We start from the raw sequence: 55,252 nt of genomic DNA, 5'->3' as shown, positions 1-55,252 counted from the left end.
AGGACGTCGACGTCGCCGGGACGGTGATCCGGGCGGGTGAGGGCGTGGTCTTCTCGACCTCGGTCATCAACAGGGACGCCGCCGCGTACAGCGACCCGGACACCCTCGACTGGGCCCGGTCCGCCCGCCATCACGTGGCGTTCGGTTTCGGCATCCACCAGTGCCTCGGGCAGAACCTCGCACGTGCGGAGCTGGAGATCGCGCTCGGGACGCTCCTGCGCCGACTGCCGGGCCTCCGGCTGGCCGTCCCGGCCGAGGAGATCCCGTTCAAGCCGGGCGACACGATCCAGGGGATGCTCGAACTCCCCGTCACGTGGTGAGAGGAGCGGTGCGGAACATGACGAAGGAAGCGGTGCCCATGCGCGTATCGATCGACGCGAACGTCTGCATCGGCGCGGGGCAGTGCGCCCTGACGTCCCCGGACGTCTTCACCCAGGACGACGACGGCTTCGGGACGGTCGTCCCGGGCCGGGAGGACGGCACGGGAACACTGGTCCGCGAGGCGGCCCGCGCCTGCCCCGTGCAGGCGATCACCCTCCACGACCTCGCCGACGAGCCACATGGGTGACGCCGATCGGCGAAGAGCACAGAACCGATGAGGAGTCGGCACCGTCACGCCCCGACGGTGCCGACTCCCTCGGGCCCGCGAGCTGCGGGTCGGCACCGAAGGCCGGGGCCGGCACCTCCCGGCCCATAGGGTGGCGGGCATGTCACTGAGTCACATGGTTCTCTCGTCAGGTCGTCGGATCCGTCTCACCGAGTTCCGGATGTCTTCGACCTACGAGGGGATGCTGGAGGGTTATCCGTGCAAGCGCGTCAACGACCGGAAGGTCGACTGGCTCCAGCGGCTGACCGAGCGCGCGTTCCCCTCCCTGCCGGTCCACTTCGTTCCGCCCTCGCGCGAGTATCCGGACGAGCCCGCCCGCGCCTTCGGTCCCGTCGAGGTGCTGCCTTCCGTGTTTTGCGTCGGTGTCTTCGACTCCTCGGCGCTCGACCCGGCCATGGACGGTTCCACCCTCGTCGTCGCCTGGTTCCAGGCCCTCCCGGAGATACCGGCGGGCGAGAAGGCCGCCCTTGCGCTTCGCGGCATCCGTTGGGAGGAACTGGCCCAGGACTACGAGCTGTAGCGACGTGTGCCCTTCACCACCGGCGACTCCGGTCGCGTCACATCGCCCGGCGCTCCTCGGCTCGGCGAACGTCGACCGGTCTCCGGCGTCGGCCTCGGCGTCGGCGTCCTGACCGTACGTGCGGGGCGGACGTCGACCGGCGGGACACCGGGCGGCCTGGGAGCGGGTCCTGAGGCGGGCAGGCGTCGGCGGTCGTAGGGTCGGAACCGTTCCCCCAGGAGGGCTTCCCATGCGCAGCGTGACCTATTCGATGAACGTCTCCCTCGACGGCTACATCGTCGGGCCGGACGGTGACTTCGACTGGACGGGGCCCGATGCGGAGGTCTTCCGCTTCTGGATCGACGAGATCCGGGAGGTCGGCGTCCACCTGCTGGGGCGGCGGCTGTACGAGACGATGCTGTACTGGGAGACCGCCGACCAGGATCGATCGCTCGACGACGCGGAGCGCGAGTGGGCCGCACTCTGGAATCCGCTTCCCAAGGTGGTCTTCTCCACCACGCTGTCGACGGTGCAGGGCAACGCCCGCCTGGCCTCCGGCAGCCTGGTGGAGGAGATCGAGCGGTTGCGGACCGGGCCGGGACAGGGCGACATCGCGATCGGCGGCGCGAGGCTCGCCGCCGAGGCAGCCGCGTCGGACCTGATCGACGAGTACCGGGCCGTGGTCCACCCGGTGCTGGTCGGCGGCGGCATCCCGTTCTTCCCCCGGCGCGAACGCCGAGTGGACCTCGAACTCGTCGAGACCCGCACCTTCGGCTCACAAGTCGTCTACCTCCGCCACCGCGTGGCGCGTCGGGCCTCGTCCTGACGAGTGGGCCCGGCATGCTCGTATTCCCGGCGGATCCATTGGCATCCCTATCGGAGTCATTGGTTTCTTCATTGGATACCTATGGCTCTCCGCTCTACTGTCGAAGACGTCGCCGCACCGGCGATCTCGCCGGAGAACACCACTCGGGCCGGAGCGTCGGCGTGCGCACCCCTGTCTCCGGGCCCCGGTCGGGCCCGCCATCCCCTGGAGCTCCCTCATGTCGAAGATCCTTTTCGTGTTGACCGGTGTCGACCACTGGACGCTGGCCGACGGCACCAAGCACCCGACCGGGTTCTGGGCCGAGGAGGTCGTCGCGCCGTACGAGGCGTTCACGGCCGCCGGTCACGAGGTCGTCGTCGCCACGCCCGGCGGTGTCGTCCCGACCGTCGACGCGGGCAGCCTCGCCCCCGAGGTCAACGGCGGCCGGGAAGGCGCGGACAAGGTCGCCGCGGCGCTCGCCTCCATCGGCGAGATCCAGCACCCGATCAGGCTGGAGGACGTTCGTCCGGCCGATTACGACGCCGTCTTCTACCCCGGCGGCCACGGCCCCATGGAGGACCTCGCCGTGAACGCCACCTCCGGCAAGGTGCTGGCCGACACCCTGCGCTCGGGCAAGCCCCTGGGCGTCGTGTGCCACGGGCCCGCCGCGCTTCTCGCCGCCACCGACGCCGACGGGTCCAACGTCTTCGCCGGCCGCAAGGTCGCCGCCTTCACCAATGCCGAGGAGACCCAGGCCGGTCTCGCCGAGAAGGCGAAGTGGCTGCTGGAGACCCGACTCGTCGAGGCCGGCGTGGACGTCCAGGTCGGCGAGCCGTGGGTGCCGCACGTGGTCGTCGACGGCAACCTGGTCACCGGCCAGAACCCGTCCTCCTCCGCCCCGCTCGCCGCCGAGCTGCTCAAGAAGCTGGGCTGACCCTCCACAGACACGGGTTCGGCCCGCAGGACAAGGCCCCGGCCCGCCGGACACGGCCCCGGCCCGCCGCGCGTCCGCACGACCGGGCGCGCGGGGGCCTGGACAGGGACGCCTCACCTCACTAGCCTCCTCCTCACTTAATCAATTAGTTGACTAGTCGAGGAGATGTCCATGAAGCCCTTCCGTCAGGCCGTCGAGGCCGACGACCACGCGGCGATCGAGGCGCTCCTCGCCGAGGACGTCGTCTTCACCAGCCCCGTGGCCTTCAAGCCCTACGCGGGGAAGGCGATCACCGCGGCCATCCTGCGCGGGGTGTCCCGTGTCCTCACCGACTTCCGTTACGTCCGGGAGATCACCGGCGAGGACGGCCGCGACCACGCTCTCGTCTTCGAGGCCCGCGTCGGCGACCGCGCGATCACCGGCTGCGACTTCCTCCGCCTGAACGAGCAGGGCCTCATCGACGACTTCATGGTCATGGTCCGGCCGCTGTCCGCCGCACAGGCGCTGGCCGAGGCGATGGGGGCGCAGTTCGACCGCATCGCCGCCGAGGCCGTCGGCACCACCGCCGTCACCGCGCCGGAAACGCCGGCCTGACCACGGCCGCCGCCCTCCAGCAGGCCGGCGTGCGGCCCGGTTCAGTCCAGGTACGCGGCCACCAGCGTGGCGAAGTCCTCCGGGGTGAGGACCTCGACGCCCAGTTCCGCGGCCTTGACCGCCTTCGAGCTCGGCTTGCCGTTCGCCGACGGTGCCGCGACCAGGTACGTGGTCCGGGAGTTCACGCCGCTGCCCGCGCGGCCGCCGGCCCTCTCGATGAGGGCGACCGTCTCGGAGCGTCCCCAGCCGTCCAGCGGGCCGGTCATCTTCCCCGTCACGACGACGGTCTTCCCGCTCAGCGGCCCGTCGAGCACGTCCTCGGCCTTCTCCGGCCCCGGCTCGGTCATGCCGACGCCCGCCGCGATCAGCTTGTCGATCACCGGGGCGAGCGCGGCGACCCGCTCCACGATGGCCGGCGCCTTCTCCGGGCCTATGCCCTCGACCTCCTGCAGGGCGGCGGCGTCCGCCGCCCGGATGGCCTCCATCGTGCCGAAGTGCGCGGCGATGCGCCGGGACATGCTGCGGCCGGTGCCCGGCACGCCGAGCGCGCAGAAGACGCGACTGAGGGGGCGTGACCTGGCGAGCCGGATCTGCTCGGCCAGCTTCGCGCCCCGCTTGGCGCTGCCGGAGGCGTCGGTGAGCTGCTCCTCGGTGAGGGTGAACAGGTCGGCGACGTCACCGACGGCTCCGGCGGCGATCAGCGCGTCGACGTACTTCCTGCCGAGACCGTCGATGTCGAGGATGTCGCGCCCGGCGACGTACTCGATCAGCGGCGCGAGCGCACAGGCCGTGCCCTTCGCGCAGCGCCACCGCTCCTGGCCCTTGTCGATCTCCCCGCCGCAGTTCGGACACGCCTCGGGCAGCGGCACCGGGACGGCGCCCTCGGGGCGGAGCTCGACGACGGCGGCCTGGACGCGCGGGATGACGTCGCCGGCCTTGTGGACGGTCACGGTGTCACCGATGTGGAGGTCCCGACGCAGGATGTCGGCCGGGTTGTGCAGGGTGGCGCGGGTGACGGTGGACCCGTCGAGTTCCACGGCGGCGAGCACGGCCGTCGGAGCGAGCACACCCGTACGGCCCACTTCCCAGAACACGTCCTGGAGGACGGTCTGGCGCTCGACGGCCGGAAGCTTGTAGGCGATCGCCCAGTACGGGAAACGGCTGCCGAAGCCCGCCGTCGCCTGCTCGGCGGCGCTGTCTGCCTTGATGACGACGCCGTCGATGCCGAACGGCAGGCTCGCGCGCATCGCGGCGATCGCGTCGACCCTCCGCTGGGCCTCGGCGAGGGTGGCGACCGCGTGCAGTCCGGCCGGAGTCGCCGCCGTCGTCCGCACCCCGGCTTCCGCCACCGCGGCCAGGGTCTCGGCGTGGCCGGCCCCGGCGGGCAGGAACGCCCGGCCGTCGAGGTCGACGGCGCCGTACGCCCAGAACGTCATGGCCAGGCGGTAGGGCCGGTCCTTCGCCCGCAGCGTGCCGACGGCTCCGTTGCGCGGATTGGCGAAGACGTCTGCGCCGTGCGCGATCCGCGTCTCGTTCGCGGCCTCGAACTGCTCCTGCGTGAAGAGGACTTCGCCGCGCGCCTCGAAGGTGGCGGGGACGGGCAGCCGCTCGGGGAGCCCCACGATCGTCCCGATGACGTGGCTGACGTCCTCGCCCCGCGTGCCGTCGCCCCGGATGACGATCTGCACCAAGCGTCCGTCACGGTACCGGGCGGCGACGGCCGCGCCGTCCAGCTTCGGCTCGACGGTGAACCCTCCCGTCGGCTCGTGCCCGAGCCGCCGCCGGAGCGAGGCGCCCCAGGCGAGGAGTCCCTCGGGCGCGAAGACGTTGTCGAGGCTGAGCAGCCGTGTGGTGTGCGCGACGTCGCCGGCCGGGGCGGCGCCGTCGGCGACCTGGTCGGCGGGCGAGTCCGGAGCGACGTCCTCGGGGTGCTCCGCCTCCCAGGCCTTCACGTCGAGCCGCAGCCGGTCGTACTCCGCGTCGTCCATGACGCTGTAGCCCGCGCCGAAGTACGTGCGGGAAGCGTCGCGCAGACGCTCGAGGGCGGCCTCGTACGCGGCACTGCTGGACAGGCTGAAGCGCGCCTCCACGGCGGGTGTTGTCGTCATGCCCACCATCCTGTCGGAGGGGTCTGACAACGCCGCCCGGTCGCGAGGACCACGCCTACTGAGCGCTCATCCGGTGGGGGTGCGCCGGGTCGGCCGGGCAGACGAAGGCCCGGTACTCGTCGCGTCCCGCCGCGACGCCGGTCGGGCAGCCGGGGCCGGGGAAGGGGCCCCAACTGGCCTGGGACTCGCACGAGTCCATGGTCAGCAGAAGACGCATCCCGGCTCCGCAGGCATCGCAGTGGACCCGCATCAGGTCGGTCCTGTGCCAGGACTCCCAGCCCCCGATCTTCCAGCCGGGCGCGAGGGAGAGGTCGTACTGGTAGGTGGGTGCCGCTCGGCCCGCCCGCGCCTCGAAGGCGTCCTCCCACGCGTCGATCCGTTCCACGAGGGCCGGCGGCAGGTAGTCGGCCCACGGGTACTCGGTGATCTGCTCCGGGTGCAGCGCGCACGGCACCGGCAGGTACCGCGCGTGCTCGACGATCGGCGGCTCGGGCTGTGCGGACAGCGGGTTCGTCACGTCGGCCGCGCGGCGCCAGAAGAGGCGTGTCGACGGCCCGAAGTGGCTGTACGAACCGTCCTCGTGCCCGCCGAACGGGCACCACAGCACCTGGAGCAGGTCCGCTCCCGGCGGGGCGAACGCCGCCAGGTCGGGCACGTCACGGGCGTAGAACTGCGCGAGGGCGAGGAGCGGCAGGGGGCTCCCGTCGTGCCGGTCCGGTCGGCCTCCGGCCTCCGTCATCACCTGCATCTCGGCCCGTTCGGCGTCCGTGTACGCCCATCCGGCGCCGTCGGCCGGGCGGGGCCGCGCCCGAGCCGCCCTGAGGATCTCCTCCTGACGGCGCACCCGCCACGGCCGTACCCCCCGGGCCCCATCGTGCTCCCGGCACACCGGCCACGCCTCCCCTTCCGGCCACAGCAACGGCCCACCCACGGAACTGTCACCGACCGCGGGCGCCCCGGGCCGCGGGTGCAGACGCGTCGCGGTGCGGGCGTGGTCCTTCAGCTCGGGAAAGGGGACGGTGATGTCGAGGGGGCGGTACGGGGTGGTGGGCCGGGAGTCGGGGTCGTGCTTCACTCCACCACCGTATCCAGTCGGCGAGTGGCCTCCTCCGCGCGGCGGTCCGGGCGGGTACGGGAGGTTTCCCGGCGTCCGGGGCGACCGGCGGGCATGCTCGGTGGAGAACGGAAGGGAGGACGTGCGTGTCCGATGAGGTGACGCGGTGGCTGACCCGGGCCACCCTGCCGTTGACCGGCCTCGCCGCCGGCGCGCCCACCACCGATCTCCAGCCGTTGAAGGACGTCCTCGACGGCGTGCGGGTCGTCGGACTGGGAGAGGCGACGCACGGGACGCGGGAGTTCTTCCGGCTCAAACACCGTCTCCTGGAGTTCCTGGTGACCGAGCTGGGGTTCTCGGTCCTGGCCATGAAGGCGAGCGCGTCGGCCGGGCCGGCCGTCGACTTCGACGGACTGGTCCACATCGCGGAGTCGTCCGCCTCCCGGCCCTTCTCCCTCTGAGGCGGGCGGAGGTCCGAGAACGCGTCACACGCCGGCCCCCGTGCGGTCGGGGCCGGCGTGTGAGCGTGCCCGTCCCCGTCGCGTGCGGCGGGGACGGGCGCGGTGCGGCTCGTCGTCAGCTCGTGGCGAGGAGCTGCAGGGTGTCGATCACGCGGTTCGAGAAGCCCCACTCGTTGTCGTACCAGGCGACGACCTTGACGTGGCGTCCCTCGACGCGGGTGAGGGCCGAGTCGAAGATCGACGAGTGCGGGTTGCCCACGATGTCGGCGGAGACCAGCGGGTCGTCCGAGTACTCGAGGACACCGGCCAGCGGGCCCTCCGCCGCGGCGCGGTAGGCCGCCAGGACGTCGTCGAGGGTCACGTCGCGGGCGACGGTCGTGTTGAGCTCGACGATGGAGCCCACCGGGACCGGCACGCGGATCGAGTCGCCGGACAGCTTGCCGTCCAGCTTCGGCAGGACGAGGCCGATGGCCTTCGCGGCACCCGTGGAGGTCGGCACGATGTTGACGCCGGCGGCGCGGGCACGGCGCGGGTCGCGGTGCGGGCCGTCCTGCAGGTTCTGCTCCTGCGTGTAGGCGTGAACCGTCGTCATGAAGCCGTGCTCGATGCCGGCGAGGTCGTCGAGGACCTTCGCGAGGGGCGCGAGCGCGTTGGTCGTGCAGGAGGCGTTCGAGACGATCGTGTGCAGATCGGCGTCGTACGCGTCGGTGTTCACACCGTAGGCGAGGGTGACGTCGGCGCCGTCCGCGGGCGCGCTGACGAGCACCTTCTTGGCGCCGGCGTCGAGGTGCGCGCGGGCGGCCTTGGCCGAGGTGAAGCGGCCGGTGGACTCCAGGACGATGTCGACGCCGAGTTCGGCCCACGGCAGCTGCGCCGGCTCGCGCTCGGCGAGCACCTTGATGCGGCGGCCGTCGACGACGAGGGTGTCCCCGTCGACGGTGACCGGGCGGCCCAGACGGCCCGCGGTCGAGTCGAAGGCGAGGAGCCGCGCAAGGGCCGTGGGCTCCGTGAGGTCGTTGATGGCCACGACCTCGAGGTCGCTGCCGCGCTCCAGGAGCGCGCGCAGCACGTTGCGTCCGATGCGGCCGAAACCATTGATGGCGATGCGAGTCATGAGCGGTGTCCCTTCCGATTCGCCACCCAGATTCGCGCGGAATGATCGCTCCGACCAGCGGCGTGATCGCCACGGTCCGCAAGTATCGCGCCAAGGGGGTCGGCGGGCGGGCTACTCCCCCTGCGCGAAGGTGCGCCGGTACTCGGTCGGCGTGGTGCCCAGGATGCGCTGGAAGTGCAGGCGGAGGTTGGCGCCGGTGCCCAGGCCGACGTCGGCGGCGATCTGCTCGACGCCCCGCTCGGATCGTTCGAGCAGTTCACGGGCCATGTCGATGCGGGCGCGCATGACCCACTGCATCGGCGTGTAGCCGGTGTCCTCGACGAACCGCCGCGAGAACGTGCGCGGCGACACCGCCGCGTTCCGGGCGAGTATCTCCAGGGTGAGGGGCTCGCCGAGCCGGTGCAGCGCCCATTCGCGGGTGGCGGCGAACCGCTCGCCGAGCGGCTCCGGCACGCTGCGGGGCACGTACTGCGCCTGGCCGCCGCTGCGGTACGGGGCGGCCACGAGCCGCCGGGCGGCGTGGTTCGAGGCGCCCACGCCGAGGTCCCCGCGCAGGATGTGGAGGCACAGGTCGATGCCGGAGGCGGCGCCGGCGGAGGTGAGCATGCTGCCCTCGTCGACGAAGAGGACGTTCTCGTCGACGTGGATCAGCGGCCGCTTGGTCGCGAGTGCCCGCGCGTAGTGCCAGTGCGTCGTGGCCCGTTTGCCGTCGAGGAGACCGGTGGCGGCGAGGGCGAAGGCGCCCGTCGAGATGGCGGCGAGCCGCGCCCCGCGCGCGTGCGCGGCGATCAGCGCGTCGACGACGGCTCGCGGGGGGTCCTCGCGGTCCGGATGGCGGTAGCCGGGGACGAAGACGATGTCGGCCCACTCGAGCGCTTCCAGCCCGTGGGCGACCTGGTAGGACAGACCGTCGCCGCCGGCCACGATACCGGGCTCCGCGCCGCAGACCCGTACCTCGTACGGCATGCTCGCCCGGGTCGTGAACACCTGCGCGGGGATTCCGACGTCGAGGGGTTTCGCACCTTCGAGCACGAGGACGGCGACGCGGTGGAGACGTGAAGCAGACACGTCCACGAGGGTACGCGTCCGCGTGTCCTCGCTGGTCAGCGGTGGCGGGCGCCCCTGACCGCCGGAGCCGGTCCCCGGCTCTCGCGCCCTTGGCGGACCGCGGCCGGGACGGACGGCAGCCGGGGCCGGACGGAACCGTTTCGTCCGGAACTCGTCGTCCGTCTCAGGAACCGCCGACGCGCAACGCCACTCATGGTCGTTGGGCACGGGGGCCGCACGCGACAGCGGCGCGGCCCCCGCCCCTGCGGCCCACCCCCGCCCAGTGCCGCTCCGAACGTTCGGAAGAAGTCGAGGAATCACCGTGCCCCTTGCGTCGTACCGCCCGTCGCACCGCCGTCTGGCCGTGAGCACCACCCTGATCGCCGCCCTCGCGGCGGGCGTCGTCCCCGCCGCGGACGCGTTCGCCGCTCCCCTCTCCCCCGCCGCGGCGGCCGCGCCCTCGGTCCCCGCCCCGGACATGGAGGGCGTGACCGCCGCGCTCGACTCGGCCATGGCCGAGGGCGCGCCGGGGGCGATGGCCCGCTTCACCGGCCCGAGCGGGGTGGAGAGCCGGACCGTCGGTGTCCGGGACCGGACGTCGGGGGCGCCGATGGACATCCACGCGCGCTTCCGGATCGGAAGCGTCAGCAAGACGTTCTCCACGGTCGTGCTCCTGCAGTTGGTGGAGGAGGGCCGGCTGGAACTCGACGCGCCCGTCAACCGGTACCTGCCCGGGCTGCTCCCCGACGACCGCATCACGGTCCGGCACCTCCTCACCCACCGCAGCGGGCTCGCCGACTACACCGACGCGATGTTCGCCGACACCGTGCCCGGTTTCGAGGCCGTGCGGAACCGGGTGTTCAGCTACCAGGAGCTCGTGGACCTCTCCCTGAGCGAGCCCCGCACCACCGAGCCCGGCGTGGCGTACAAGTACTCCAACGCGAACTTCGTGGTCGTCGGCATGCTCATCGAGAAGCTCACGGGCCGCCCGGTGTCCGACGCGTACGAGCGCCGCATCTTCAAGCCGCTGAAGCTGCGCGGGACCTCGTACGTCCACCCCGACACGCGCATCAAGGGCCTGCACGTGCGGGGTTACCTGCACCCGGACGCGGCCGGCGATCCGCTCGTGGACTCCACGGAGCAGACCGTGTCCTGGGCGCAGTCGGCAGGGGCGGTCATCTCCAGCCCCGCCGATCTGAACACCTTCACCGGCGCGCTCATGCGCGGCCGGCTGCTGTCCCCGGCGATGCTGGAGGAGATGACGACGGTCACGCCGACGGACGCCACCAACACCCGGTTCTACGGTCTCGGCCTGCGCCGTTACGACCTGTCCTGCGGCACCCGGGTGTTCGGCCACACGGGTACCGTGCAGGGCTTCTACACGTACGCCTTCTCGACCCGCGACGGGCGGCGCAGCCTGTCGGCCGTGGCGAACACCTCGAACCACGGTGCCGCCAACACGGCGCTCGGCGGGACGCTGGAGGCGGCCTTCTGCGGCAAGAAGCCGACGGTGGCGCCGTCCTCGCGGGCCGCCTCCTCGCCGGCGGCCCGCGACTTCTCGTCGCTGCCGGCGGAGCGGGACCTGCCGGAGCGCCACTGACGCCCCGCCGCGAGGCCCCGGCCCCGGCCCCGGATCAGCGGTAGTACCCCTCGACCACGGCCCGTACCTCGTCGAACAGGGCGGGGCCGTCCTGCGGTACGGGCGGGCGGCCGCCGGCCGGGCGGATGTCGAGGAGCTGTTCGTTCGAGAGGGCGTACACGACGCGGCGGAGGCCCGCCTGCCGGATGACCGCTTCGCACATGCCGCACGGCTGGCAGCTGGTGTACAGGGTGGTCTTGGCCGCCGTCGCCGGGTCCAGTTCCCTGGCCGCCCACCGGGCGAGCTTCAGTTCGGGGTGCGCGGTGATGTCCCGGTCCGTGAGGGTGGTGTTGCGTTCCTCGGCCAGGACGGTCCCGTCCGGGGCCGCGAGGAGCGACCCGAACGGGGGATCGCCGCCCTCCCTCGCCTCGGCGGCGAGGGCGATGGCACGGCGGAGGAGGGGGTGGTCGTCGGCTGTCGTCATGACGGCTCCGTTCTGACGCGGTGTCGGAGGAGGTGGGCTGCCGGGCCGCTTCGGAGTGCGCTCCCCGGCCCGGACGTCAGTGGGACGGGCCTGCGGTGGCCGCGGCCGCCGTGAGGTCCGTCGGGTCGGTGTTGGCGCCGCAGAGGACGACGCAGACCTTCTCGCCCGGCGCCGGGCGGTAGCCGGCGCGGGCCCCGGCCGGGGCGGTGAGGGCGGCCAGGGCCGTGGCGGCGGCGTGTTCGACGGCGAGGCGGCGGTCGTCCCAGAGGGCCCGGCGGGCGCGGACGATGTCGGTGTCCGCGACGAGGACGGAGTGGACGCCTTCCTGCCGGGCGGCGCTCACCGCGAGGGAGGTGGCGCGGCGGGCGCCGAGGGCGTCGGCGGCGACGGAGTCGACGGTCACGTCGACGGGACGTCCGGCCCGGACGGCGGCGTCGAGGGCGCGGCAGTTCTCGGGTTCGACGGCGACGGTGCGGATACCGTGGTGCCGGGCGGCGGCGGCGACCCCGGCGAAGAGTCCGCCGCCGCCGACCGCGACGACGACGGTGTCGAGGTCCGGGATCCGCCGGTGGATCTCGTCGAGGAGGGTGCCGGCTCCCGCGGCGATCAGGGGGTGGTCGTAGGCGTGGGAGGCGAGGGCGCCGGTGTCGGCGGCGAACGCCTCGCAGGCGGCGAGCGCCTCGGCGTACTCCGTGCCCACGAGCCGTACGTCGGCGTCGTAGCCGCGCAGCTTGTCGATCTTCACCTGGGGAGCGGTGGTGGGGAGGAAGACGGTGGCGCGGACACCCTGCCGGCGGGCCGCCCAGGCGCAGGCCAGGCCGGCGTTGCCGCCGGAGGCGATGGTGACGCCGGCGGCCGGGAGGGTGCCCTCCTCCCGGTGCGCGAGGAGGAAGTTCTGCGCGCCGCGGGCCTTGAAGGAGCCGGTGTGCTGCAGGAGTTCCAGCGCGAAGTGGAGCTCGTACGGCCGGTCGCCGGGCTCGTCCGCGGGTTCGGCCGGGGTGACCGTGACGGGTCGGACGTGGCCGCGGATCCGGTCGGCGGCGGTCTTGACGTCGGCGTACGCGAGGGTGTGCACCAGATGCTCCTGAAGGGGCCGGACGGTCGTGCCGACGATCTTCTCAACGTCCGGTGCGTACGGGAAGGCCGAGCGGTCGGGCGTCGGCGGTGGCGGAGGGCTCGCGCGGGGCCGCCCGGCGGCGCTTCAGAAGGCCCCGCGCGGGCCGGGGTCACGGCGAGAGGACCGCCAGGAGGTGGGAGACCTCGCGGGCCACGGCCGCGCGGGCCGGGGTCAGGTAGGTGCGGGGGTCGACCGTCGTGGGGTGTTCGGCGAGGTGGGCGCGGACGGCCTCGGTGAAGGCCTTGTTCAGGTGGGTGGAGACGTTCACCTTGGTCATGCCCGCCGCGATCGCCGCGGTGAGGTGCGGGTCCGAGACGCCGGAGGAGCCGTGCAGGACGAGCGGGACGTCGACGGCCGCACGCAGTCGGGCGATCAGGTCGAAGTCGAGGACGGCGTCCCGGGTCACCATCTGGTGGGCGCTGCCGACCGCGACCGCGAGGGCGTCGACGCCGGTGGCGTCGACGAAGGCACGCGCCTCGTCGGGGTCCGTGCGGACGCCCGGGGTGTGGGCGCCGCCCTTGCCGCCGACCTCGCCGAGTTCGGCCTCGACCCAGACGCCGTGGCTGTGGCAGTGCTCCACCACCTCGCGGGTCGCGGCGACGTTCTCCGCGTACGGGAGCTTGGAGGCGTCGAACATGACCGAGCCCAGGCCGAGGGCGACCGCCTCGCGGACGAGGTCGGGGTTCTCGGCGTGGTCGAGGTGGACGGCGACGGGGGTCTTGGCGGCGCGGGCGACGGCCAGGGAGGCGAGCGCCACCGGTTCCAGGGCGCCGTGATAGCGGACGGTGTTCTCGCTGATCTGGAGGACGACCGGACGGTCGGCGTTCTCGGCGCCGGCCACGATGGCCTGGGCGTGTTCGAGCTGGAGGACGTTGAACGCCCCCACCCCGGTGCCCGCGGCGCGGGCGCGGCGGACGATCTCGTCGGTGGGCGTCAGCGGCATGGTGTCTCTCCCGGGCGGTGGGCGGGGGCGGGGCGGCGGTCAGGCATGGACGTCGGTGAGGACGACGGAGCGGGTCAGGTTCCGGGGGGTGTCCGGGTTGAGCCCCTGGGCCTCGGCGACGGCGACGGCGAGCCGCTGGGCGCGGACGAGCTCGGCGAGCGGGTCGAGGTCGCTCTCGGCGAGGGTGCCGCCGACCTTGCGCACCTCGTCCGCGAGTCCCGCGGGGAGGGCGCCGAATCCCCAGGTCACCCGGCCGGGGCCGGTGATGCTGATCGGGCCGTGGCGGTACTCCATGGCCGGGTACGCCTCCGTCCAGGCACCGGCCGCCTCGCGCATCTTCAGGCCCGCCTCCAGGGCGAGTCCGTACGTCCAGCCGGTGCCGAGGAAGGTGAACTGCTCCGCCGTGCGCACGCTCTCGTCGAGCGGGGAGGCGAGGGCCCGCTCGGCGTCGCGGGCGGCGTCCTCGACGGTGGCGAGCCCCTCCGGCAGGGCGTCCTCGGCCTCCAGGTGCGCGCGGAACAGGGCGAGCACGGTGGTCGCGAAGCGGGTCTGGACGACGGACCCCTCGTCGGCGAAGTCGAGGACGGCGACCTCGTCGGCGAGGTCCATCACCGGGGTCGTGGGGTCCGCCGTGATCGCGCCGGTGGGGACCGTGCCGCGCAGCCGGGACAGGACGGCGAGGACCTCGCTGGTGGTGCCGGAGCGGGTGATGGCCACGACCCGGTCGTAGCGGCGGCCGTGGGGGAACTCGGAGGCGGCGAAGGCGTCGGTCTCGCCGTGGCCGCCCGATTCGCGCAGTTCCGCGTAGGCGAGGGCCATGAACCAGGAGGTGCCGCAGCCGATCACCGCGACTCGTTCGCCGCGGCGGGGCAGGGCCGCGACGTGCTGGGACAGGGTGCGGGCCGCCTGGCGCCAGGTCGCCGGCTGGGAGGCGATCTCCACGGCGGTGCGGGTGGTGGTCATGCCGATCTCCTTGCAAGAAGAGTGCGCGGTGATGATGGAAGATGCTTGAAGATAGGCCTATTCAAGCAGAAACATGCATCCTCTTTCCAGGTCCCGCGCCTGTCGGCGGCTAGAATCGGACGCGCGCACGAGCGGGGTGGTCATGCGGTCGTGGCCCCGACGGAGGGAGGGACCCATGTCCAAGCACGAGCGGTGGAACACGCTCCTCGAACTGCTGGCGGCCTCGGGGAAGCTGGAGGTGGAGGAGGCGGCGTCCGCGCTCGACGTCTCCGCCGCCACGATCCGCCGGGACCTCGACGAGCTGGCCGAGCAGCAGTTGCTGGTGCGGACGCGGGGCGGGGCGGTCGTGCACGGCGTCTCGTACGAGCTGCCGCTGCGGTACAAGTCGACGCGGCACGCGCCGGAGAAGCGGCGGATCGCGGAGGCGGTGGCGGATCTGGTCGCGCCCGGCGAGGTCGTCGGGCTCAACGGGGGCACGACGACGACGGAGGTCGCGCGGGCGCTCGCGCTGCGGTTCGCGAGCGGGCGCCCCGAGACCCCTGGAGCGGCCGTGCCCACGGGGCCCGCCCTGACCGTGGTGACCAATGCGCTCAACATCGCGGGCGAGCTGGCGGTGCGCCCCCAGATCAAGATCGTCACCACCGGGGGTGTCGCCCGCCCCCAGACCTACGAGCTGGTGGGTCCGCTGACGGTCGGGGTACTCAACGAGGTCGTGCTCGACGTGGTGGTGCTCGGTGTCGACGGGGTCGACGCCGAGCTGGGAGTGATGGCGCACCAGGAGGACGAGGCGAGCATCAGCCGGCTCTTCGCGGAGCGGGCGAGCCGGGTCGTCGTGGTGACCGACTCCTCGAAGATGGGCCGCAGGGCGTTCGCGCGGATCTGCGGCCTGGACCGGATCGACACGCTCGTGACCGACACCGGCATCACCCCGGAGACCATGGCGCAGCTCGTCGAGGCCGGGGTGAAGGTCCTCACCGTCTGACGCGCCGTCCGAGCCCGACACCTCGCCCGTCACCTGGCCATGGGCCCGGCGCCCGACCCGCCGCTCCGACATCCGGCTCACCGGCCTGACGCCCGGCTCATCGGCCTGACACCGGACCCACTGTCCGACACCGGGCTCACTGGTCCGACACTCGACCCATTGGTCTGATGTCGAACCAATTACCAGCTTGGTGCCTCCGGTCCCGCGGGTATTCATCGATTAATTACCGCACGGCTGTATACCTTTAAGCTCCCCTCCCCCATCATGTCTCCGACGTGCCGCTGGGGCACGCCGTGACAGGAGGGGCGAGGCATGATTCCCATCAGCCGCAGGGGGTTCGTCGGGATCGGCGCGGGGCTCATGGCGGGAGCCGCGCTTCCGCCGGTCCGGGCGTCCGCCGCCGCGAGCGCCGCGACCGGCACCCTCGCCGACGTCAAGCACGTGGTGGTCCTCATGCAGGAGAACCGCAGTTTCGACCACTACTTCGGCACCCTGAAGGGCGTACGGGGCTTCGGCGACCGCGCCGCCGGCAACCTGCCCGGCGGCTGGGGCACGTTCAACCAGCCCAACTGGGGCGGCCGCCAGTACCCCTGGAAGCTCAGCGACACCCCGCCGGCCGGCGGGGTCGACGGCGAGACCCTCGCGCAGTGCAACGGCGACCTGCCGCACAGCTGGACCTCGCAGCACGCCGCCTGGAACAAGGGGCGCCTCGACAACTGGGTCACGGGCGTGGGCAACACCCGGACGCTCGGTCACCTCGACCGCGGGGACATCCCGTTCCACTACGCGCTCGCCGACCACTACACGATCTGCGACGCGTACTTCTGCTCGACCCTGAGCGCCACGGGCCCCAACCGCACGTTCCTGTGGAGCGGCAAGATCGACGCCTCCAGCAAGGACGGCGGCGACGAGTCGGGCCTCACCTGGGAGACCTACGCCGAGGCGCTCCAGCGCGCCGGGGTGAGCTGGAAGGTCTACCAGAACGCCCAGGACAACTACGGCGACAACGGCCTCGCGTACTTCAAGAAGTTCACCGACGCGCGGCCCGGGGACCCGCTGTACGACCGGGGCATGGGCTCGGTCCCGAAGGTGACCGGTTCGACGCCGGACGACATCGCCGCGGCGATCCGCGCCGACGTCGTCGCGGGGACCCTGCCGCAGGTCTCCTGGGTGGTGGCGAGCGAGGCCTTCTCCGAGCACCCGTACGCCCCTCCGGGGGACGGCGCCCACTTCGTCGACCTCGTCTACCGCGCGCTCGCCGCGAATCCCGAGGTGTTCGACTCGACCGTCCTCTTCCTCAACTACGACGAGAACGACGGCTTCTTCGACCACGTGCCGCCGCCGGTCGCACCGCCCGGCACGCCCGGCGAGTACCTCGACGGCGTGCCGATCGGCCTGGGCTTCCGCGTCCCGATGATTGTCATGTCCCCGTGGACCCGGGGTGGTTGGGTGAGCTCCGAGGTCTTCGACCACACCTCGGTGCTGCGCTTCATGGAGAGCTGGACGGCGGCGCTCGGCACCCCCGCCGCCTGCCCCCACATCAGCGCCTGGCGGCGGAAGGTCACCGGCGACCTGACCGGGGTCTTCGACTTCGCCCACCCGGTGTACGGAGTGCCCTCCGGCCTTCCGTCCACGGCGAAGGTGATCGGACAGGCCACCTGCGGCCCGCTGCCGAACCCGGCACCGCAGAACAACGCGCTGCCCGCCCAGGAGTCCGGCACCCGGTCGGCGCGCGCCCTGCCGTACCAGGTGAACGGCAACCTCGACCGCTTCGAGTTCGGCGCCGCGGGCAAGATCCTCGCCTGGTTCTCCATGACCAACCAGGGCGCGGAGGCCAAGCGGTCGGCGCACTTCTCGATCCACCCGCACCAGTACCGGGACACCGCCGCCTGGCAGTACACCGTCGACCCCGGCGGCACGGCCACCGACTACTTCAACATCGGCCTCGGCTCCGGTTCGGGGAAGTACGACATCTCGATGATGGGCCCGAACCGCTTCCTGCGCCGCTTCATCGGGGACGCCTCCAAAGCCGGCAAGGACGTCGAGGTGGCGGCCCGGTTCGCGCCCGAGGCGGGGACGGGCAGGACGGCCCTGTGGTTCAGGATGACGAACGCCTCGGCCGGGCCCGTCACCTTCACGATCCGCTCGAACGCCTACCGCTCGGACGGGCCGTGGACGTACACGGTGCCGGCGAACTCCAGCCGCGAGGACTTCTTCAACGCGGTGGCGTACAACGGCGGCTGGTACGACTTCACGATCCTCGCCGACATCGACGGGAGCTGGTCGCGCCGGTACACCGGCCACATCGAGACCGGAGCCCCGAGCGTCAGCGGCTGACCCCCTCCCGCATGCCGGGCGGCGCGGCCTCCGGTCCGCCGCCGTCCGGCACCGGGCGGCGCGGCGTCAGCGGCCGGCGTGCGCGGCGCGGCGGACCGTGGCGTCGAGGAGCGCCACCGCGTCGGCTCCGGTGCGGCCGGGGGCCCGGTTCCACGGCCCGATCAGCCCCTGCCACCCGCGCGACCGCAGTTCGGTCATGATCCAGGCGGCCGCCTCGTTCATGGTGTCGGCGCTGCCGTAGCCGAGCCGGTGGGCGGCGAGGAGGGCCCCGCAGACGCACCGGGCGCCGCGCGCGTCACGCAGCTTGTACGGGGCGTTCTGCCAGCCCCACTCCGTCAGCACCAGGCGTGCGTAGCCGAGGTGGACCGAGGGGCGGAGCTCGGTCTGGCCGATGCGGCGCCAGGTGTGCAGCCGGTCCGGCAGCACGGCTCCGAGCCGTCCCGGGATGCGGCGCTCGGCGGGGAGCTCCGGGGGCAGGGCGGCCAGGGCGTCGGCCACGAGCCGCTCCACCGGCACGCTGAGCAGCGCCCGCCAGCCCTCCTCCGGCGGCGACTCCCGGGGGGTGGTCCAGTCCGTGACGATCCGCTGCCAGGTGGCGCTCTCGAAGAGGGCTGCCGCCTCGCGGTCGAGGGCATCGGGGCTGAGCAGGGCGGAGGAAGGCGGCATGGGGGACTCCTGAGTCGACTCCCCTCATCTTTCAGGATGGAATGTCTGTTTTGTGGCTTTCACCCTCACACGGAGAGTCGCCCGCCCCCACCCCCTCGACGAACACCCCACCATATGAATTACCACCTCATTTACCCATGAAGGGAATTACGCACCAAATAGGACATTGCGCTTCGAGTGACACGACTCACTCGCACGACTCGACGGCCTGGCGCCCCTCTCCCCCACCCCGTACCGCGCAAGGAAGTTCACCCCCCTCCCGGACGGCATCGATCTTGAATTGACCGAATTCCGTGATCCATTTCCGGATATCAGAGACCCCCTCCCCTTGTTATCCGTCGCATTACTGGCCTACGGTCACCTCCATTCGAGCGGAACGCCCAATCCTGCCGCCGCTCGGTAAACCTCCCTTTTCACCCGACGGCAGGAGCGGGGGACCCACGAATACGCCGGTCCGGAATCCGGAACGGCTCGGGGTGAAGCCGCGTGCGCGCGGCCGGACATCTCCCGTCCGAACCCGACAGCTCACCCCGCAGGCGCCGGAGAGGAAACCGTCATGCCTGCTCACGGTAAGCACCGCCGCCCCCGCCGCAGCCCCGTCTCCCGGGGCCTCGCCCTGGTCGGCACGGGTGGCGCCGCTCTCACCCTGCCGCTCGTCGCCCCGGCCGTCGCCGGCGCCGCGCCCGTGGCCGGCGCCCCGGAGATCGCCGCCCAGTCCCTCGCCGCCCCCGCCGCGCACACCACCGCCAAGGCCCCCGCCGCCCCGGCCGCCGCGCACACGTACACCGTCGTGAGGGGCGACTCGCTTTCCCTGATCGCCCACAAGAAGGGAATTCAGGGGGGCTGGAAGAGCCTTTACCGTGCCAACAAGAGCGTCGTGGGTGACAACCCGTCACTCATTCGCCCCGGCCTCGAACTGACGATTCGTCGGGATTCCGCCAAGGCCGCCCCCGCGCAGGCGAAGGCGAAGAAGTCCGCCACGACCGAACGGGCGAGCCGCTCCGAGCGCCGGCCGGCCGCTCCCGCCGTCGCCACCGGTACGGGCGCCTCCGCCGCGCAGGCCGTCCCGGCCGTCGCCGCCGCGCCCGCCGCCGGCAAGGCGGCCCCCGCCGCCGCCACGAACTACGCCGACAACCTCGACGGCTGGATCCGGGAGTCCCTGGCCATCATGGGCCAGCACGGCATCCCCGGCTCCTACGACGGGATCTACCGCAACGTCATGCGCGAGTCGTCCGGAAACCCCCAGGCCATCAACCTCTGGGACTCCAACGCGGTCGCCGGCACCCCCTCCAAGGGCCTGCTCCAGGTCATCGAGCCGACCTTCCTCGCCTACCACGTGCCCGGCACCTCCATGGACCTGTTCGACCCGGTCGCCAACATCACCGCCGCCTGCAACTACGCGGCCGACCGCTACGGCTCCATCGACAACGTCAACTCGGCGTACTGACCCTCTGCCGCCGGAAGTGTTCGGCGAACCAGGAGGTGGCGAGGTCCGCCACCTCCTCCAGGGCGCCCGGCTCCTCGAAGAGGTGGCCGGCGCCCCCCACCACGGCGAGCCGGTTCTCGCAGCGCAGCAGGGCCAGGGCCCGCCGGTTGAGGTCCAGGACCATCGCGTCCGCGCCACCCACCACCAGGAGCGTCGGGGCGCGCACCCCGGCCAGGCGGTCGGCCGCGAGGTCCGGCCGGCCGCCGCGCGAGACGACGGCGCTCACGGCTGACGCGGGGTCGGCGGCCGCCCACAACGCGGCGGCCGCGCCCGTGCTCGCGCCGAAGTATCCGAGCGGGAGTCCCGCGCCCTCGCTTCTCCCGCCCAGCCACTCCGTGGCCCCGGCCAGCCGCTCGGCGAGGAGCGGGGTGTCGAAGACACGCTCCCGGTCTCCCGCCTCCTCCTCGGTCAGCAGGTCGAAGAGGAGGGTCCCCAGGCCCGCCCGGTTGAGCACCCCGGCGACCGCCCGGTTCCGGGGGCTGTGGCGGCTGCTGCCGCTGCCGTGGGCGAACAGGACGATGCCGCCGGCGTCCTCGGGCACCGCGAGCCGTCCGCCGAGGGTGACCCCGGAGACCGGGATCCGTACGTCCGTGCCCTGCGCGCCGGGGTTCCGCGCGGCTCTGCTCCGGTCCAGGCAGGCGATGACCTCGGCGTCCGGTGTCTGCGAGAAGTCCTGGTAGAACTGCCCGATCGCGAAGAAGAGGTCCGGCGTGTGCACGCTGACGGCCTCGTCGGCATCGCCGCCCACGCGGGTCGTCCATCCCCGCGGTGCCACCGGGACGGCGAGGACGATCCGGGCGGCGCCCCGGGCCCGGACCACCCGGCAGGCCGCCAGCGCCGTGGCCCCCGTCGCCAGCCCGTCGTCGACCACGACGACCGTCCGCCCGTCCAGGGGCACGGAGGGCCGGCTGCCCCGGTAACGGCGGGCGCGCTGGTCGAGCTCCGCGTGCTCGCGCTCCTCCACCGCGGCGAGGTCGTGGTCGCTCACACGGGTCTCGCGGAGCACCCGCTCGTTGAGCACCCGCACGCCTCCCTCGCCGAGCGCCCCCATCGCGAGCTCCGGCTGGTGCGGCACGCCGAGCTTCCGTACGAGACAGATGTCGAGCGGTGCGTCGAGGGCCTCGGCGACCTCCGCCGCCACCGGCACACCGCCCCGCGGAAGCCCGAGGACCACGACGTCATGGCCCTTGAGGTGGTCGAGCCGGGCGGCGAGCTGCCGCCCGGCGTCGGTGCGATCGCTGAAGAACATGGTCCGCCGCCCTTCCGCTGGTGCGCGGCTCGGGCGCGGGGCGGAACGGAGTGCCCCGTCCCCTGCCCGTCCTTCCAGGGTAGACGCGTCGCCCTCGTCGCCGGGGCGCCCCGGACGGCGGGCGGTGTCCGACGAGGTCCCGGCGCGGTCAGCGGGACTGCAGGGCGTCGAGGGCCACGGTCTGGGCTATGGCGAGCCGCCGGTCGAGCTCCGGGTCGGCTATGTCGAGCACGTACCGGTCCCGGATGCCGAAGAGCTTGTCGGCGGACATGACGGTCCGCCCGCCCTCGGCGAAGTCGAAGTGGTACGGCACGACGAACGGGACGAGGTCCACGAAGGGCAGGAAATCCCAGGCCCGCCGCAGCAGCGCCACCACCTGGTTCCGCTCCTGCCCCGTGGCCTCTCCCTCCTCGCCGTCCCGGCTCAGGTGCCAGGTGCTCCGCAGGAAGGACGCGCCGAAGTCCTTCCGGAAGCCGCCCAGTCGGGTGCCGGAGGCTCCGAACACGTCGTACGTCGCGCCGAGGTCGATGACCTGACGGGCCTTGAAGGTGAAGAGGACCTGGCGCCGGGACTCGTCGGTGTAGAAGGTGACGTGCTCCTTGAGCGCCATCCTCTTCTGGTGGGCGAAGGCGACGAGTTCGTCCTCCTTGCCGTCCGGTCCGACGGTGTGCACCAGGTAGCGGTTGGCCATGGGCGTCACCTTCTGCCGTACGAGGAAGCGGCGCTGCGACTGTGCGAGGCCCATCGGTCGTGCTCCTGCCGGTCGTGGACGGTCCCTGGAAGACCGCCCCCTTGAGGTTCGTGAGCACGATGTTCTGCCGCCGAGGGGCCCCGCCGCTGTCCTCGAAAGTCGTCGACTCCGTCGACCTTCGGATGAGACCGAAGGCTGAGACCGAAGGCCGGGCCCGAAGGCCGAGACCGGAAACCGGACCCGAAGGCCGAGACCGGAAACCGGGTCCGAAGGCCGGGGCCCGAAGCCGACGCGGAGGACCTCAGGCGCCGAGGAAGGCCTCGATGGCCTCGGCGAGGGCCTGTGGGGTCTCCTCAGGGGCGTAGTGACCGGCGTCCTTGAGGACTTCGAGCCGGGCGTTGGGGTACCAGCGCAGCCAGGTGGCCTCCATCGCCTCGGACCCGAGCGCGGGGTCGTGGGCGCCGACGACGAGCAGGACGGGCGTGGGGTTGTCGCGGACCCGCTCGTGGAAGTCGACGCGGGACCAGGAGTCCAGATAGGCGCGGAAGGCCGTCGCGGAGGAGCGGGTGAGGGAACGGTCGACGAGTGCGCCCAGCCACGCGTCGTCGTAGCGCCCGCCGGTGGTGTTGTCGATGATCGCGCGCCGGTTGGCCGGCTCGTCGGCGGCTCCGGCGAAGAGCTCCCAGGTCTCCCCGTCGAGCGGGAAGCCGGCGGCGGAGACCGGAGAGACGCCGATGATCGAGCTGATCCGGTCGGGGGCGTCGAGCAGCATCAGCTGGGCCGCCTTGCCGCCCATCGAGTGGCCGATGACGGAGAACGAGTCCCAGCCGAGGTCGTCGGCGACCGCGAGGGCGTCGGCCGCGACCTCCTCCATGGTGTAGGCGCCCGCGTGGTCGAGGGCGTCGCCGTAGCCCCGGCAGTCGACGAAGGCGTACGTGCCGAGGCCGCCGTCCAGATGGGCGCGCAGCGGGGCGAAGCTGGTGCGGTCGCCGAACCAGTTGTGCAGCACGACGGCCCTTTCGGGACCCTCGCCATGTACGTCGTACGGAAGAACCTGCCCCGTCATCGTGCCCCCTGCTCGCGAGGTCGTGCGCCGCGCGCCGACGGCGGCGGTCGACGACCGAGTGTGACGGCGCGGGCGCGTGGGGTCAACACCATCGGGCGGGGCGCGCGGGAGCGCGTCGCGTCCGGGGCGGGGAGCCGTTCCGACGGTCCGGTCCCGGGCGCCGGCGTGTCTCACGACCGGGGTCCGACTGCTTTCGCGTCCGTCCGGGAACGGGGGGATCCTGGCTGTGTGACCTCGCACGGCACGTCCGGCCCCGGCCCGGCGGGCGGCACCGGGAGTCCGTCCGGGAACGGAGCCGACAACGGGCCGGCCTCCCGTGCGCTCACCTGGGTCCTCGCGGAGGCGGCCCTCGCGGCGGTGGAGGGGGTCGGCGGCTACGCGGGCGGGGTGTACCTGCGCTCGGGGACCCCGGGGCTGTTGCGCCTCGCGGTCCTGGTGGGGCTGCCGGGTCCGCTGTTCCGGCCGTGGTGGCGGATGCACGCGAACCGGCCGTTCCCCGTGGCGGAGGTGCACCGCTCGGGCCAGTCCGTCCACCTCGCCGACGTCGAGGAGGCCATGCGGCGCTTCCCCCAGCTGGTGGCGAGCCTGCCGTTCCCGTTCGCCTCGCTGTACGCGCCGGTGGTCGCGGGCCGCGAGCGCTTCGGTGTGCTCGTGGCGCTGCGGGCGCCGAGCCCGGGGGTGCCGGTGGACGCGCGGGACCGGAGCCGGATGACCGGCGGCGCGCTCCGCCTCGGTGAGGCCCTGGCCGATCTGGCCCGGCAGGGGACGGAGGTCGAGTGGCTCGGGGACCCGGTGTGCGTGCAGCTGCCCACCGGTTCGGGGCCGCCGGTCCGGTTCGGCTCCTTCGCCTGGGACCTGGACACGGGCACGGTCACGCTGGACGAAGGGCTCCTCGCCGTCCTCGGGGCGGGCGTCCCCTCGCCCTGTTCGATCGAGGTGCTGACGTCCTTCCTCGATCCCGAGGACGGATACGCCCTGTGGGCGGCGGCCCGACAGGCGACGGGCGCGGACGGACGGCCGTCGGTCCGCAGGATCCGGCTGAGGGGGCCGGACGGCGGCCTCCACCTGCTCGAGGTGTCCGCGCGTGCGCGGCGGACCGCGGCAGGGGCGGGAGCCACCGGCGGAGGCGGCCGGCTGGAGGGGACGCTCGTGGACCTCGGTACGGGGCTGATCGGGTCGGACGCCACGGACCGGCTGCCACGGGCCATCCTGGCCGTCGACCGGCTCGGCCGCGTCACCTACCTCAACGAGCAGACGGAGCACCTGCTGGGGCGGCCGCGCGGGGCGCTGGCGGGGCGGCCGCTGTGGGAGGCGCTGCCCTGGTTCGGCCACCCCTTCCACGAGGAGCAGTTGCGCGCCGCCCTGCTCTCCGGTGAGCCGGTGCGCTTCCTGGCCCGTCCGGAGCGGGGCCGCTGGCTGTCGGTGTCGCTCCATCCGGGACGGGACGGGGTGACGATGGTGCTGGTCCCGGAAGAGGATCCGACGCCCCCGGCCCCGGCGGCGGGCGAGCGGGCGACGGGTGACGTCCTGTCGGCGGCGGGCGACCGGGCGGCGGCGCTGTACCGGCCGGTGGCCCTGGCGATCGCGCTCTCCGAGGCGGTGACGGCGCGCCAGGTGTCGGCGGTGGTGACGGAGGAGCTGCTGCCGGCCTTCGGCGGACGGCAGTTGGCGATCTACCTGCTGAGCGACCGGCGGCTCTATCTGGCCTGGGAGACCGGCTTCCCGCCCGGTTTCCTCGAACCCTTCGACGGCGTGGCCCTGGACGCGCAGGTGCCGGGCGTGGAGACCCTGACGACCGGCAGGCCGCTCTTCTTCGAGTCCATGGAGCAGTTGGGTCTGGCGTATCCGGACCTCCCGATGGACACGCACTCGGGCGCGCGGGCCTTCCTTCCCCTGATCGCCTCGGGACGGCCGGTGGGCTCCTGCATCCTCGGCTTCGACGCGCCGCGCGGCTTCAGCCCGGAGGAGCGGACCGTCCTCACGGCGCTCGCGGGGCTGATCGCACAGGCCCTGGAGCGGGCGCAGCGGTACGACACGGAGTCGGCGGTCGCGCGGGGGCTGCAGGACGCGCTGCTCCCGCACCGGCTGCCGGTGCGGGAGGGGGTGGAGACGGTGGGCCGTTATCTGCCGGGTACGCAGGGCATGGACGTGGGCGGCGACTGGTACGACGTGATCGAGACCGGGCAGGGGTGGCTCGCCCTGGTGATCGGCGACGTGCAGGGGCACGGTGTGGCGGCCGCGGCCACCATGGGGCAGCTGCGCAGTGCCGTCCGGGCGTTCGCGCTGGGGGGACATCGGCCGCAGGACGTGATGCGCGGCACCAACCGGCTCCTGATCGATCTGGATCCGGGGCAGTTCGCGAGCTGCTGCTACGTACTGCTGGATCCGGAGACGGGTGACGCGCGGGCGGTGCGGGCGGGACATCCGCAGCCGCTGCTGCGGATGCCGGACGGTACGGCGCAGCCGGTGGAGCTGGCGGGCGGGATGGTCCTGGGGGTCGATGTCCGGGCGTCGTACCCGGTGACGCGGTTGCGGCTGGCTCCGGGAGCGGTCCTCGCGCTGTTCACGGACGGTCTGGTGGAGCGGCCGGGCCAGGACATCGACGAGGGGATCGAGCGGCTGGGCCGCGCCTTCGCCGCGACGGGCGCGCTGCCGCTCGCGGAGACGGCCGACCGGCTGATCCGGGAGGCCAGGGCCGCCGCGTCCCGGCCGGACGACATCGCGTTGCTGCTCGCGGCACGGTGGGCGGACAGCGGCTGAGCCGATCGCGCGGGTGTCACCCGGTCGGGCCCGTGGCACTGGTCGGGGACCGTGGGGCCGGGGAGGCTGGGGGTGCCGTGCCGATCAGGCCGGACGAGTCAGGGCAGTGGCCCGAGGAGGACACGTGCAGCAGGACAAGCAGCCCGATTACCGCCCCGTGGTGTTCCGTGACCGCTCGGCGGGGTACGCGTTTCTGACCCGGTCCACCGCGACCAGTGACCGGACCATCGAGTGGGACGACGGCGAGACGTATCCCGTGATCGACGTCGAGATCTCGTCCGAGAGCCATCCGTTCTACACGGGCAAGGCGCGGACCGTGGACTCCGAGGGCCGGATCGCCAAGTTCGAGCGCCGCTACGGCGAGGAGAAGTGAGGCAGGAGGAGTGAGGCCGGGGAAGTGAGGTCGGAGGGGTGAGGTCGGAGGGGTGAGGCTGTCGGGAATCCGTTCCTGAAACAGGCCAGGAGATGGCCAGTTCGCCTTCCAGGATGAGGTCACGAAGACGGCGGGGCGCTCGCGCTCCGCCACGGACTCCCTGGAGGGGACAGCTGTGATCGTGGTGACCGGAGCGACCGGAAACGTCGGGCGACCGCTGGTGGAGCTGCTGGCCGCGGCCGGCGAGGAGGTCACGGCGGTGAGCCGCCGTCCGGCCGTGGGGCTGCCCGCCGGTGTGATGCACCGGCAGGGCGACCTGGCCGATGTCGACGGCCTCAAGGGGCTGTTCGAGGGTGCGGAGGCCGTGTATCTGCTCGTCGCGGGGCTCGGGGACGAGCTGCGGCCGCGCGAGATCGTGGCGGCCGCGGTGGCCTGCGGGGTGCGGCGGATCGTGTTCCAGTCCTCGCAGCTGGTGGGGACGCGGACCGATTCGGTGTCGCACGAGATCCTGCGCGCGTTCGAGGAGGCGGTACGGGAGTCGGGCGTCGAGTGGACGGTGCTGCGGCCCGGCGGCTTCGCTTCCAACGCCTTCCTCTGGGCCGAGCAGGTGCGTTCGGCACGTAGCGTCGCGGCTCCGTTCGCGGACGTGGCGCTGCCCGTGGTGGATCCGGCGGACGTCGCCGGGGTCGCGGCCGCCGCGTTGCGCGACCCGGCGCACGCCGGGCGGACGTACGTCCTGACGGGGCCGGTCGCGGTCTCGCCGCGCGAGCAGGTGCGGGCACTGGCCGAGGCCCTGGACGCGCCGGTGGAGTTCGTGGCGCAGAGCGCGGACGAGGCCCGGTCACGGCTGGTGCGGTTCCTGCCGGAGGAGGCCGTCGACGGGATGCTGTCGGTGATGGGCGAGCCCCGCGCGGACGAGCAGCGGGTGAGCCCCGATGTGGAGCGGGTGCTCGGGCGGGCGCCCCGGCCCTTCTCGGCGTGGGCGGCGCGGAACGCGCCGGCTTTCGCCTGAGGCACCAGGCATCGGGCACCGGGCGTCGGGCGGCACGGCGGGGCGGGGACGCGTGTCCGATGGACCGCGTTCCCCGCCCCGGCCGGGAGGACGAGCGAGGACGCCGAGCCCTCAGCTCGGCCGGAAGGGCGATGCGACCTCGGAGGGCGATGCGGCCCCGAAGAGACGATTCGGCTCGGGGAGTCGAGTCGGCTCGGGGGCGATTCAGCCCTGCGAGACCCTTCGGCCCGGAGAGGCGATGAGGCCTACTTCACGATGCCGGACTCGGCGATCTCGATCTTGGCCTTGGTGGCGCCGGAGGCGGAGCCGAGGGACTCGATCTTCTTGACCAGGTCCTGGCCCTCGACGACCTCGCCGAAGACGACGTGCTTGCCGTCGAGCCAGTCGGTGACGATCGTGGTGATGAAGAACTGCGAACCGTTGGTGTTCTTGCCCGCGTTCGCCATCGACAGCAGGAACGGGCGGTCGTGCTTCAGCGTGAAGTTCTCGTCGGCGAACTTCTCGCCGTAGATGCTCTTGCCGCCGGTGCCGTTCTGGTTGGTGAAGTCACCGCCCTGCAGCATGAAGTTCGGGATGACGCGGTGGAACGGGGAACCGGCGTAGCCGAAGCCGTGCTCGCCGGTCGCGAGCTCGCGGAAGTTCCGCGCCGTCTTGGGGACGACGTCGTCGAACAGCTTGAAGGTGATGCGGCCCGCGGACTCGCCGTTGATGTTGATCTCGAAGTAAACGTTCTCGTTGCTCATGAGGACATCCTGTCATTAGTCACGCACGGCGCGCGCACGGGCCGCCTTCTCCCGGGTCACGGCGTGCCGGTGCCCCGCGTCCGTCGGGAACGCGGGGCACCGGCCGCCACCTGGGACGCGGCGTCAGAGCAGCCCGCCGCCCTGCTGGTCCTGGAGGGCCCCCTCGGCGCCCTGGACGGTCTCGTGCAGGACGGTGGTGGTCTGGTCGTCCTGGAGGAGGCCCGTCGTGCCGGCGAGGGGGTTGTCGGCGGCGCTGGCCTGCGGCGGCGGGCTGACGATGGCGGTGACGACGCCTGCGGCGAGGGAGGCGATGGCGAGCATGCTGCGCTTCTTCATGGCCTGGTCAACTACTGAGAGGCCGTCGGGTTACGGCCGGCCGGGCTCGGATCCGTACGCGGGCGTCACCGGCCGCCGTCGGCGGCGGGCCCACGCGAGCAGCAGCAGGGAGGCGGCCGCCGCGAGGGCGCACCAGGTGGAGACGAACGCGGTGCGCCACAGGAGGGCGCAGACGGCCGCCCCGAGACCGGTGAGGAGTCCGAGGATCCGCAGGAGCCGGTCGCGGGCGAGCAGCAGCGCGCCGACGGTGGCGAGCAGGTATCCGGCGAGGACCAGCGGCGCGTGCGGCAGGCCGACGGCGTAGCCGAGGGTGTGGCCCCGGATCTCGGCCGGGACGGGGCGGACGGCGAGGCGGTACGCGAGGACGGAGGCGGTCACGAGGCCGGCGGCGAGCGGCACGAGCAGGCGCGGCCGGTCGGCGGGCCGGGCCGCGGCGAGGACGCCGAGGGGCACCCAGAGGGGCAGCAGGGGGAGGGCGATCACGGTCCAGGCGAGGGTGGCGGGCCCGGTTCCGCCGCCGGCGTGCCAGACGGCGGCCTCCACGACCTGGTGGGCGCCGAGGAGGAGGGGCAGGGCGGCGAGCGGCGCGTCCCCGGGGCGGCGCACGGAGGCCAGGGAGGCGACGCCGACGGCGCCGATCCCGAGGCCCGCCCAGAGGTCGGCGGTCGCACTCCAGCACATGGGGAATTTTTACCCTATATACGGCAAAACGGGTGGAACCGTATCGTTGTGGTGGTTGTCTCTGCCAGTGACACCCACTGTCCCCGGAACAGCAGAAATTGGGGGACGTCATGCATCACCGCCACACCCTCGCGGCCGTCGCCGCGGGAATCCTGCTGACCGCCGGGATCGGCGCCACGATCCCGGCGGGCGCGGCCGGCACCTCGGCCCCGAGCGCCTCGACCCCGGCCACGGCCCTGGTCGTCAACGCCCGCTGGGGCGGCCACGCCACCTTCGACCGGCTCGTGATCGACGTGCGGGGCGCCATGCCCCCGGTCACCGTCCATCAGACCCGCTCGCTCCACTACGACGGATCGGGAGAAAGGGTCCCGCTGGCGGGGAAGTACTTCCTGGAGATCAAGCTCTCCCCCGCGGCCGCCCACGACGACGCCGGCCGGTCCGTCTACCAGGGCCCCCGGCTGCTGAAGATCCATCTGCCCACGCTCAAGGGGGTCGCGCTGACCGGCGACTTCGAGGGCGTGGTGGGCATCGGAGCCGCCTTCGACACCAAGCCCGAGTACAAGACCTTCCGGTTGCACTCGCCGGAGCGCTTCGTCGTCGACATCGCCCACCCGATGGCGGGCTGCCGGGCCTGAGCGCACGGGGTCGGGGCCCGTCCCGGTGGACGGGCCCCACCCTCACGTCCCGGCCGGTCCGCTCTCCACGTACACGGTCGACCCGCTCCTGCGCGCCCGGTCGACGGCGGCGAGGCGGGCGAACTCGCGCGGGTTCATCTCCCGCTCCCACTCGTCGAGGGTCCGCAGGCGGTACTCGCTGTGCTCCTCGGGGTCGAGGACGACGGCGGCGATCTGTTCGTCCGTCAGCTCTCCCCCGTCGAAGACGAAGCCGATGTGGTTGGCCGGCCAGTCCGCGCCCCGGTCCGTGACGAAGTGGGCGGCGAGGAGGCGCGGTTCGCCGGTGAAGACGATCCCGGTCTCCTCGCGGCACTCGCGCACCGCGGTCTCCCAGGGGGTCTCCCCCGGGTCCATGTTGCCGCCGGGCCACTGCCACGGCTTGCTCTGGTAGACGGCCCGGAGCTGGAAGGGGCGGCCGGCTGTGTCGGTGAAGTAGAGGCAGGCGTACGCCGTCGCTCTCGGCAGCGTGTCGACGTACTCGGCGGGCGGCAGCCAGGTGTTCGCCATGGGCGGCTCTCTCTCGACGGACCGGATGGGTCGCCTCCATCCAAGCGGTCCGGGGCGGGCCGGCCGGCGCCTCGCGAGTGGATCACCGGATCGTGTGAGCACCGCCGGTCCGTCAGGCGGCGGAGACCAGACCCGCCTCGTACGCGATGATCACCAGCTGGACGCGGTCGCGGGCGGCCAGCTTGGCGAGCAGCCGGGTGACGTAGGTCTTCGCGGTGGCGATGCTGATGTGGAGCGTCTCGGCGATCTCGGTGTTGGAGAGGCCGCGCCCGACGAGGGTGAGGACCTCGCGCTCGCGGTCGGTGATCCCCTCGGCGCGGCGGCGCGGGGCGGGCGCGGTCCGGGGGCGTTCGGTGAACTCCTTGATGAGGCGCCGGGTGACACTGGGCGCGATGAGGGCGTCGCCGGAGGCGACGACGCGGACGGCGGCGAGGATGTCGTCCAGGGCCATGTCCTTGACGAGGAATCCGGACGCGCCCGCGTGGAGCGCCGCGTACACGTGGTCGTCGTCGTCGAAGGTGGTGAGGACGACGACTCGGGTGCCGGTGGGGCCCCCGGTGATGGTGCGGGTGGCCTCGATGCCGTCCGTGCCGGGCATCCGCAGGTCCATGACGGCGACGTCGGCGCCCGTCTCCTCGACGAGGCGGACGGCCTCGGCGCCGTCGGCGGCCTCGCCGACGACGACGAGGTCCGTGGTGTCGGTGATGACCATCCGGAGCGCGGTGCGCACCAGGGGCTGGTCGTCGGCGAGGACGACGCGGACCGGCTGTCCGGCGGTGGGCTGGCTCATCGTGCGGTGGCTCCTGTGGGCAGGGGAAGGCGGGCGGTGACGCGGAAGCCGCCGCCGGGGCGGGGGCCCGCGCTGAACTCTCCGTGCAGCACCGCGACGCGCTCCCGCATCCCGGTCAGGCCGTACCCGGAGCCGGAGCCGGGGCTCACGCGCGCGTGGCCGGGGACGGGGCCGCGGTCCTCGACGGTGAGGGCGAGGGACTCGGGGTCGCGGTGGTCGACGGTGACCGTGCAGGAGTCGGCGCCGGAGTGCCGTACGACGTTGGTGACGGACTCCTGGACGATCCGGAACGCGGAGAGGTCGATGTCCGGGGGCAGCGGGCTCGGGGCTCCGACCCTGCGGACGGCGACCCGGACGCCTGCGTTCCCGGTGAGTTCGGCGAGCCGGTCGAGGGCGGCGAGGCCGGGCATCTCGGGAAGTCCCGGGCCTTCGGCGGAGACGGCGGTGCGGCAGGTGGTGCCCAGGGGCGTCCCGAAGCGTTCCTCGACCTCCCCGCCCCTGTCCCCGTCCCCGCCCCTGTCCCCGTCCCCGCCCCTGTCCCCGTCCGGGTCCGGGTCCGGGTTCGGGTCCGTTTCCGGGTCCGCCGTACGCAGGGCGCCGACCATCCGTCGCAGACCGGCGAGGGTCTCGCGGCTCGCCGTCTCGATCTCGGCGAGGGCCTGCCGGGCCGCCTCGGGCTGGGTCGCGATGACGCGGCGGGCGGCGCCGGCCTGGAGGGCGACGATCCCGATGCTGTGGGCGACCGTGTCGTGCATCTCCCGGGCGATCCGGAGGCGTTCGGCGGTGACGGCCTGCTCGGCGGCCTGGGCGCGGCTCCGCTCCGCGTACTCCCGGGCCTGCCCTTCCGAGCGGCCGAGGAGCCAGGCCACGAGGGCGGTCAGGGCGACCGCGAGGGTGCTCGTGGTGCCGGCGCTCCAGCCGGCGAGCAGACGGACGGCCACGTAGGCGACGAGCAGTCCGAGGGCGAGCAGGAGCGCCCGCCATGCCTCGGGGCGGGGACGGGCGGCGGCGATGGCGTAGAGCGCGACGTCGACCGCGAGGTACTGGGCGAAGGGGATGGCGGTGACGCCGAGGGGGGTGGAGGCGATGACCGAGGCGACGAGGAGGTGGTTGAGGGCGGCGGTCGGACGGCGGGCGAGGAGGGCGCCGCCGCGCAGGGTGAGGAGGGTGGAGACCGCCAGCATGGCGAGGCCGTCCCAGCGCAGGATGACGAAGCCGGGGAAGACGTCCGGCTCCTCCTGGCCGGGCACGCGAATCCGGAGGAGGGCGGTGAAGGCGATGCCCGCGCCCCAGGCGACGGCGGCCCACCCACCGGGTGCGACCCTCTTGTAGAACGGTGCTGACGGGGTGGCGGACATGCGGTGATCGTAAACGGCGGCCCCTGCGGCGGGCATCGGACCAGGGGTGTACGACCCGGGGTGACAGGCCCGCCGCGGATTGTCCGTGCTGGTCCGATGCCCGGCGCGGGGTCCGGACGGCACGGTGGTGACCATGATCGAAGTCAGGGAACTCACCAAGCGCTACGGCACCACGACCGCCGTCGACGCGCTCACCTTCACGGTCCGGCCGGGCCGGGTCACCGGATTCCTCGGCCCCAACGGATCGGGCAAGAGCACCACCTTGCGGATGGTCCTGGGCCTGCACGCGCCGACGAGCGGTTCGGTGACCGTCGACGGCCGGCCGTTCGCGGACCGGCCGCGCGGCCTGCGGCACGTCGGCGCGCTCCTCGACGCCGGGGACGTGCACGGCGGCCGCACCGCGCGGGCACATCTTGCGGTCCTGGCGCGCAGCAACCGCATCCCGCCCTCCCGGGTCGACGAGGTCCTGGAGGAGGTCGGCCTGGCGGGGGCGGCCGGGCGCCGGATCGGCGGGTACTCGCTGGGCATGCGGCAGCGGCTCGGCATCGCCGGGGCGCTGCTCGGCGACCCGCCGGTGCTGCTGTTCGACGAGCCGCTGAACGGCCTGGACCCGGAGGGCGTGAAGTGGGTGCGGGGGCTGTTCCGGCGGCTGGCGGCGGAGGGTCGCACGGTCTTCGTGTCGAGTCATCTGATGACGGAGATGGAGCACACGGCGGACGAGTTGGTGGTCATCGGCCGGGGGGCGCTGATCGCGGCGGAGAGCCTGTCGGAGTTCGCCGCGCGGGGCAGGCGCCTGAGCGTGACGGTGGGTACTCCGGAGCGGGCGCGCCTGACGGCGCTGCTGCTCGGGGAGGGCGCGGAGGTCGCGGAGGAGGCCGGTCTGCTGACGGTGACCGGGCTCCCGGCGGCCCGCGTCGGTGAACTGGCCCTGGAGCACCGGGTGCTGCTCGACCAGCTCACCACCCGTACGGCCTCCCTGGAGGAGGCGTTCATGGAACTGACCGCCGACAGCGTCGAGTACCTGGCAGGAGACGCCCGATGACGGCCTTCGATGTTCCCGTGGCCTCCGTGGTGGAGCCCCGCGCCCGTTTCCGCGACCTGGTGGGGTCGGAGTGGCTGAAGCTGTGGTCGCTGCGCTCGACGGGCTGGTCACTGCTGCTCGGGGCGCTCGTCGTGGTCGCCTTCGACTTCGGCACCGCCTGGGACCACTACCGCTACTGGCTCCAGTACGACGAGGGGAGCCGGGCCGCGTTCGTGGCGAACGACATGGCCCTGCGGGACGCCTTCACGTACAACGCGGCACTGGTCCTGATCCTCGCCTCGGCCGCCATGGGGGCGGTCGCGGTGGCCGGCGAGTACGGCAGCGGGCTGATCCGTACGACGTTCACGGCGGTGCCGGCACGAGGCGCGCTCATGGCGGCGAAGGTGCTGGTCGTGGCGGTGGCGCAGGCCGGGTTCGGGGCGGTGGTCGCCCTCGGTTCGTTCTGGTCGACGCAGGCGATGCTGTCGGCCCGTGGCATCGGGCTGCCGATCACCCACCCGGGGGCGGGGCGTGTCGTGGTGGCCTCGGCCCTGCTCGCCCCGGTGTGCGCGGTGGCCGGGACGGCGATCGGCGCGCTGCTGCGGAAGGGCGCGGTGTCGATCGTCGGCTCCGTGGTCCTGCTCCTGCTGCTGCCCGCGGTGCTCTCGGACCGGCGCCGTCTGACGGCGGTGCTCGCGCACGCGACGCCGTTGCACGCCTGGCAGCGGCTCGCGGACGCGGGACCGCCCGCCGAGGAGTTGTTCCCCTGGTCGGCGGGCGGCGCGTGGCTGGTGTTCGTGCTGTGGGCGCTGGGCGGGGCGGCGGTGACGGTCCTCGCGGTGCGGGGCCGGGACCAGTAGGGGTCACCTGGGGCGCCGCAGCCGGCGGAGGACGAGGTTCTCGTGGACGAGGCGCCCGACGAGGGCGCCTCCGTACACGACGAAGCCGACGCCGACGAGCCAGGACTGGAGGACGAGGACGGTGCCGAACTGACCGTACGTCACGGCGTTCGAGGCGATCAGCGGGGAGAAGACGAGCTGCGAGAAGATCCGCAGCCCGAGCAGCCCGAGGGCCGTGAGCACGGCGCCGGGGGCGAGGGCGCGCCAGCGGATGCGGCCGCAGAGCAGGAAGCGCTGGGACCACCAGAAGAAGACGAAGGTGCCGAGGAGGTCGCCGAGGGCGACGAGGGTGGTGACGCCCGCCGACGCTTTCTCGGGTGCGGGGAAGGCGACGAAGAGCAGCAGGGACACGATGAGGACGCCGAGCCAGACGACGTGCCGCCACATGGTGTGCCAGCGGGCGGTGGGGAGGTCCCAGACCCGCTCGTACCCGGTCTGCACGGCGGATCCGAAGGTGACGCCGAAGGCGGCGAGGGCGGCGAGGCCGAAGGCGGTGGTGCGTTGCAGGGCCTGTCCCGGCTGGCCGAAGAGCTGCTCGACCTCCTCCTGGGAGACCTCGGAGACGCCGAGGCCCTGGACGAGCCAGCGGGCGAAGCCGTGGCCGCTGGCGAGGTCGGCCGCGGCGATGACGATGAGCAGGGGGACGAGGGTGAGGAGGCTGAGCGCCGCGAAGCCCATGGCGCGGTGCATGAGTTCCATGGCCCGGCCGCGGCTCCAGGCGAGGCCGACCGAGGAGGCGAGCACGCGCGCGTAGAGCCGTGCGAACCAGTGGCCGTGTTCGACGGGGGCACCGCCGTGCGGCGGACCGGGTGTGGAGGGCATGCCTGGTGAGGTACCCGGCGGGGCGCCGGGACATCTCAGGGGTGGGGCCGAACGGGTGGGCGGTCTCCGGGTCGGGTCAGGGGCGGATCAGCGTCGGGTCAGCCGGTCGGGAGGCGGCGGGCGGCGGGGCCCGGGCGGACGGTGACGTCGCGGGCGGTGAGGGTGGCCCGTTCGTCGCCCTCGCACTGGACGACGACGCGGACGGGCGCGCCGCAGTCGGTGTGCCGGATGTCGAGGACCGGGCCCTCGGGCTCTGCGGCGTGGGTGTCGCCCCACTGCTTGAGGGCGAGGAGCACGGGCCAGAGGTCGACGCCCTTGCGGGTGAGCCGGTACTCCTTACGGGTGCGGGCGCCGGGCTCGCGGTAGGGCTCGCTGCGCAGCACCCCGGCGGCGACGAGCTTGCGGAGGCGGTCGGCGAGGACGGCTTCCGAGAGCCCGAGGTGGTGGCGGAACTCGTCGTACCGGCGGACGCCGTTGAAGGCCTCGCGCAGGATGAGCAGGCTCCATTTCTCGCCCACGACGTCCAGGGCACGGCGGACCGGGCAGTTCTCCGTGTCCGTCTCCAGCCAGTTCATCCGTCCACTGTAGCCACCTGGCTCTGTCGTTGACAGTCAGCTGACACTGAAGCTAGCTTCGCCATACAGAGTCAGACGGTCGGCGGAGTGGAGTGGTGATGGGGCGGTCACGCACGGTCGAGTGGGAGGACGCCGGGGCCACCGCGCGCGCCGCGAGGTCGATGGCGGGCATCGACTTCCTGCGGGAGATGGTGGCGGGCCGGCTGCCCGGGCCGCCGATCGCCGCACTGCTCGGCTTCACCCTGGAGGAGGTCGAGCCGGGACGCGCCGTGTTCGCGCTCGAACCCGGCGAGGAGCACTACAACCCGATCGGCAGCGTGCACGGCGGGATCTACGCGACCCTGCTCGACTCGGCCGCCGGCTGCGCGGTCCACAGCACGCTCCCGCAGGGCACGGCGTACACCTCGCTCGACCTGTCGACCCGCTTCCTCCGCCCGATCACGATGGACACGGGCAAGATACGGGCCGTCGGCACCGTGCTGTCCCAGGGGCGGCGCACGGCACTGGCGGAGGCGAGCCTGTACGACGCGGAGGACCGGCTCCTCGCCCACGCGACGAGCACGTGCATGCTCTTCCCGGTCCCCTCGTGACCCTCCGGCGCCCGGGGATTCAGCGGGCGCCGGGGACCGGGAGGGTGCGGGTGCAGCTGTCCGGGGCGACGTCGGGGACGCCGCTGGCCTGGAGGGCGGCGCTCACCAGGGTGGCGAGCAGGTCGATGTCCGAGCCCATGTCCAGACGGACCGTCACCCAGCCCGATCCGGCCCGCAGCCGGACCGCGCTCGACCCGAGGAGGGCCGGGCGCAGCTTCGCGACCATGGCGCGCGTGAGATGGACGTCCGCCTCGTGTTCACCGTGGAAATGGACGATCTCCTGCGTCCCGGTGCCCAGTCCGAGCTCGGCGCCGCAATGGGCGCGGCCGGGGGTCAGCGAGGGCCAGCTCATCAGACGTTCACTGGCATGCCTGGCCGTGTTCATACGAGGAGCGTGCCGGGCCACGGGGCCGCGCACAAGCGTCCTACCGCAACAATCGCGCCGCGGCGTGAAACAGGTCGTCGGCGGAGGTGGCGTGACCGTCCGTCACGGCTGCGCGTGGGGGCGGGGTGACCCTGCGTCACGACGCGGGGCGGGTGCGGACGCGGGCGGCGAGGACGGCCACGTCGTCCTCCGCGTGATGCGCGCCGAGGCGGTGGAGCACCTCTTCGACGACCCGCTCGGGGCCGGAGCCGGCGGGCAGCCGGAGGGCGGCGAGGCGGGCGAGCGACAGGTCGATGTCCTCCCCGCGCCGCTCGACGAGGCCGTCGGTGAAGATCAGCAGGGTCTCGCCCGGGGCGAGCGGGCGCGTGGTGGGTTCGTAGCCGCCGACGCCGGTGCCCAGCGGCGGCCCCACCGGGAGGTCGACGATCTCGGCGGAGCCGTCCGGGCCGAACACGGCGGGCGGCAGGTGCCCGGCGCTGGCGAAGGTCGCGGTGCCGCGCGCCGGGTCCACCTGGACGAGCAGGCAGGTGGCGGGGCGGCGGGCGTCGTCCTCGGCGACCACCGAGTCCAGGTGGCGCAGCACCCGGTGCGGCGGCAGATCGGTCGCGGCGGCCTCGCGGAGCGCGGAGCGGTAGGCGTTCATGTCGACGGCCGCGTCGAGCCCGTGGCCCATCACGTCGCCGACGACGAGGAGGCTGCGGCCGAAGTGGAGGCGCACGGTCTCGAACCAGTCGCCGCCCACGAGGGCGCGGGGGCCCGCCGGGAGGTAACCGCCCGCGATCTCCAGGTTGGGGTGCGGCCGGCCGGGTTCGGCGACGAGGGCGCGCTGGAGGTGGAGTGCGGTGTCCTCGGTGGCGACGAGACGGCGGGCGTGCCCGAGGTGCCGGGCGGCCAGCCGGGCCGCCTGCCGGAGGACCGCGACCTCGTCGGCCGAGAAGCCGGGCCCGTGGCGCGTGACGATCACGGTCCCGAGGGGGGCCTCGTCGTGGACGGCCAGGGGGACGGCGAGACTGGGGACGTCCGGGGGCGCGGTGGAGGCCCGGGGTTCGTCGGCCCCCGCGCGGGAGACCCGGGGCTCGTCCGCCCCCACGCGGAAAGCCTGGGTCTCGTCCGCCCCCGCGCGGGAGGCCCGGGAGACGGCCGGACCCGGGGCGAAGGCACCGGAGGCGACCGGGCCGTCGGGAGAAGCCCCGGAGGCCGCCGGGCCCGAGGCGGGTGCTCCGGAGGGCGGGACGTCGGCCGAGGCCGCCCGGCGGGCCGGGGCTCCGGAGGGCGGGACGTCGGCCGAAGCCGCCCGGCGGGCCGGGGCTCCCTGTTCGTCGAGCAGGTCGACCGTGACGGCGCCGTGGAGGTGGTGGGCGAGGAAGGCCACGAGTTCACGGCAGGTGGTCGTCTCGTCGAGTGTCGTGCCGATCTCGCCGATCGCCTGCTCCAGGGCCCGTGCCCTGGTCGAGAGGGCCTCGTCCCGTTCCGTCACGACACCTCCACCGCCGTGCGGGCCTCCGGGCCGCGCGCCCGGTCCCCCCATTGCACCACCGCCCGACCGCCCGGCGCCCGGCGCGGAGCTCGCGCGGGACGGTTGTGCGGCGGTGCCCGATCTGATCAAGTACAGCTGAGGCTACTGGCCAGTAAGAGATTCCGCTTCCCCGGGGGGACCGCCATGACGACCGGATTCTTCACCTCCGTCGACGACGTCGCCGAACGGCTCGCCACAACCGGCTACCTCGCGTCGCCGGCCGTCGCCACCACCGTCTTCCTCGCCGACCGGCTGGGCAAGCCGCTGCTCGTCGAGGGCCCGGCCGGCGTCGGCAAGACACAGCTCGCCAAGGCCGTCACGGAGGTCACGGGGGCACGGCTGGTCCGGTTGCAGTGCTACGAGGGGGTGGACGAGTCCCGCGCGCTGTACGAGTGGAACCATGCCAAGCAGCTGCTGCGCATCACGGCCGGCCGGGGCGAGTCCTGGGACGAGACCCGGACGGACATCTTCGGCGAGGAGTTCCTGCTCCCCCGCCCGCTGCTCACCGCGATCCGTTCCGAGGAGCCGACGGTGCTGCTGATCGACGAGACCGACAAGGCCGACGTCGAGGTGGAGGGGTTGCTCCTGGAGGTGCTCAGCGACTTCCAGGTGACCGTGCCCGAGCTCGGCACGATCACGGCGACGCGGCGGCCGTTCACCGTGCTCACCTCGAACGCCAGCCGCGAACTGTCCGAGGCGCTGCGCCGCCGCTGCCTCTTCCTGCACATCGGCTTCCCCGAGGAGGAGCTGGAGCGCAGGATCGTGACCCTCAAGGTCCCCGGCCTCGACGCCGGACTCGCCGCGTCCGTCGTAAGGGTCGTGGGGGCGCTGCGGGCGATGGACCTGCGGAAGGCGCCGTCCGTGTCGGAGACGATCGACTGGGCCCGCACGCTGCTCGCGCTCGGCGCGGACCGGCTGGACGAGCGGGTCGTACGGGAGACCCTCGGCGTCCTCCTCAAGCACCAGGAGGACATCGTGAAGGCGGCGGCCAAACTCGACCTGGACCTGGTGTGAGCCCGGCGGACGGGGACGGCCCGGCCGGCGCGGACCGCCCGGCGGACGCCGCCGGGCCCGTGGCGCGGCTCACCGGGCTCGTCGCCGCGCTGCGCGCGCACGGGTTCGGGATCGGGACCGGGGAGACCGTGGACGCGGGGCTGGCCCTCGAAGCCGTCGGCTTCGCCGAACGGGAGCTCGTCCGGGAGGCGCTGGCGGCGACGCTGCTCCACGGAGAGGGCCAACGGACGGTGTTCGACCAGGTCTTCGACCTGTACTTCCCGCTCGGCGGCGCGCCCGGCCCGGCCGGGGCGTACGAGAACACCCCCGCCGACCTCGCCGCGCTGCGGGACCGGCTCGCCGAGGCCCTCACCGCCGGAGACGGCGCCGCCCTCGACCGGCTGGCCGCCGAGGCCGTGGGCGGGTTCGGCGGCTACGGCTCCGGTCCGGAGTCGGACGGCTGGTCCTCGTACCGGACGCTCTCCCGGCTGCGCCCCGAGACGCTGCTCGCCCGGGTGCGCGAGCGGCTGCGCGCGACGACCACGGCCGATGACCCCGAGTTCACCGAGCGGCTGCTCGACGACGAGATCCGGCGGCGCATCGAGGCCTTCCGGGAGCGCGTGCGGACCGAGGCCCGGCGGCGCGTCGCCGAGCGTCAGGGCCGGGACCGGGTCGCGCGGCGGGCGGTCGCGGGGACGGCGGACGGCGTGGACTTCCTGCTGGCCGGACGCGCACAGCTGGACGAGTTGCGGCGTACGGTACGGCCGCTGGCGCGGAAGCTGGCCACACGGCTCGCGGCGCGGCGGCGCCGGGCGGCGCGCGGGGAGATCGATCTGCGGCGGACCCTGCGCGGCTCGCTGTCGACCGGTGGCGTGCCGGTGCGCCCGGTCCTGCGCCGGCGCCGCCCCCGGCGCCCCGAACTGGTCCTGCTGTGCGACGTGTCGGGCTCGGTGGCCGGTTTCGCGCAGTTCACGATGCTGCTGGTGCAGGCCCTGCACGACCAGTTCAGCCGCGTGCGGGTCTTCGCCTTCGTCAACCGCGTGGACGAGGTGACCGGGCTGATCGCGCGGGGCCCGGCCGATCCGGCGGGGCTCGGCGACCGCATCCTCGCGGAGGCGGAGCTCACGGGGTGGCACGGGCAGAGCGACTACGGGACGGCGCTCGGGGAGTTCGCCGAGCGGTACGCGGAGGCGATCGGTCCGCGCACGGTCGTCTTCGTCCTCGGCGACGCCCGCACCAACGGCGCCGACCCGAACCTCGCGGCGCTGCGTCTCGTCGCGGACCGCGCGCGCCGGGTCCACTGGCTCAACCCCGAGCAGCCCTCGCTCTGGGGGACGGGCGACTCGGTGGCCCCGGCCTACGCCGAGCTCGTGGAGATGCGCCCGTGCCGCAACGCCCGCCAGCTGGGGGAGCTGATCGGACGGCTGCTCCCGGTGTGACGGCGGGGTCCGCCTCCGCCCCCGCGCCGTCGGCCGGCCCGCCGCTCCGCCCTTCCCCGTGCCACGATCCGTCCATCGCGGACGGATCCGTCCGGCCCGAGACGGACCTCCCCCGTGGCATCGGCGCGCCCGCGACCCGCGCGCTCGTCGCGGCCGGGCGCACCCGGCTCGCGCAGCCCGCCGGCGCGCCCGCCGCGCTGCACGGCGTGGGGCCGAAGGCCCTGCGCGTGCCGGGCGAGGCGCCGGCGGAGCAGGGGTTTTCCCCGGGCTGAGGGCCGCCCGGTTGTACGACGGACGGTCCCTCGAACTAGCGTGGCCCCCATGGAACTCTTGGGAGAGATCACGGCCGACCGCCCCCTGCTCGTCCTCGCCGTCAAGGAGGAGGCGCAGTTCCTCGACACGGAGCTGCCCGTCCTGCTCACCGGCATGGGCAAGGTGAACGCGGCGACCGCGCTCGCCACCGTCCTCGGCCGGGGCCCGCGGCCGTCCGGGATCGTGAACCTCGGGACGGCCGGAGCCCTGCGGCCCGGCTGGACCGGGACGCACGTCGTCGGCACGGTGGTGCAGCACGACCTCGACGGCGAGCTGCTCGCCACGCTGACCGGCGAGGCGTACGGCGCTCCGCTGACGCTGCCGGACGGCGGTGACGTGGTCCTCGCCACCGGCGACACGTTCGTCTCGGACGAGGCGGCCCGCGCCCGGCTCGCCGAGCGGGCGCCGCTGGTCGACATGGAGGGGTACGCGCTCGCCGCGGCGGCGGAGCTCGCCGGGGTGCCGCTGCGCATCGTGAAGCACGTCAGCGACGAGGCCGGCGAGGGTGCCGCGCGCACCTGGCGGGAATCGGTCGCCGAGTGCGCGCGGGCGCTGGCCGACTGGGCGGAGGCGAACACCCCGTACCGTTCCTGACCCCCGCCCGGCCGTGTCTCAGCGGTGCTGGAAGTGGACCTCCGGGTTCGCGGGCGTCGGGCCGTCCAGAACCGGGCGCGGGAGCCCGCGCAGGTGCCGGTCGAAGAAGGCCGCGACGTAGGTCCGGGTGACGGCGACGGCCCGGTCGGCGGGCAGTTCCGGCTGGGGCAGACCGAAGTGACGCTGGATCACGGGACCGTCGGAGAAGGTGAAGTGCTCGGATCCGGCGACCGTGATCCAGCGCTTCCAGCCGTCGAGCGCGGTCCACGTCCGGTCCCAGCTGGCGTCCTGCCCGCCGGGCAGGTGCATGCCGTCGTGGGTCCCGAGCATCAGGAACGGTCGGCCCCGCAGGCCCTCCGCCGGGAGGTCCTCCCAGAAGGCGCCGTCCATGTTGATCCCGGCGTCGATGCGCGGGTCGGCCACCATGGCGGAGGCCGCGCTCGCCCCGCCGATGGAGTGGCCGGCCATGCCGACGCGGCGCGGGTCGATCATGTCCGCGTACCGCCGGACGGGCTTCGGTCCGGTCAGCCGGTCCAGGACGTACCGCACGTCGGCGGCGCGCGTGGAGGTGACGACACTGCCGTGCACCCCGCCCTCGAGGGCCGTGCAGGCGACGCAGGTGAGGGTGCGGCCGCCGGGCAGGCTGATCCCGTACGACTCGTAGGCGTGGTCGACGGAGGCCACGACGTACCCCCGCGAGGCGAGGTCCTCGGCGAGGTGGGTGAGCGTCCAGCGGGAGACGCTGAAGCCCGGCGAGAGCAGCACCAGGGGGTGCCGGCCGGGCGCGGGCCCGACGCCGGTCCTGCTGTGGGTGCGGGTGCGGGCGAGCACGTCTCCGGAGACACCGGGCCCGAGCTGCTCGGCCAGCAGCCGCGCCTCCTCCCCGGTGGCGTACGGGGCGGGGCGGCCGCCGCCGGGACGGGCGGCCGGGTAGTGCAGCGTGACCATGAGCGCCCGGCCGTCGGCGGTGGGCACCCAGGGGTCGGTACGGGAGCGGTCGACGAGCGGCAGGACCGCGCTGCCGACGGCGTACGGCCCGGTGGGGGCGGGCAGCGTGGCGGCCTGCTCGGCCTGTGCGGCCTGTACCGGAGCGCCCGTGGTGGGCCGGTCCGGGACGGCCGCGGTGGCGACGCCGGCCGGTAAGGCGAGGGAACAGACGAGAACGGCGGCCGCGGCCGCCCTGGTGATTCGGATCATGCGAGCACGCTAGGCGCGGGGGCCGGACCGACGCGTCCGCCCCCGGGCCCACCTTCGGTCAGCCCGGGGGCGGACACGGGATCCGCCCCGAGGCTGACCGACGGGCGCCGGGGCGGAGCGGAGCGGATCGGCGGGTACCGGGCCGGGGCGGATCGGCGGGCTGCCCCCCGAAATGGACCAGCGGGCTGCCCCCGGAACGGACCAGCCGGCTGCGGCCCGGACAGGCCGGCAGGTTCCCGCCCGGCGGCACGGCAGGATCCCACCCGGCACGGTCCGGTGTGCCCCCGCCCGGCACGTGCCGGCGACCTTCCCCCTCGGAGGCCCGGTGGTCGGCGGCCCAACTCCGTCCCCCACGTGCCGTCCTGACGTCCCGGCGGGCGGGACGGCCTTGACAGTGCGGAAGGCGGCCTGCCTATGGTGAGGCGTTCCCGTCCACGCACCCGGGCGGGACCGGAACCGGGGGGAGGCGCACGTGCTCGCAGTGATCGCCGTGGCGCACGTCCCCGCCCGTTCGCGTGCCCGTCTGGTCTGCCGCCGGCACGTCGACTTCTGCCGTACCTCCTCGGCCATCTGTCCTTCCCCTCGCGCCTGACCCCGCCCCGCGTGGGTCCGCGCGTCCCGTGACGTCCCGTCGCCCGGCCCCGTGCAGCCGTGCCCCGCGCCGCTGCCGTGCCGTCGCGCGTCCCTGTCGTTCGGAAGGACTCCCATGCCCCGCCCCGCCCTGCACCTGGCCGTCGAGATCGACGGCGACGGTGCCCATCCCGCCGCGTGGCGCCGTGCCGCCCACTCCCCCGGCGAGCTGCTGACCCCGCGTCGGCTCGCCCGGGTCGCGGCCGTCGCCGAGAACGCCGGGTTCACCCTGGTCACCCTGGAGGACTCGATCCTGCCCCCGGGCTCCGCGGACGATCCCGTGGGCCGGATCGGCGCGGTGGAGCGGGCCGCGTTCGTGGCCGCGTCGACGAGCGTCCTCGGTGTGGCGCCGGTCGTGGCGACCACGTACGCCGAGCCGTTCCACGTCTCCTCGCAGCTCGCCTCGCTCGACCACGTCTCGGCCGGCCGGGCCGGCTGGGTGGTGGGGGTCGAGGAGGACCCGGCCGCCGCGCGCGCCTGGGGACGGCCGGTCGTCGAGGGTGCCGACGCCCTCGCCCGTGAGGCGCGTGACGGTCTCCGAGTCGTACGGGACCTGTGGGACTCGTGGGAGGACGACGCGGTGATCCGGTCGGTGGCCACCAGCCGCTATCTGGACCGGTCGCGGCTCCACGCCATCGACTTCACGGGAGAGACGTATTCCGTGAAGGGCCCCTCGATCGTGCCGCGCCCGCCGCAGGGCCGGCCCGTGGTGCTCGCCCGCCCCGGGCTCGTCCCGGCCGGTCTCGCCGATGTGGCGCTGGTCGGCGGGGCCACGCCCGCCGAGGCAGGCGCGGCGGCCGCGGCCGCCGGCGCGCCGCTCGCCTTCGCCGAGCTGGAGGTCGCCCTCGACACCCCGGGCGAGACGGCCCGGGAGCGGATCGCCGACCTGGAGCGGTACTCCCCGTGGGAGGCCGGCCCGGACCGGCTGCGGTACACCGGCTCCGCGGCCGGTCTCGTGGACCTTCTGGCGGAGCTCGGCGGCCACGTCGACGGGGTGCGGCTGCGGCCGCTCGTCCTCGACGAGGACCTGGCGGTGCTCTCCCGTCTCGTCCTGCCCGAGCTGTTCGTGCGGCGGATCGCCGCCCGCCCGCTGCCGGGCACCACCCTGCGCACCGCCCTGGGGCTCCCCCGGCCCCTCAGCCGCTTCACGACCGACGGTGCCGCCGCGCTCGTCGAGGAGGAGACCCGATGACCCGCGCCGACGTGAACGACGTCCCGCGCCCGGACGCCCGGCTGCACTTCGGGGTGTTCTTCCAGGGCGTCAACCACTGGACGATCTGGTCGGACCCGTCCAGCGGCTCCCAGATCGATCCGGCGTCCTTCCTGCGGGTGGCCAGGACGGCCGAGCGCGGACTCTTCGACGCGTTCTTCCTCGGGGACGGCCTGCGGCTGCGCGAGTCCGAGGGCGGCATCCACGAGCTGGACGTCGCCGGCCGTCCGGACTCGATCACCCAGCTGTCGGCGCTCGCCGCCGCTACCGAGCGGATCGGTCTCGTCTCCACCTCCAACACGACCTTCAACGAGCCCGGCGACCTCGCCCGGCGGCTCGCGGGGCTCGACCTGCTCTCCGGCGGCCGGGCCGGCTGGAACGTGGTGACCACCCACAACGCCTGGACCGGCGAGAACTTCCGGCGGGGCGGCTTCCTCGACCACGCCGACCGCTACCGGCGCGCCGAGGAGTTCCTCTCCGTCGCGCGCGCCGTGTGGAACGGCTGGGCGGAGGGCGCGGTCGCCGGTTCCGCCGAGGCCCGGTCCTGGTCGGTGCCGGGCGCGGTGGGACGCGTACGGTCGCGGACCGACCACTTCGACGTCGATCTGGCGCCGACGCTGCCGCGCAGCGCGCAGGGGCATCCGGTGATCTTCCAGGCGGGCGACTCCGGCGAGGGTCGGGACTTCGCCGCCCGCAACGCGGACGTGATCTTCTCCGCGCACGGTACGGACTTCGACGACGCGCTGGCCTTCGCCGAGGACGTCCGGGGCCGGCTGCGGGCGGCCGGGCGTCGGGAGGACGCCCTGCGGATCCTGCCGGGCACGGAGATCGTCATCGGGGCCACCGAGAAGGAGGCGGAGGAGAAGGCCCGCTGGGTCCGCCTCGAACAGGTCACGCCCGCCGTCGCGCTGGGCATCGCGAGCCGGCTGTGGGGCTTCGACCTGTCCGGGCGGGACGCGGACGGGCCGCTGCCCGCCGAGGATCCGGTGGTCGCCGAGTACGACGGGAAGTTCGGCACCCGCCAGCTGGGCGCGACCCTGGACACGGTGGCCGAGTGGCGGGCGAAGGCCGACGCCAACGGCTGGTCGCTGCGCGAGACGGTCATCGAGCTCGGTCCGCAGCGCGGTCACGTGGGCACCCCGGCCGGGCTCGCGGAGAAGTTCGCCCAGTTCGCCCGGTACGGCGCCGTCGACGGCTTCAACATCTCGCCGTACCTGGTGCCGGACGGACTCGACGACATCGTCGACCTGCTGGTGCCGGAGCTCCAGGAGCGGGGCGTGTACCGGACGGCGTACACGGGGACGACGCTGCGGGAGCACCTGGGGCTCGCGCCGGCGGTGTGACACCGCGCCGTGGGGGGGGGGGGGGGGGGGGGCCCCCCCCGCCGGCCCCCGGGAGCCCCCCCGGCGCGGGGGGGGGGGGGGGGGGCCCCCCCCCGGGGGGGGGGGGGGGGGGGGGGGGGGGGGCGGGGCCGGCCGCGGGGGGGCGGGGGGGGCGGGGCCCCCCGCGCCCCCCCCCCCGCCCCGCCGCCCCCCCCCCCCCCCCCCCCCCCCCCCCCCCCCCCCCCCCGCCCCGGTTCAGCCCAGCGGCAGTTCGAGGAAGGACGGTGCCCCCTCCGGGGAGCCGAAGGCGGTCTGCGTCCAGGTCACGGAGGCGTCGCCGTACAGCGGGTCCTTGCTGTCGACGACCAGCATCAGACGGTGTCCCGGGGCGATGTCGTACGCGGCGGCCTGGAGCCGCCAGGTCACGGTGCGGTCCTGGCCGGGCGTCAGCCCGTACACGTTGAGCGGCTCGTGGGTGATGATCCGGGCCGTGCCGTCCTCGGCGACGTCGAAGAGATGGGCGACGAGTCCGGCGGAGCCGGCCGTGGAGCGGACCGTGAGGCGCAGCCGCGGGGCGCCCCGGACGCGGCGGCCGACCTCGCCGTCGCCCGTCAGGGGGGTGAGCGGTGCGGTGGTCCAGACGACGGCGTGCCGGCGGTCGATCTTGCGGGTGTCGTAGGTCTTGGGGTTGCCGGCGCGTTCCGCCTGGCCGGTGCTCATGAGGCCGTCCATGACGGTGGCCTCGGTGTCCACGCCCGCGAGGAACGAGCGGCGCCAGCCGGTGACCTCCGAGGGGGCCGACGTCTCGCCCGCGGGGAGGAGCCGGCCGTCGGCGCCGCCCGCGCCGTCGCCGGTGAGGCCGAGGACCTCGACGCCGGTGGTGAACCGGCTCCAGTCGGCGCGGCTCTCCCGGGCGGCCTCCTCGACGATGCGGTTCTCGCCGGTCGGCTCGCCGGTGCCGGGGTCGAGGACGGGTTCGGTGACGTACGTGAACATCACCTGGCCGCAGACCCGTTCCCACTCCTCGACGCCGTTGCGTTCGCCCTTGAGGTGGTGGTCGAGCCAGGCGTACGCCTCGGCCAGGGGGAGGTTCTCCTTGCCGGGCTCGGTTCCGACGAGTCCCGGTCCCTCGGGGGCGGTGTGGTCGCCGATCCAGAGGTTGAGCCGCTTGGGGACCCGGAGGCCGTCGAAGGTCTCCAGGAGCTGGTTGACGGCGAAGAGCCCTTCGTGCCAGGCGTTCGAGAAGAAGGTGGGGGTCTCGTTCTCGTTGGTGAGGTGGAGGTACGACTCGGGGGCGCGCAGCCGGCCCCACTCGACGACCCGGTCGAGGTTCCGGCCGGCGAGGAAGTCGGCCAGGACCTCCTGGTTCGCCTTGTCGAACTTGGTCTCCACCGGACCGCCGGTGAGGGCGAGGAGGGCCTTCACGGCCGCGAGGTGGCGGGTGCCGTGGTCGTAGAGGCCGGTGGCGAGGTTGCCCCAGGTGCTGAGGGCGACGACGGCGGTGACGCGGTCGTCGTGGGCGGCGACGAGTTGGCTGATGCCGGAGCCGTAGGACGCGCCGAGGAAGCCGATCGCGCTCGGGGCGAGGTGTTCGATCGCGAAGTCGACGACGGCGGAGCCGTCGGCCCAGTCGTGGGGTCCCGCGATGTCGACGAGGCCTTCGGAGGTGGAGGGCAGTCCGGGGGTGCCGAGGCCGCGGGGCGTGTAGGCGAGGACGTGGTAGCCCCTGCGGGCGAGGTCGAGGTAGGACCAGAGGAACAACGGCCAGCCGTGGGGGGTCCAGCCGGCCGGGACGACGACGAGCGGATGGGGGCCTGCGGCCGACTGCCGGAGGCTGAGAGCGGAGAGGCGGATGCCGTCCGTGGCCTCGATGCGGTGGTACGCGGGCAGGGCGCGGGCCCGTACCTCCTGGACGCGCGCGGCGAGTTCGGCGGGGAGCGGGGTCCAGGGATCGTCGTCGGCGTTCAGGAGGGCGGTGGCGAGGGTGCGGCCGAGGCGGGCCACGTCGGGGTCGACGGTGCCGTCGGCGGCCCAGAGGCCGCGGCCGGTGAGGCGGGCGGCCTCGGCGGCGGTGAGGCCCGTCGTGGTGCCCGGGAAGCCGGGGAACTCTTCGGAGGATCCGTTGGCGAAGGGGTTGTCCTGGGGCACGGGCACCCGTTTCCTCTCGACTGGGCTGCTGGCGGTCCGTTCTGCGGACGGTCGCAAGCCTCACGTACCGGGAAGGGAGCGACCAGAGCGCACGAACGGCGCACGGGACGCGCAACCGGGCGTCAACGACACAAGCCGCCCCGGGCACGGTGTTCGGCGACCCGGCCTGATCGGCAAGGCACCCCCTAAGGCGCGTCCGGCAGGTATCCCGTCGCCGCGCGGGCGTAGGAGTGCAGGGCGGTGATCACCTCGCGGGGCGAGCGGCGGCCGGCGAGCACGTCCATCTGGTAGCCGTCCTCCATCGCCACGAAGTTGGCGGCGACGAGGCGGGCCGGGTCCGTCAGGGTGAAGTGGCCCTGGGCCTCGCCGAGCACCAGGATCCCCTGGTAGACGCCGATCTGACGCTCCGTCAGGACGCTGTCGAGAGCGGCGGCCTTCGGGTCGCGGAGCGTGCGGGGCCAGTACTCGAACAGCAGTCGGGGCAGTCGGTCCTGGGGGCCCGAGGCCACTCCGGAGGCGATGCAGCCGGCGAGCCGCTCCCGGGCGTCGGCGTGCCGTTCGGCCGCCGCCTCGCGCTCCCGGCAGAACCGTTCCATGGCCTGCTGGAAGGTCTCGTACATCAGGGCGTCGAGGTCCTCGTAGTAGTACAGGACCGCGGCCGACGTGACCCCGGCCTCCTCGGCGACGTCCCTCAGTCGGAGTCCTTCGAGCCCGCGGTTGAGCAGGGCCCGCGCCGCGGCCTCGCCCAGCTGGGCGCGCCGGGCCCCCTGGTCCTTGTTCCGCGCCACGGGAACCCCTCCACCTTCTCGTGAACTAAACCGAAACCAAAAGATACAGCGCGAGGTCTTGACCGCACGACAGCAGATTCCTTAAATCCTCGTTTAACGAATACGGCGCGTCCGTACGCTTGACCCAGGAGGCCCTCATGACCAGCGCGTCCGACACCCCGTCCCCCGCGGCACCACCCGGCGGGAAGGGCTTGCGGGGCGACTCCGTCGGCCTGCTCGCCACGATCGCCCTCGGGCTCGCGTCCGTCGCCCCGGCGTACAGCATCGCGATCACCCTGGGCCTGGTGACCCTCGTGGTCGGCGACCTGGCCCCCGCCGCCCTGCTCCTCGGCTTCGTGCCGATCCTCCTCACCGCCTTCGCCTTCCGGGAGCTCAACCGGCGCATGCCGGACTGCGGCACCACCTTCGTGTGGAACACACGGGCCTTCGGCCCGGCCGTCGGCTGGGTGGCGGGCGGCTGGACGGTCCTGATCGCGACCGTCCTCGCGATGACCACGCTCGCCCAGGTCGGCGCCTCCGCGGTCCTCGCCTTCCTGGGCCTCGACGTGGCGGCCGGGAACACCGTCGCGGTGACCGCCCTCGCCGTGGCCCTGATCGCCCTGGTCGTCACCATCGCCTACCGGGGCATCCAGCTCGCCGCCCACGTCCAGTACGCCATGCTCGGCCTCCAGCTCCTCGCGATGCTCGCCTTCGGCGTCGCCGCCTTCGCCCGGGACGGCGCCGCCACCCCGTCCCTGGGCTGGGTCTCCCCCTTCGCCTTCGACGACTTCGGCTCCTTCGCCGAGGCGGTGCTCCTCTGTCTCTTCGTCTACTGGGGCTGGGACGCCCTGATCACCTTCAACGAGGAGACCGTCGACAGCGACCGCACGCCCGGCAGGGCCGCGATCGTCTCCACCCTGATCCTGCTCGTCACCTATCTCTTCACCGCGTTCGCCGCGATCTCCTTCGCCGGGACCGGCACCGGCGGGCTCGGGCTGGGCGACGAGGAGAACGCGGCCGACGTCCTCACCCGCCTCGCGCCCGCCGTGCTCGGCGGCGCCGCGAGCCGGGTCGTCACGCTCGCCATCGCCGTCTCGGCCGTCGGCGCCCTGCTGACCTGTGCGGGCTCCACCCCCCGGAGCACGCTCTCGATGAGCGCGCACGGCGCCCTGCCCGCCGCCTTCGGCCGCATGCACCCGCGCTTCCGCACCCCCGCCTTCGGGACGGTGTTCTGCGGAGCCGCGGCGGCCGTCGCCCTGGTCCTGCTCACCCTGGTCTCCGCCGACTTCCTCGGCGACGCCGTCCTGTCGATCGGCCTCCTGATCGCCTTCTACTACGGCGTCACCGGCTTCGCCTGCGCCTGGCACTTCCGCCGGCAGCTGCGGGACTCCCCGCGCGACCTGCTGGTCAAGGGCGTCCTCCCGGCGACCGGCGGCCTGATGATGCTGGCGGCGTTCGTCCGCAGCGCCTACGACATGGCCGACCCCGGTTACGGCTCCACGTCGGTCGGCGGAGTCGGCGGGGTCTTCCTCCTCGGCGTCGGCTCGATCGTCCTCGGCGGCGTCGTGATGCTGCTCGTCCGCATCCGCCACCGCCGTTTCTTCCAGGACGGCCGCACGGCCGTCACCGCCCCGTCCGTCACGGAGAACTGACGCCCATGCGCACCCTCGCCCTCGCCGCCCTCCAGACCACGCCCGTCGCCCACGACCCGGAGGCCAGTTGGGAACGGTTCGCCGACCAGGTCCGCGCGGTACGCGACACCTTCCCGCACGTCCAGCTCGTCGTCGTACCGGAGCTGCTGCTCGCCGCGGAGGCTCCGCTGCTCCGGTCCCGCGCGGAGTGGATGCGGGAGGCTGCCGTGCCGGTCCCCGGCCCACTGACGGACCGGCTCGCCGCCCTGGCCCGCGAGACCGGGCTCTGGCTGGTCCCCGGCAGCGTCTACGAGCAGACCGACGACGGCCACGTCCACAACACGGCCCTCGCCGTCTCCCCCGAGGGCGAGATCGCCGCCCGCTACCGCAAGGTCTTCCCCTGGCAGCCGTACGAGCGGACGCGGCCCGGCGGCGAGTTCGTCGTCTTCGACCTGCCCGGCATCGGCCGCGCGGGGCTCGCCATCTGCTACGACGGCTCGTTCCCGGAGACGGCGCGCCAACTGGCCTGGCTGGGCGCCGAGGTGATCATCCAGCCGACGCTGACCACCACCCGCGACCGCGAGATGGAACTGGTCTGCGCCCGGGCCAACGCCTGGACGAACCAGGTGTACGTCGTCAACGTCAACGCCGCCGACCCGGCCGGCGTCGGCCAGAGCGTGATCGTCGACCCGGAGGGGACCGTCCGGCAGCAGGCGGGAACCGGCGAGGAGGTCCTCGTCGACGTCCTCGACCTCGACACCGTCACCCGCGTCCGCACGTACGGCTCCGCCGGCATCAACCGGCCCTGGGCCCAGCTCGCCCGCTACGGCGACCGGATCGAACTGCCCATGTACGGGGGCACGTTCCGGCCCGTGCCGGAGCGCGACTGAGCGGCACGGCCCGTCAGACGGGCCCTGCGGGCGGGCGGACCACGAGGACCGCGGCGACGTCGTCGTCCAGGCCGTCCGCCCCGTAGGCGGCGAGGTCCCGGTGGAGGAGCGCGGGCAGCTCCGCGGCCGGTTCCCGGGCCCAGCCCCGCAGGCGCAGCTCCAGCGGGTAGAAGGTGCCGGCCCGGTCGCGGGTCTCGCTGACGCCGTCGGTGTAGAGGAGCAGCCGGTCCCCCGGCCCGAAGGGCACCTCCTCGATCCGGTGGTGGCTGTCGGCGAGACCGGCGAGGTTGACGGGCAGCGAGGGGTCGGCGAAGTGCACGGGCTCGACGCCGGTCGCCCGCTGGAGCAGCGGGGCGGGGTGGCCGCAGCTGAGGAGCCGGGCGACGTCACGGCCGTCGGGGAGCTCCACCAGGACGACGGTGGCGAAGCGTTCGGCGGCGTCGGAGTCCGGGTCCCAGGCGCCGTAGCGGGCGAGGCCCTCGTCGAGCCGGTCCGCGAGGTCCGCCAGGTCGCGGGCCTCGTTGACGGCGGCGCGGAAGGAGCCCAGCAGGACGGAGGCGGTCTCGACGGCGCCCAGGCCCTTCCCCTGGACGTCGCCGAGCATGACGCGCACCGCGCCGGGGATCCTGACGGCCTCGTAGAAGTCGCCGCCGATCCTCGCCTTGGCCGCGGCCGCGACGTACAGCAGGTGCAGGTCGAAGCGGCCGAGGCGCTCGGGCAGCGGGCGCAGGACGACCCGCTGGACGACCTCGGCGACGGCGGTCACCTCCCGCAGGTCCCGCTCGTAGCGGGACCTGACCCGGCTGACCCAGGCCGCGACGGCGGTCGCCACCGCGAGCACCGTCTCGCTGGCGAGGAGCTCGGTGGCCGACGCGGCCTCCCGGGTCGGGACGAGGAGCACGCGGACGGCCATGGCGAGGAGTCCGATGCCGACGGTCCCGCGCACGCTCCAGGTGACGGCGGCGAGCGCGGGCGCGGCGACGAGGAGCCGGTCGAAGCGCTCCCGGTCGGGGGTGAGCAGATCGGCGAGGACCGTCAGGACCAGGACCAGGAAGGGCAGCGCGCGACCGAGGTTGAACTGGGTGCGCGCCGCCGCGCCGGGGGGACGGCGGTGACCGGCTGCGGGCATCTCATGATCGTACGCAGGGCCGTCCGCCGGGCCGGGGTGCCGCCGGGTCCGGGCGTGTCCCTCGGCGGTCGGCCCGTCCGGGCAGCGCCAGGGCGGCCGGGAGGGTGAGGGCGGCGATCGCCGCCAGGGCCGGGAGGGCGGCGCCCCGGACCGGTACGAAGCCGCCGTCGGGCACGAGGGCGAGGAGCAGGGTCGCGGTGGCGACGCCGAGCGCCGGGCCGACGTTCATCGCGGTCTGCTGGAGACCGCCGGCGACCCCGGCATGGGCCTCGGGGGCACGGTGCACGACGACGGAGGTCGCGGTGACCATGAGCGTGACGAACCCCGCGCCGAGAAGCGCGGAGGCGACGCCGACGGGGACCGCGCCGGCGGTCTCGTCGAGCCGGGAGAGCAGCAGGACCCCGAGCGTGAGCAGTCCGGCTCCGGCGGTGGCGGTGCGCCGGGGGCCGAAGCGGCGCTGGAGCGGCGGGCAGAACGGCGCGCCGAGGACCATGAGGGCGGCGAGGGGCAGGACGCGCAGCGCGCAGTCGAGGGGGTCGAGCCCCTGGACGTCCTGGAGGAAGTACGTCGCCACGAAGAGCGCGCCGAAGAGGCCCGCGGAGGCCGCGAGGAGCGCGGCGAGGCCCGCGACGACCGGCACGCTCCGGAGCAGCGCCGGGGGCAGCAGCGGGTCGGCGACGCGCCGCTCGTGCCGCGCGAAGGCCGTCCCGGCGCCGAGAGCCGCGCCCCAGGAGAGGACGGCGGAACCGATGCCCCCGGGGCGGGACGCCTCGTCGAGACCGTGGACGAGCAGCCCGAGCGCGGCGGCGAGCAGGAGGGCCCCGAGCGGGTCGAGCGCGGGTGCGGATGCCGGACGGTCGGGGGAATCCGTCGGTCGGCGATCCGGCGCGGGCGAGGGGCCGAGCGGGTCGGACCCCGTCCCGTCGGGGGAATCCGGCCGCCGGTGGTCCGGCCGGGATGCGGCGTCGAGCGGATCGGGGCCCTTCCCGTCGGGGGAATCCGGCTGCCGGCGAGTCGGTGGGGTCAGGGCGAGGAGGCCGATGGCGAGGGTCGGGGGGACGCCGAGGAGGAAGACCGCGCGCCAGCCGTACGAGGAGACCAGCGCGCCGCCGACGAGGGGGCCGGCCGCGGCGGCGAGGCCGATGGCGGCGGTGCGCACGGCGATCGGGGTCGCCAGCCGCTCGGGTGGGAAGACCGTGCGCAGCATGCCGAGGGTGGCGGGCTGGAGGAGCGCCCCGCAGACGCCCTGGAGCACGCGGAGCGCGATCACGGTGCCGATGCCGGGGGCCAGGGCGATCCCGGTGGAGGCGGCGGCGAAGCCGAGGGCTCCGACGGCGAAGACCCGGTGGTGGCCGTACCGGTCCCCGAGGCGGCCCGCGAGGACGAGGAGGCTCGCGACGGCGACGAGGTAGCCGGTGCTGGTCCACTGGACCTGGCCGACCTCGGCGCCCAGGTCGCGCTGGAGGGCGGGTTGGGCGACGGTCAGGACCGTGCCGTCGAGGGCGACGACGGCGGCGCCGACGACGCTGCAGGCGAGGGTGCGGTTCACGGGGCGGGCTCCTCGGGACCGAGGTGGGCGTCGAGCGCGGCGGCCAGCAGGGGGCCCGGGTCGTCGCCGCCTGTGGCGAGGCGGAGGCTGCCCCAGTGCCAGAGCTGTGCGAGGCCGTGCAGGTTGGCCCAGAGGACGCCGGCGACGACGGCGGGGTCGGCCGCCGGGCGGGCGCGGGCGACGAGCCCGGTGAGGTGGGCGAAGAGGGGCAGGCTGGTCTCGCGCAGCCCGAGCCGTCCGCTCTCCAGCAGGTCGTGCCGGAACATCAGCTCGTACATGCCGCGCCGGGTCTCGGCGTAGTCGAGGTAGACGCGGGCGAGCACCCCGATCCGCTCGCGGGCCGTGGCCTCTTCGGGGTCCTCCTCGGCGACGCGGGCGGCCAGCTCGGCGAAGCCCTGGCGGGCGATGGCGGAGAGCAGCTCCAGGTGGGTGGGGAAGTACCGCCGCGGGGCGCCGTGGGAGACGCCGGCGCGGCGGGCGATCTCGCGGAGCGAGAGGGCTTGGAGGCCCTCGGTGTTCACCAGCTCGACGCCGACCCGGACGAGCCGGTCGCGCAGCCCGTCCTCTTGCTCTTGGTCTTGCTCTTTCAGGGGCATAGACACTGTCTACCAAGATCGAGTAGACGGTGTCTACCCGTTCTCGCGCTCTCGTCCGTTACACTGGGCGACAGCGAAGGGGAGTAGCCCTGCGAACCGGTCGTCGACACACTGGAGCCCTCGGGTTCCCGGTGACCGGGTCTGCGCGTCACGCGGACGGGCGAGACCTTCGGCCAGGCAACAGCCGCGTCCGCGTTCTCCCGTGGGCGTGGTCCGTCATGCCGGGCCGAGTGGTCCTCCCGTCGCCCACCGAGGTGTCGTGCGGAGCCGCGGGGCCCGGACCGAGCAGAGAGCCCCCGTATGCACCTCGACCCCTTGGCGATCCTCACCGCCTTCGGGCTGATCTTCCTCGCCGAGCTTCCCGACAAGACGATGTTCGCGTCCCTCGCCATGGGCACGCGCATGCGTCCGCTGTACGTGTGGTTCGGCACCTCCACCGCCTTCCTGGCCCACGTCGCCATCGCGGTGGGCGCCGGCAGCCTGCTCGGGCTGCTTCCGGGCTGGATCGTCAAACTCGTCTCGGCCCTGATGTTCGGCTTCGGCGCCTTCATGCTGCTGCGCGGCGGGGGCGATGACGACGACGCCGACGAGGGCGGCCGGACGGTCAGCGGCTTCTGGCCGGTCTTCTCGACCGCGTTCATGGCCGTCTTCATCAGCGAGTGGGGCGACCTGACCCAGATCACCACCGCGAACCTGGCCGCCACCAACGGCACCTGGTCGACGGCGATCGGTTCGTTCGCCGCCCTGACGACGGTCTCCGCCCTCGCCCTGGTCGCCGGCCGCTTCATCGCCAAGCGCGTCCCCCTCAAGACCGTGCAGCGGATCGGCGGCGTCTGCATGGCGGGGCTCGCGATCTGGTCGCTGACCGAGGTCTTCACCGGCTGAGCGGCCCCGGCTCCGGGGGCCCCCCCCACCCCCCCCCGGGGGGGGGGGGGGGGCGCGCGGCCGGGGGGGGGGGGCGGGGGCGCCCCCGCCCCCCCGGGGCCTGGGGCCCCCAGCGGGGCCCGGACCGGCCGG

General features: G+C 73.9%; 55 protein-coding genes and 1 riboswitch (1 of these 56 running past the window's edge). Of the genes, 27 read left to right on the top strand and 28 right to left on the bottom strand.

Translation table 11 applies throughout. The annotated features are described in order from the left end of the window. The 6 genes from ACIGW4_RS19520 to ACIGW4_RS19495 all read left to right on the top strand — a co-directional run. Positions 1-320, top strand: partial view of a cytochrome P450 gene (locus tag ACIGW4_RS19520; protein ID WP_399581842.1) — the final stretch only. The gene continues 871 nt to the left of window position 1, outside the view; the window shows 320 of its 1,191 coding nt (coding positions 872-1,191); its start codon lies beyond the left edge, outside the window; its stop codon occupies positions 318-320. A 38-nt stretch (positions 321-358) separates the two neighbouring features. After that, the gene (locus ACIGW4_RS19515; protein WP_123458022.1) at positions 359-568 is read left to right on the top strand and encodes a ferredoxin; all 210 of its coding nucleotides are present in this window, start codon (positions 359-361) and stop codon (positions 566-568) included. 139 nt (positions 569-707) lie between these two features. Further along, complete coding sequence (locus tag ACIGW4_RS19510) at positions 708-1,127, top strand: hypothetical protein (protein WP_123458869.1); 420 nt, start codon at positions 708-710, stop codon at positions 1,125-1,127. Positions 1,128-1,356: 229 nt separating this feature from the next. Beyond that, entirely contained in the window at positions 1,357-1,932 is a 576-nt protein-coding gene (locus ACIGW4_RS19505; protein WP_398711193.1) for a dihydrofolate reductase family protein, read from the top strand. 217 nt (positions 1,933-2,149) lie between these two features. Next, the gene (locus ACIGW4_RS19500) at positions 2,150-2,845 is read left to right on the top strand and encodes a type 1 glutamine amidotransferase domain-containing protein (protein ID WP_399581837.1); all 696 of its coding nucleotides are present in this window, start codon (positions 2,150-2,152) and stop codon (positions 2,843-2,845) included. Positions 2,846-3,016: 171 nt separating this feature from the next. Continuing rightward, entirely contained in the window at positions 3,017-3,439 is a 423-nt protein-coding gene (locus ACIGW4_RS19495) for a nuclear transport factor 2 family protein (RefSeq protein WP_123458025.1), read from the top strand. A 41-nt stretch (positions 3,440-3,480) separates the two neighbouring features. Here ACIGW4_RS19495 and ligA read toward each other — a convergent pair whose 3' ends face one another. Continuing rightward, positions 3,481-5,547, bottom strand: coding sequence for an NAD-dependent DNA ligase LigA (gene ligA / locus ACIGW4_RS19490; protein WP_399581833.1), 2,067 nt, complete (start codon positions 5,545-5,547; stop codon positions 3,481-3,483). A 55-nt stretch (positions 5,548-5,602) separates the two neighbouring features. Continuing rightward, a complete protein-coding gene (locus ACIGW4_RS19485; protein ID WP_399581830.1) occupies positions 5,603-6,622 on the bottom strand; it encodes a hypothetical protein in 1,020 nt (339 codons plus the stop codon). A gap of 125 nt (positions 6,623-6,747) precedes the next feature. Here ACIGW4_RS19485 and ACIGW4_RS19480 point away from each other — a divergent pair, with 125 nt between their 5' ends. Beyond that, entirely contained in the window at positions 6,748-7,062 is a 315-nt protein-coding gene (locus ACIGW4_RS19480; RefSeq protein ID WP_399581827.1) for a hypothetical protein, read from the top strand. 115 nt (positions 7,063-7,177) lie between these two features. On the opposite strand, the gene gap is transcribed toward ACIGW4_RS19480, so the two are convergent. Beyond that, positions 7,178-8,176 carry a type I glyceraldehyde-3-phosphate dehydrogenase gene (gene gap / locus ACIGW4_RS19475; protein WP_123458029.1) on the bottom strand — a complete coding sequence of 333 codons (999 nt, stop codon included), beginning with the start codon at positions 8,174-8,176 and terminating at the stop codon, positions 7,178-7,180. Positions 8,177-8,287: 111 nt separating this feature from the next. Then, positions 8,288-9,244: a helix-turn-helix domain-containing protein gene (locus ACIGW4_RS19470; protein WP_359587139.1), complete on the bottom strand. Its 957-nt coding sequence runs from the start codon at positions 9,242-9,244 to the stop codon at positions 8,288-8,290. A gap of 343 nt (positions 9,245-9,587) precedes the next feature. Between ACIGW4_RS19470 and ACIGW4_RS19465 the strand changes: the two genes are divergently transcribed. After that, on the top strand, positions 9,588-10,823 hold the full coding sequence (locus tag ACIGW4_RS19465; protein ID WP_399581822.1) for a serine hydrolase domain-containing protein: 1,236 nt from the start codon (positions 9,588-9,590) through the stop codon (positions 10,821-10,823). Positions 10,824-10,857: 34 nt separating this feature from the next. On the opposite strand, the gene ACIGW4_RS19460 is transcribed toward ACIGW4_RS19465, so the two are convergent. From ACIGW4_RS19460 to ACIGW4_RS19445, 4 genes are all read right to left on the bottom strand, one after another. Continuing rightward, a complete protein-coding gene (locus ACIGW4_RS19460; protein ID WP_123458031.1) occupies positions 10,858-11,286 on the bottom strand; it encodes a nucleoside deaminase in 429 nt (142 codons plus the stop codon). A gap of 76 nt (positions 11,287-11,362) precedes the next feature. After that, positions 11,363-12,361: a serine/threonine dehydratase gene (locus ACIGW4_RS19455; RefSeq protein WP_399581818.1), complete on the bottom strand. Its 999-nt coding sequence runs from the start codon at positions 12,359-12,361 to the stop codon at positions 11,363-11,365. A 151-nt stretch (positions 12,362-12,512) separates the two neighbouring features. Then, a complete protein-coding gene (locus ACIGW4_RS19450) occupies positions 12,513-13,346 on the bottom strand; it encodes a ketose-bisphosphate aldolase (RefSeq protein ID WP_398711176.1) in 834 nt (277 codons plus the stop codon). A gap of 39 nt (positions 13,347-13,385) precedes the next feature. Then, on the bottom strand, positions 13,386-14,309 hold the full coding sequence (locus tag ACIGW4_RS19445) for an SIS domain-containing protein (protein ID WP_399581814.1): 924 nt from the start codon (positions 14,307-14,309) through the stop codon (positions 13,386-13,388). Between the two features lie 175 nt (positions 14,310-14,484). On the opposite strand from ACIGW4_RS19445, the gene ACIGW4_RS19440 reads away from it, so the two are divergent. Both ACIGW4_RS19440 and ACIGW4_RS19435 read left to right on the top strand, forming a co-directional pair. Beyond that, positions 14,485-15,291 carry a DeoR/GlpR family DNA-binding transcription regulator gene (locus tag ACIGW4_RS19440; protein ID WP_399581812.1) on the top strand — a complete coding sequence of 269 codons (807 nt, stop codon included), beginning with the start codon at positions 14,485-14,487 and terminating at the stop codon, positions 15,289-15,291. A 312-nt stretch (positions 15,292-15,603) separates the two neighbouring features. Further along, a complete protein-coding gene (locus ACIGW4_RS19435; protein ID WP_399581810.1) occupies positions 15,604-17,628 on the top strand; it encodes a phosphocholine-specific phospholipase C in 2,025 nt (674 codons plus the stop codon). A gap of 66 nt (positions 17,629-17,694) precedes the next feature. Here the strand turns inward: ACIGW4_RS19435 and ACIGW4_RS19430 are convergent, their stop codons facing one another. Further along, positions 17,695-18,294 carry a hypothetical protein gene (locus ACIGW4_RS19430; RefSeq protein ID WP_359587130.1) on the bottom strand — a complete coding sequence of 200 codons (600 nt, stop codon included), beginning with the start codon at positions 18,292-18,294 and terminating at the stop codon, positions 17,695-17,697. Between the two features lie 367 nt (positions 18,295-18,661). After that, a riboswitch (cyclic di-AMP (ydaO/yuaA leader) is annotated at positions 18,662-18,846 on the top strand. A gap of 4 nt (positions 18,847-18,850) precedes the next feature. Between ACIGW4_RS19430 and ACIGW4_RS19425 the strand changes: the two genes are divergently transcribed. Then, entirely contained in the window at positions 18,851-19,741 is an 891-nt protein-coding gene (locus ACIGW4_RS19425; protein WP_359587128.1) for a LysM peptidoglycan-binding domain-containing protein, read from the top strand. Here ACIGW4_RS19425 and ACIGW4_RS19420 read toward each other — a convergent pair. From ACIGW4_RS19420 to ACIGW4_RS19410, 3 genes are all read right to left on the bottom strand, one after another. Then, positions 19,725-21,029: a phosphoribosyltransferase family protein gene (locus tag ACIGW4_RS19420; RefSeq protein WP_399581806.1), complete on the bottom strand. Its 1,305-nt coding sequence runs from the start codon at positions 21,027-21,029 to the stop codon at positions 19,725-19,727. The genes ACIGW4_RS19425 and ACIGW4_RS19420 overlap by 17 nt on opposite strands. Before the next feature lie 148 nt (positions 21,030-21,177). Further along, entirely contained in the window at positions 21,178-21,774 is a 597-nt protein-coding gene (locus ACIGW4_RS19415) for a hypothetical protein (RefSeq protein WP_359587125.1), read from the bottom strand. 247 nt (positions 21,775-22,021) lie between these two features. Further along, complete coding sequence (locus tag ACIGW4_RS19410) at positions 22,022-22,786, bottom strand: alpha/beta hydrolase (RefSeq protein WP_359587123.1); 765 nt, start codon at positions 22,784-22,786, stop codon at positions 22,022-22,024. A gap of 228 nt (positions 22,787-23,014) precedes the next feature. Here ACIGW4_RS19410 and ACIGW4_RS19405 point away from each other — a divergent pair, with 228 nt between their 5' ends. From ACIGW4_RS19405 to ACIGW4_RS19395, 3 genes are all read left to right on the top strand, one after another. Beyond that, a complete protein-coding gene (locus ACIGW4_RS19405; protein ID WP_399581801.1) occupies positions 23,015-25,546 on the top strand; it encodes a SpoIIE family protein phosphatase in 2,532 nt (843 codons plus the stop codon). Positions 25,547-25,670: 124 nt separating this feature from the next. After that, positions 25,671-25,919: a type B 50S ribosomal protein L31 gene (locus ACIGW4_RS19400; RefSeq protein ID WP_123458043.1), complete on the top strand. Its 249-nt coding sequence runs from the start codon at positions 25,671-25,673 to the stop codon at positions 25,917-25,919. A 175-nt stretch (positions 25,920-26,094) separates the two neighbouring features. Continuing rightward, entirely contained in the window at positions 26,095-26,931 is an 837-nt protein-coding gene (locus ACIGW4_RS19395) for an SDR family oxidoreductase (RefSeq protein ID WP_398711162.1), read from the top strand. 245 nt (positions 26,932-27,176) lie between these two features. Here the strand turns inward: ACIGW4_RS19395 and ACIGW4_RS19390 are convergent, their stop codons facing one another. From ACIGW4_RS19390 to ACIGW4_RS19380, 3 genes are all read right to left on the bottom strand, one after another. Next, complete coding sequence (locus tag ACIGW4_RS19390) at positions 27,177-27,674, bottom strand: peptidylprolyl isomerase (protein ID WP_123458045.1); 498 nt, start codon at positions 27,672-27,674, stop codon at positions 27,177-27,179. Between the two features lie 123 nt (positions 27,675-27,797). After that, positions 27,798-28,010, bottom strand: coding sequence for a hypothetical protein (locus ACIGW4_RS19385; RefSeq protein WP_260174751.1), 213 nt, complete (start codon positions 28,008-28,010; stop codon positions 27,798-27,800). Positions 28,011-28,040: 30 nt separating this feature from the next. Next, complete coding sequence (locus tag ACIGW4_RS19380) at positions 28,041-28,691, bottom strand: DUF6629 family protein (protein WP_398711159.1); 651 nt, start codon at positions 28,689-28,691, stop codon at positions 28,041-28,043. Positions 28,692-28,801: 110 nt separating this feature from the next. On the opposite strand from ACIGW4_RS19380, the gene ACIGW4_RS19375 reads away from it, so the two are divergent. Continuing rightward, complete coding sequence (locus tag ACIGW4_RS19375) at positions 28,802-29,326, top strand: hypothetical protein (RefSeq protein WP_399581795.1); 525 nt, start codon at positions 28,802-28,804, stop codon at positions 29,324-29,326. Between the two features lie 42 nt (positions 29,327-29,368). Here the strand turns inward: ACIGW4_RS19375 and ACIGW4_RS19370 are convergent, their stop codons facing one another. The 3 genes from ACIGW4_RS19370 to ACIGW4_RS19360 form a co-directional block, all read right to left on the bottom strand. Continuing rightward, positions 29,369-29,872, bottom strand: a complete 504-nt coding sequence (locus ACIGW4_RS19370) for an NUDIX domain-containing protein (RefSeq protein ID WP_123458049.1) — start codon at positions 29,870-29,872, stop codon at positions 29,369-29,371. 112 nt (positions 29,873-29,984) lie between these two features. After that, on the bottom strand, positions 29,985-30,662 hold the full coding sequence (locus ACIGW4_RS19365) for a response regulator transcription factor (RefSeq protein WP_359587116.1): 678 nt from the start codon (positions 30,660-30,662) through the stop codon (positions 29,985-29,987). Beyond that, the gene (locus ACIGW4_RS19360) at positions 30,659-32,020 is read right to left on the bottom strand and encodes a sensor histidine kinase (RefSeq protein ID WP_399581791.1); all 1,362 of its coding nucleotides are present in this window, start codon (positions 32,018-32,020) and stop codon (positions 30,659-30,661) included. Before ACIGW4_RS19360 ends, ACIGW4_RS19365 begins: the two co-directional genes overlap by 4 nt. A gap of 133 nt (positions 32,021-32,153) precedes the next feature. Between ACIGW4_RS19360 and ACIGW4_RS19355 the strand changes: the two genes are divergently transcribed. Beyond that, positions 32,154-33,062, top strand: coding sequence for an ABC transporter ATP-binding protein (locus ACIGW4_RS19355; RefSeq protein WP_399581788.1), 909 nt, complete (start codon positions 32,154-32,156; stop codon positions 33,060-33,062). After that, complete coding sequence (locus ACIGW4_RS19350; RefSeq protein ID WP_399581786.1) at positions 33,059-33,901, top strand: ABC transporter permease; 843 nt, start codon at positions 33,059-33,061, stop codon at positions 33,899-33,901. The genes ACIGW4_RS19355 and ACIGW4_RS19350 overlap by 4 nt, the downstream gene beginning before the upstream one ends. A gap of 3 nt (positions 33,902-33,904) precedes the next feature. On the opposite strand, the gene ACIGW4_RS19345 is transcribed toward ACIGW4_RS19350, so the two are convergent. Next, the gene (locus ACIGW4_RS19345) at positions 33,905-34,762 is read right to left on the bottom strand and encodes a YhjD/YihY/BrkB family envelope integrity protein (RefSeq protein ID WP_398711148.1); all 858 of its coding nucleotides are present in this window, start codon (positions 34,760-34,762) and stop codon (positions 33,905-33,907) included. A 98-nt stretch (positions 34,763-34,860) separates the two neighbouring features. Continuing rightward, positions 34,861-35,337: a winged helix-turn-helix transcriptional regulator gene (locus ACIGW4_RS19340; protein ID WP_399581783.1), complete on the bottom strand. Its 477-nt coding sequence runs from the start codon at positions 35,335-35,337 to the stop codon at positions 34,861-34,863. 98 nt (positions 35,338-35,435) lie between these two features. On the opposite strand from ACIGW4_RS19340, the gene ACIGW4_RS19335 reads away from it, so the two are divergent. Beyond that, positions 35,436-35,927 carry a PaaI family thioesterase gene (locus tag ACIGW4_RS19335; RefSeq protein ID WP_399581780.1) on the top strand — a complete coding sequence of 164 codons (492 nt, stop codon included), beginning with the start codon at positions 35,436-35,438 and terminating at the stop codon, positions 35,925-35,927. A 19-nt stretch (positions 35,928-35,946) separates the two neighbouring features. On the opposite strand, the gene ACIGW4_RS19330 is transcribed toward ACIGW4_RS19335, so the two are convergent. Next, entirely contained in the window at positions 35,947-36,279 is a 333-nt protein-coding gene (locus tag ACIGW4_RS19330; protein WP_123458056.1) for a luciferase family protein, read from the bottom strand. Positions 36,280-36,448: 169 nt separating this feature from the next. Then, positions 36,449-37,789, bottom strand: a complete 1,341-nt coding sequence (locus tag ACIGW4_RS19325) for a PP2C family protein-serine/threonine phosphatase (protein WP_399581776.1) — start codon at positions 37,787-37,789, stop codon at positions 36,449-36,451. 183 nt (positions 37,790-37,972) lie between these two features. On the opposite strand from ACIGW4_RS19325, the gene ACIGW4_RS19320 reads away from it, so the two are divergent. The 4 genes from ACIGW4_RS19320 to ACIGW4_RS19305 are packed head-to-tail and all read left to right on the top strand — an operon-like array spanning position 37,973 to position 41,166. Further along, positions 37,973-38,842, top strand: coding sequence for an AAA family ATPase (locus ACIGW4_RS19320; RefSeq protein WP_398711143.1), 870 nt, complete (start codon positions 37,973-37,975; stop codon positions 38,840-38,842). Further along, the gene (locus tag ACIGW4_RS19315; RefSeq protein ID WP_399581771.1) at positions 38,839-40,260 is read left to right on the top strand and encodes a VWA domain-containing protein; all 1,422 of its coding nucleotides are present in this window, start codon (positions 38,839-38,841) and stop codon (positions 40,258-40,260) included. Before ACIGW4_RS19320 ends, ACIGW4_RS19315 begins: the two co-directional genes overlap by 4 nt. Continuing rightward, positions 40,257-40,532, top strand: coding sequence for a hypothetical protein (locus tag ACIGW4_RS19310; protein ID WP_399581768.1), 276 nt, complete (start codon positions 40,257-40,259; stop codon positions 40,530-40,532). Before ACIGW4_RS19315 ends, ACIGW4_RS19310 begins: the two co-directional genes overlap by 4 nt. Before the next feature lie 49 nt (positions 40,533-40,581). Continuing rightward, on the top strand, positions 40,582-41,166 hold the full coding sequence (locus ACIGW4_RS19305; protein ID WP_185094852.1) for a nucleosidase: 585 nt from the start codon (positions 40,582-40,584) through the stop codon (positions 41,164-41,166). Between the two features lie 18 nt (positions 41,167-41,184). Here the strand turns inward: ACIGW4_RS19305 and ACIGW4_RS19300 are convergent, their stop codons facing one another. After that, positions 41,185-42,363, bottom strand: coding sequence for an alpha/beta hydrolase (locus ACIGW4_RS19300; RefSeq protein ID WP_359587110.1), 1,179 nt, complete (start codon positions 42,361-42,363; stop codon positions 41,185-41,187). A 706-nt stretch (positions 42,364-43,069) separates the two neighbouring features. Here ACIGW4_RS19300 and ACIGW4_RS19295 point away from each other — a divergent pair. Next, positions 43,070-44,185 (top strand): LLM class flavin-dependent oxidoreductase, encoded by a 1,116-nt coding sequence (locus ACIGW4_RS19295; protein ID WP_398711137.1) that lies wholly within the window; start codon positions 43,070-43,072, stop codon positions 44,183-44,185. Then, complete coding sequence (locus ACIGW4_RS19290) at positions 44,182-45,546, top strand: NtaA/DmoA family FMN-dependent monooxygenase (RefSeq protein ID WP_399581763.1); 1,365 nt, start codon at positions 44,182-44,184, stop codon at positions 45,544-45,546. Before ACIGW4_RS19295 ends, ACIGW4_RS19290 begins: the two co-directional genes overlap by 4 nt. Positions 45,547-45,780: 234 nt before the next feature. On the opposite strand, the gene ACIGW4_RS19285 is transcribed toward ACIGW4_RS19290, so the two are convergent. Together ACIGW4_RS19285 and ACIGW4_RS19280 are read right to left on the bottom strand one after the other, a co-directional pair. Next, positions 45,781-47,673, bottom strand: a complete 1,893-nt coding sequence (locus ACIGW4_RS19285) for an alpha/beta fold hydrolase (RefSeq protein ID WP_399581761.1) — start codon at positions 47,671-47,673, stop codon at positions 45,781-45,783. A 185-nt stretch (positions 47,674-47,858) separates the two neighbouring features. Further along, positions 47,859-48,461, bottom strand: a complete 603-nt coding sequence (locus tag ACIGW4_RS19280) for a TetR/AcrR family transcriptional regulator (protein WP_398711131.1) — start codon at positions 48,459-48,461, stop codon at positions 47,859-47,861. A gap of 137 nt (positions 48,462-48,598) precedes the next feature. Between ACIGW4_RS19280 and ACIGW4_RS19275 the strand changes: the two genes are divergently transcribed. Then, positions 48,599-50,092, top strand: a complete 1,494-nt coding sequence (locus ACIGW4_RS19275) for an APC family permease (RefSeq protein ID WP_399581758.1) — start codon at positions 48,599-48,601, stop codon at positions 50,090-50,092. 5 nt (positions 50,093-50,097) lie between these two features. Next, on the top strand, positions 50,098-50,961 hold the full coding sequence (locus ACIGW4_RS19270) for a carbon-nitrogen hydrolase family protein (protein ID WP_123458067.1): 864 nt from the start codon (positions 50,098-50,100) through the stop codon (positions 50,959-50,961). Between the two features lie 13 nt (positions 50,962-50,974). On the opposite strand, the gene ACIGW4_RS19265 is transcribed toward ACIGW4_RS19270, so the two are convergent. From ACIGW4_RS19265 to ACIGW4_RS19255, 3 genes are read right to left on the bottom strand one after another with little or no spacing between them, the layout of a single operon-like run. Next, positions 50,975-52,090: a PP2C family protein-serine/threonine phosphatase gene (locus ACIGW4_RS19265; RefSeq protein WP_359587105.1), complete on the bottom strand. Its 1,116-nt coding sequence runs from the start codon at positions 52,088-52,090 to the stop codon at positions 50,975-50,977. A gap of 1 nt (position 52,091) precedes the next feature. Next, entirely contained in the window at positions 52,092-53,639 is a 1,548-nt protein-coding gene (locus ACIGW4_RS19260) for an MFS transporter (RefSeq protein WP_399581754.1), read from the bottom strand. Continuing rightward, on the bottom strand, positions 53,636-54,235 hold the full coding sequence (locus tag ACIGW4_RS19255; protein ID WP_399581751.1) for a TetR/AcrR family transcriptional regulator: 600 nt from the start codon (positions 54,233-54,235) through the stop codon (positions 53,636-53,638). The genes ACIGW4_RS19260 and ACIGW4_RS19255 overlap by 4 nt, the downstream gene beginning before the upstream one ends. 300 nt (positions 54,236-54,535) lie before the next feature. On the opposite strand from ACIGW4_RS19255, the gene ACIGW4_RS19250 reads away from it, so the two are divergent. Further along, positions 54,536-55,120 (top strand): TMEM165/GDT1 family protein, encoded by a 585-nt coding sequence (locus tag ACIGW4_RS19250; protein WP_123458071.1) that lies wholly within the window; start codon positions 54,536-54,538, stop codon positions 55,118-55,120. Positions 55,121-55,252: the final 132 nt, after the last annotated feature.

Origin of the sequence: Streptomyces sp. NPDC053513, from assembly GCF_044544765.1 — a bacterium.
Lineage (GTDB): Bacteria > Actinomycetota > Actinomycetes > Streptomycetales > Streptomycetaceae > Streptomyces > Streptomyces litmocidini.
This window is presented reverse-complemented; position numbering and strand designations above follow the sequence as displayed.

Coding starts and splice junctions, on each gene's coding strand:
- ACIGW4_RS19515 (WP_123458022.1), top strand. CDS start 359: ATGCGCGTATCGATCGACGCGAACGTCTGCATCGGCGCGGGGCAGTGC.
- ACIGW4_RS19510 (WP_123458869.1), top strand. CDS start 708: ATGTCACTGAGTCACATGGTTCTCTCGTCAGGTCGTCGGATCCGTCTC.
- ACIGW4_RS19505 (WP_398711193.1), top strand. CDS start 1,357: ATGCGCAGCGTGACCTATTCGATGAACGTCTCCCTCGACGGCTACATC.
- ACIGW4_RS19500 (WP_399581837.1), top strand. CDS start 2,150: ATGTCGAAGATCCTTTTCGTGTTGACCGGTGTCGACCACTGGACGCTG.
- ACIGW4_RS19495 (WP_123458025.1), top strand. CDS start 3,017: ATGAAGCCCTTCCGTCAGGCCGTCGAGGCCGACGACCACGCGGCGATC.
- ligA (WP_399581833.1), bottom strand. CDS start 5,547: ATGACGACAACACCCGCCGTGGAGGCGCGCTTCAGCCTGTCCAGCAGT.
- gap (WP_123458029.1), bottom strand. CDS start 8,176: ATGACTCGCATCGCCATCAATGGTTTCGGCCGCATCGGACGCAACGTG.
- ACIGW4_RS19460 (WP_123458031.1), bottom strand. CDS start 11,286: ATGACGACAGCCGACGACCACCCCCTCCTCCGCCGTGCCATCGCCCTC.
- ACIGW4_RS19450 (WP_398711176.1), bottom strand. CDS start 13,346: ATGCCGCTGACGCCCACCGACGAGATCGTCCGCCGCGCCCGCGCCGCG.
- ACIGW4_RS19445 (WP_399581814.1), bottom strand. CDS start 14,309: ATGACCACCACCCGCACCGCCGTGGAGATCGCCTCCCAGCCGGCGACC.
- ACIGW4_RS19440 (WP_399581812.1), top strand. CDS start 14,485: ATGTCCAAGCACGAGCGGTGGAACACGCTCCTCGAACTGCTGGCGGCC.
- ACIGW4_RS19435 (WP_399581810.1), top strand. CDS start 15,604: ATGATTCCCATCAGCCGCAGGGGGTTCGTCGGGATCGGCGCGGGGCTC.
- ACIGW4_RS19430 (WP_359587130.1), bottom strand. CDS start 18,294: ATGCCGCCTTCCTCCGCCCTGCTCAGCCCCGATGCCCTCGACCGCGAG.
- ACIGW4_RS19425 (WP_359587128.1), top strand. CDS start 18,851: ATGCCTGCTCACGGTAAGCACCGCCGCCCCCGCCGCAGCCCCGTCTCC.
- ACIGW4_RS19420 (WP_399581806.1), bottom strand. CDS start 21,029: ATGTTCTTCAGCGATCGCACCGACGCCGGGCGGCAGCTCGCCGCCCGG.
- ACIGW4_RS19415 (WP_359587125.1), bottom strand. CDS start 21,774: ATGGGCCTCGCACAGTCGCAGCGCCGCTTCCTCGTACGGCAGAAGGTG.
- ACIGW4_RS19410 (WP_359587123.1), bottom strand. CDS start 22,786: ATGACGGGGCAGGTTCTTCCGTACGACGTACATGGCGAGGGTCCCGAA.
- ACIGW4_RS19390 (WP_123458045.1), bottom strand. CDS start 27,674: ATGAGCAACGAGAACGTTTACTTCGAGATCAACATCAACGGCGAGTCC.
- ACIGW4_RS19385 (WP_260174751.1), bottom strand. CDS start 28,010: ATGAAGAAGCGCAGCATGCTCGCCATCGCCTCCCTCGCCGCAGGCGTC.
- ACIGW4_RS19380 (WP_398711159.1), bottom strand. CDS start 28,691: ATGTGCTGGAGTGCGACCGCCGACCTCTGGGCGGGCCTCGGGATCGGC.
- ACIGW4_RS19375 (WP_399581795.1), top strand. CDS start 28,802: ATGCATCACCGCCACACCCTCGCGGCCGTCGCCGCGGGAATCCTGCTG.
- ACIGW4_RS19370 (WP_123458049.1), bottom strand. CDS start 29,872: ATGGCGAACACCTGGCTGCCGCCCGCCGAGTACGTCGACACGCTGCCG.
- ACIGW4_RS19365 (WP_359587116.1), bottom strand. CDS start 30,662: ATGAGCCAGCCCACCGCCGGACAGCCGGTCCGCGTCGTCCTCGCCGAC.
- ACIGW4_RS19360 (WP_399581791.1), bottom strand. CDS start 32,020: ATGTCCGCCACCCCGTCAGCACCGTTCTACAAGAGGGTCGCACCCGGT.
- ACIGW4_RS19355 (WP_399581788.1), top strand. CDS start 32,154: ATGATCGAAGTCAGGGAACTCACCAAGCGCTACGGCACCACGACCGCC.
- ACIGW4_RS19350 (WP_399581786.1), top strand. CDS start 33,059: ATGACGGCCTTCGATGTTCCCGTGGCCTCCGTGGTGGAGCCCCGCGCC.
- ACIGW4_RS19345 (WP_398711148.1), bottom strand. CDS start 34,762: ATGCCCTCCACACCCGGTCCGCCGCACGGCGGTGCCCCCGTCGAACAC.
- ACIGW4_RS19340 (WP_399581783.1), bottom strand. CDS start 35,337: ATGAACTGGCTGGAGACGGACACGGAGAACTGCCCGGTCCGCCGTGCC.
- ACIGW4_RS19335 (WP_399581780.1), top strand. CDS start 35,436: ATGGGGCGGTCACGCACGGTCGAGTGGGAGGACGCCGGGGCCACCGCG.
- ACIGW4_RS19330 (WP_123458056.1), bottom strand. CDS start 36,279: ATGAGCTGGCCCTCGCTGACCCCCGGCCGCGCCCATTGCGGCGCCGAG.
- ACIGW4_RS19320 (WP_398711143.1), top strand. CDS start 37,973: ATGACGACCGGATTCTTCACCTCCGTCGACGACGTCGCCGAACGGCTC.
- ACIGW4_RS19305 (WP_185094852.1), top strand. CDS start 40,582: ATGGAACTCTTGGGAGAGATCACGGCCGACCGCCCCCTGCTCGTCCTC.
- ACIGW4_RS19300 (WP_359587110.1), bottom strand. CDS start 42,363: ATGATCCGAATCACCAGGGCGGCCGCGGCCGCCGTTCTCGTCTGTTCC.
- ACIGW4_RS19295 (WP_398711137.1), top strand. CDS start 43,070: ATGCCCCGCCCCGCCCTGCACCTGGCCGTCGAGATCGACGGCGACGGT.
- ACIGW4_RS19290 (WP_399581763.1), top strand. CDS start 44,182: ATGACCCGCGCCGACGTGAACGACGTCCCGCGCCCGGACGCCCGGCTG.
- ACIGW4_RS19275 (WP_399581758.1), top strand. CDS start 48,599: ATGACCAGCGCGTCCGACACCCCGTCCCCCGCGGCACCACCCGGCGGG.
- ACIGW4_RS19270 (WP_123458067.1), top strand. CDS start 50,098: ATGCGCACCCTCGCCCTCGCCGCCCTCCAGACCACGCCCGTCGCCCAC.
- ACIGW4_RS19265 (WP_359587105.1), bottom strand. CDS start 52,090: ATGCCCGCAGCCGGTCACCGCCGTCCCCCCGGCGCGGCGGCGCGCACC.
- ACIGW4_RS19255 (WP_399581751.1), bottom strand. CDS start 54,235: ATGCCCCTGAAAGAGCAAGACCAAGAGCAAGAGGACGGGCTGCGCGAC.
- ACIGW4_RS19250 (WP_123458071.1), top strand. CDS start 54,536: ATGCACCTCGACCCCTTGGCGATCCTCACCGCCTTCGGGCTGATCTTC.